The 57,671-nt window shown below is 36.4% G+C and carries 56 protein-coding genes and 1 other annotated feature (2 of these 57 only partly in view); of the genes, 3 read left to right on the forward strand and 53 right to left on the reverse strand.

Translation table 11 applies throughout. The features are described from left to right. Positions 1-239, forward strand: the 3' portion of a protein-coding gene (locus PY093_RS00810) for an Rqc2 family fibronectin-binding protein (protein ID WP_275643948.1). The gene continues 1,471 nt to the left of window position 1, outside the view; only the last 239 of its 1,710 coding nucleotides appear in the window; its start codon lies off the left edge, out of view; the stop codon is at positions 237-239. A 117-nt stretch (positions 240-356) separates the two neighbouring features. Here PY093_RS00810 and pyrE read toward each other — a convergent pair whose 3' ends face one another. The 48 genes from pyrE to PY093_RS01050 all read right to left on the reverse strand — a co-directional run bounded on the left by pyrE (position 357) and on the right by PY093_RS01050 (position 52,108). Continuing rightward, positions 357-989: an orotate phosphoribosyltransferase gene (gene pyrE, locus PY093_RS00815; protein ID WP_275643949.1), complete on the reverse strand. Its 633-nt coding sequence runs from the start codon at positions 987-989 to the stop codon at positions 357-359. After that, a complete protein-coding gene (gene pyrF, locus PY093_RS00820) occupies positions 986-1,702 on the reverse strand; it encodes an orotidine-5'-phosphate decarboxylase (protein WP_275643950.1) in 717 nt (238 codons plus the stop codon). Before pyrF ends, pyrE begins: the two co-directional genes overlap by 4 nt. Further along, on the reverse strand, positions 1,674-2,615 hold the full coding sequence (locus PY093_RS00825; protein ID WP_275643951.1) for a dihydroorotate dehydrogenase: 942 nt from the start codon (positions 2,613-2,615) through the stop codon (positions 1,674-1,676). The genes pyrF and PY093_RS00825 overlap by 29 nt, the downstream gene beginning before the upstream one ends. Next, positions 2,612-3,391, reverse strand: a complete 780-nt coding sequence (locus PY093_RS00830; RefSeq protein ID WP_275643952.1) for a dihydroorotate dehydrogenase electron transfer subunit — start codon at positions 3,389-3,391, stop codon at positions 2,612-2,614. Before PY093_RS00830 ends, PY093_RS00825 begins: the two co-directional genes overlap by 4 nt. Further along, positions 3,391-6,600 (reverse strand): carbamoyl-phosphate synthase large subunit, encoded by a 3,210-nt coding sequence (gene carB / locus PY093_RS00835; RefSeq protein WP_275643953.1) that lies wholly within the window; start codon positions 6,598-6,600, stop codon positions 3,391-3,393. The genes PY093_RS00830 and carB overlap by 1 nt, the downstream gene beginning before the upstream one ends. After that, a complete protein-coding gene (locus tag PY093_RS00840; RefSeq protein WP_275643954.1) occupies positions 6,585-7,685 on the reverse strand; it encodes a carbamoyl phosphate synthase small subunit in 1,101 nt (366 codons plus the stop codon). Before PY093_RS00840 ends, carB begins: the two co-directional genes overlap by 16 nt. Continuing rightward, on the reverse strand, positions 7,682-8,968 hold the full coding sequence (locus PY093_RS00845; RefSeq protein ID WP_275643955.1) for a dihydroorotase: 1,287 nt from the start codon (positions 8,966-8,968) through the stop codon (positions 7,682-7,684). Before PY093_RS00845 ends, PY093_RS00840 begins: the two co-directional genes overlap by 4 nt. Further along, positions 8,962-9,867 carry an aspartate carbamoyltransferase catalytic subunit gene (locus PY093_RS00850; RefSeq protein WP_275643956.1) on the reverse strand — a complete coding sequence of 302 codons (906 nt, stop codon included), beginning with the start codon at positions 9,865-9,867 and terminating at the stop codon, positions 8,962-8,964. Before PY093_RS00850 ends, PY093_RS00845 begins: the two co-directional genes overlap by 7 nt. A gap of 172 nt (positions 9,868-10,039) precedes the next feature. After that, positions 10,040-11,365, reverse strand: coding sequence for a solute carrier family 23 protein (locus PY093_RS00855; RefSeq protein ID WP_275643957.1), 1,326 nt, complete (start codon positions 11,363-11,365; stop codon positions 10,040-10,042). Positions 11,366-11,582: 217 nt separating this feature from the next. Continuing rightward, positions 11,583-12,125: a bifunctional pyr operon transcriptional regulator/uracil phosphoribosyltransferase PyrR gene (gene pyrR / locus PY093_RS00860; RefSeq protein WP_275643958.1), complete on the reverse strand. Its 543-nt coding sequence runs from the start codon at positions 12,123-12,125 to the stop codon at positions 11,583-11,585. Positions 12,126-12,425: 300 nt separating this feature from the next. Continuing rightward, positions 12,426-13,340 (reverse strand): RluA family pseudouridine synthase, encoded by a 915-nt coding sequence (locus PY093_RS00865; RefSeq protein WP_275643959.1) that lies wholly within the window; start codon positions 13,338-13,340, stop codon positions 12,426-12,428. Continuing rightward, entirely contained in the window at positions 13,327-13,803 is a 477-nt protein-coding gene (gene lspA, locus PY093_RS00870; RefSeq protein WP_275643960.1) for a signal peptidase II, read from the reverse strand. The genes PY093_RS00865 and lspA overlap by 14 nt, the downstream gene beginning before the upstream one ends. Positions 13,804-13,942: 139 nt before the next feature. Then, positions 13,943-14,305 (reverse strand): TraR/DksA family transcriptional regulator, encoded by a 363-nt coding sequence (locus PY093_RS00875; RefSeq protein ID WP_275643961.1) that lies wholly within the window; start codon positions 14,303-14,305, stop codon positions 13,943-13,945. 355 nt (positions 14,306-14,660) lie between these two features. After that, a complete protein-coding gene (ileS, locus tag PY093_RS00880) occupies positions 14,661-17,417 on the reverse strand; it encodes an isoleucine--tRNA ligase (RefSeq protein WP_275643962.1) in 2,757 nt (918 codons plus the stop codon). A 108-nt stretch (positions 17,418-17,525) separates the two neighbouring features. Beyond that, positions 17,526-17,778, reverse strand: a binding site (T-box leader). A 47-nt stretch (positions 17,779-17,825) separates the two neighbouring features. Next, entirely contained in the window at positions 17,826-18,338 is a 513-nt protein-coding gene (locus PY093_RS00885; protein ID WP_275643963.1) for a DivIVA domain-containing protein, read from the reverse strand. Positions 18,339-18,555: 217 nt separating this feature from the next. Next, the gene (locus PY093_RS00890) at positions 18,556-19,329 is read right to left on the reverse strand and encodes a YlmH family RNA-binding protein (RefSeq protein WP_275643964.1); all 774 of its coding nucleotides are present in this window, start codon (positions 19,327-19,329) and stop codon (positions 18,556-18,558) included. Positions 19,330-19,527: 198 nt separating this feature from the next. Then, positions 19,528-19,788, reverse strand: a complete 261-nt coding sequence (locus PY093_RS00895) for a YggT family protein (RefSeq protein WP_275643965.1) — start codon at positions 19,786-19,788, stop codon at positions 19,528-19,530. Positions 19,789-19,794: 6 nt separating this feature from the next. Beyond that, the gene (locus PY093_RS00900) at positions 19,795-20,232 is read right to left on the reverse strand and encodes a cell division protein SepF (RefSeq protein ID WP_275643966.1); all 438 of its coding nucleotides are present in this window, start codon (positions 20,230-20,232) and stop codon (positions 19,795-19,797) included. Positions 20,233-20,245: 13 nt separating this feature from the next. Further along, positions 20,246-20,923 (reverse strand): YggS family pyridoxal phosphate-dependent enzyme, encoded by a 678-nt coding sequence (locus tag PY093_RS00905; protein WP_275643967.1) that lies wholly within the window; start codon positions 20,921-20,923, stop codon positions 20,246-20,248. Further along, positions 20,923-21,759: a peptidoglycan editing factor PgeF gene (pgeF, locus tag PY093_RS00910; RefSeq protein WP_275643968.1), complete on the reverse strand. Its 837-nt coding sequence runs from the start codon at positions 21,757-21,759 to the stop codon at positions 20,923-20,925. Before pgeF ends, PY093_RS00905 begins: the two co-directional genes overlap by 1 nt. Positions 21,760-21,867: 108 nt before the next feature. Further along, positions 21,868-22,113, reverse strand: coding sequence for a YlmC/YmxH family sporulation protein (locus PY093_RS00915; RefSeq protein ID WP_275643969.1), 246 nt, complete (start codon positions 22,111-22,113; stop codon positions 21,868-21,870). Between the two features lie 183 nt (positions 22,114-22,296). After that, positions 22,297-23,118, reverse strand: a complete 822-nt coding sequence (sigG, locus tag PY093_RS00920; protein ID WP_275644183.1) for an RNA polymerase sporulation sigma factor SigG — start codon at positions 23,116-23,118, stop codon at positions 22,297-22,299. Positions 23,119-23,232: 114 nt separating this feature from the next. Continuing rightward, entirely contained in the window at positions 23,233-23,952 is a 720-nt protein-coding gene (gene sigE, locus PY093_RS00925) for an RNA polymerase sporulation sigma factor SigE (protein WP_275643970.1), read from the reverse strand. Positions 23,953-24,006: 54 nt separating this feature from the next. Beyond that, positions 24,007-24,936, reverse strand: coding sequence for a sigma-E processing peptidase SpoIIGA (spoIIGA, locus tag PY093_RS00930; protein ID WP_275643971.1), 930 nt, complete (start codon positions 24,934-24,936; stop codon positions 24,007-24,009). Between the two features lie 517 nt (positions 24,937-25,453). Continuing rightward, positions 25,454-26,593, reverse strand: a complete 1,140-nt coding sequence (gene ftsZ, locus PY093_RS00935) for a cell division protein FtsZ (protein ID WP_275643972.1) — start codon at positions 26,591-26,593, stop codon at positions 25,454-25,456. 43 nt (positions 26,594-26,636) lie between these two features. Continuing rightward, the gene (gene ftsA, locus PY093_RS00940; protein ID WP_275643973.1) at positions 26,637-27,926 is read right to left on the reverse strand and encodes a cell division protein FtsA; all 1,290 of its coding nucleotides are present in this window, start codon (positions 27,924-27,926) and stop codon (positions 26,637-26,639) included. 132 nt (positions 27,927-28,058) lie between these two features. Next, complete coding sequence (locus tag PY093_RS00945) at positions 28,059-28,421, reverse strand: small basic family protein (RefSeq protein WP_275643974.1); 363 nt, start codon at positions 28,419-28,421, stop codon at positions 28,059-28,061. Next, positions 28,421-29,137 (reverse strand): DUF881 domain-containing protein, encoded by a 717-nt coding sequence (locus PY093_RS00950; protein ID WP_275643975.1) that lies wholly within the window; start codon positions 29,135-29,137, stop codon positions 28,421-28,423. Before PY093_RS00950 ends, PY093_RS00945 begins: the two co-directional genes overlap by 1 nt. Before the next feature lie 168 nt (positions 29,138-29,305). Beyond that, the gene (locus PY093_RS00955) at positions 29,306-30,013 is read right to left on the reverse strand and encodes a DUF881 domain-containing protein (protein WP_275643976.1); all 708 of its coding nucleotides are present in this window, start codon (positions 30,011-30,013) and stop codon (positions 29,306-29,308) included. Beyond that, positions 29,997-30,776 carry a cell division protein FtsQ/DivIB gene (locus PY093_RS00960; protein ID WP_275643977.1) on the reverse strand — a complete coding sequence of 260 codons (780 nt, stop codon included), beginning with the start codon at positions 30,774-30,776 and terminating at the stop codon, positions 29,997-29,999. Before PY093_RS00960 ends, PY093_RS00955 begins: the two co-directional genes overlap by 17 nt. Positions 30,777-30,956: 180 nt before the next feature. Next, positions 30,957-31,865, reverse strand: a complete 909-nt coding sequence (murB, locus tag PY093_RS00965) for a UDP-N-acetylmuramate dehydrogenase (RefSeq protein ID WP_275643978.1) — start codon at positions 31,863-31,865, stop codon at positions 30,957-30,959. Positions 31,866-31,961: 96 nt separating this feature from the next. Beyond that, complete coding sequence (gene murG, locus PY093_RS00970; protein ID WP_275643979.1) at positions 31,962-33,053, reverse strand: undecaprenyldiphospho-muramoylpentapeptide beta-N-acetylglucosaminyltransferase; 1,092 nt, start codon at positions 33,051-33,053, stop codon at positions 31,962-31,964. 326 nt (positions 33,054-33,379) lie between these two features. Continuing rightward, positions 33,380-34,480 carry a stage V sporulation protein E gene (spoVE, locus tag PY093_RS00975; protein ID WP_275643980.1) on the reverse strand — a complete coding sequence of 367 codons (1,101 nt, stop codon included), beginning with the start codon at positions 34,478-34,480 and terminating at the stop codon, positions 33,380-33,382. A gap of 146 nt (positions 34,481-34,626) precedes the next feature. Next, entirely contained in the window at positions 34,627-35,979 is a 1,353-nt protein-coding gene (gene murD, locus PY093_RS00980) for a UDP-N-acetylmuramoyl-L-alanine--D-glutamate ligase (RefSeq protein WP_275643981.1), read from the reverse strand. After that, a complete protein-coding gene (gene mraY, locus PY093_RS00985) occupies positions 35,980-36,954 on the reverse strand; it encodes a phospho-N-acetylmuramoyl-pentapeptide-transferase (RefSeq protein WP_275643982.1) in 975 nt (324 codons plus the stop codon). Then, positions 36,947-37,441 carry a hypothetical protein gene (locus PY093_RS00990; protein ID WP_275643983.1) on the reverse strand — a complete coding sequence of 165 codons (495 nt, stop codon included), beginning with the start codon at positions 37,439-37,441 and terminating at the stop codon, positions 36,947-36,949. The genes mraY and PY093_RS00990 overlap by 8 nt, the downstream gene beginning before the upstream one ends. Continuing rightward, positions 37,438-38,904 carry a UDP-N-acetylmuramoyl-L-alanyl-D-glutamate--2,6-diaminopimelate ligase gene (locus PY093_RS00995; RefSeq protein WP_275644184.1) on the reverse strand — a complete coding sequence of 489 codons (1,467 nt, stop codon included), beginning with the start codon at positions 38,902-38,904 and terminating at the stop codon, positions 37,438-37,440. Before PY093_RS00995 ends, PY093_RS00990 begins: the two co-directional genes overlap by 4 nt. 356 nt (positions 38,905-39,260) lie before the next feature. Beyond that, complete coding sequence (locus tag PY093_RS01000; RefSeq protein WP_275643984.1) at positions 39,261-41,222, reverse strand: stage V sporulation protein D; 1,962 nt, start codon at positions 41,220-41,222, stop codon at positions 39,261-39,263. Between the two features lie 126 nt (positions 41,223-41,348). Continuing rightward, complete coding sequence (locus PY093_RS01005) at positions 41,349-43,586, reverse strand: penicillin-binding protein (RefSeq protein WP_275643985.1); 2,238 nt, start codon at positions 43,584-43,586, stop codon at positions 41,349-41,351. Positions 43,587-43,590: 4 nt separating this feature from the next. Then, on the reverse strand, positions 43,591-43,950 hold the full coding sequence (gene ftsL, locus PY093_RS01010; protein WP_275643986.1) for a cell division protein FtsL: 360 nt from the start codon (positions 43,948-43,950) through the stop codon (positions 43,591-43,593). A gap of 36 nt (positions 43,951-43,986) precedes the next feature. Beyond that, complete coding sequence (rsmH, locus tag PY093_RS01015; RefSeq protein WP_275643987.1) at positions 43,987-44,919, reverse strand: 16S rRNA (cytosine(1402)-N(4))-methyltransferase RsmH; 933 nt, start codon at positions 44,917-44,919, stop codon at positions 43,987-43,989. Between the two features lie 91 nt (positions 44,920-45,010). Next, positions 45,011-45,442 (reverse strand): division/cell wall cluster transcriptional repressor MraZ, encoded by a 432-nt coding sequence (mraZ, locus tag PY093_RS01020; RefSeq protein ID WP_275643988.1) that lies wholly within the window; start codon positions 45,440-45,442, stop codon positions 45,011-45,013. A 267-nt stretch (positions 45,443-45,709) separates the two neighbouring features. Continuing rightward, positions 45,710-47,338: a bacillithiol biosynthesis cysteine-adding enzyme BshC gene (gene bshC / locus PY093_RS01025; protein WP_275643989.1), complete on the reverse strand. Its 1,629-nt coding sequence runs from the start codon at positions 47,336-47,338 to the stop codon at positions 45,710-45,712. Positions 47,339-47,423: 85 nt separating this feature from the next. After that, positions 47,424-47,816 carry a DUF3397 domain-containing protein gene (locus PY093_RS01030; RefSeq protein WP_275643990.1) on the reverse strand — a complete coding sequence of 131 codons (393 nt, stop codon included), beginning with the start codon at positions 47,814-47,816 and terminating at the stop codon, positions 47,424-47,426. Further along, complete coding sequence (locus PY093_RS01035) at positions 47,817-48,713, reverse strand: 2-dehydropantoate 2-reductase (RefSeq protein WP_275643991.1); 897 nt, start codon at positions 48,711-48,713, stop codon at positions 47,817-47,819. A gap of 139 nt (positions 48,714-48,852) precedes the next feature. Further along, on the reverse strand, positions 48,853-50,394 hold the full coding sequence (locus tag PY093_RS01040) for an acyl-CoA carboxylase subunit beta (protein ID WP_275643992.1): 1,542 nt from the start codon (positions 50,392-50,394) through the stop codon (positions 48,853-48,855). Between the two features lie 126 nt (positions 50,395-50,520). Continuing rightward, on the reverse strand, positions 50,521-50,733 hold the full coding sequence (locus PY093_RS01045) for an acetyl-CoA carboxylase biotin carboxyl carrier protein subunit (protein WP_275643993.1): 213 nt from the start codon (positions 50,731-50,733) through the stop codon (positions 50,521-50,523). A 28-nt stretch (positions 50,734-50,761) separates the two neighbouring features. After that, positions 50,762-52,108, reverse strand: a complete 1,347-nt coding sequence (locus PY093_RS01050; RefSeq protein WP_275643994.1) for an acetyl-CoA carboxylase biotin carboxylase subunit — start codon at positions 52,106-52,108, stop codon at positions 50,762-50,764. Between the two features lie 213 nt (positions 52,109-52,321). Here PY093_RS01050 and PY093_RS01055 point away from each other — a divergent pair, with 213 nt between their 5' ends. Beyond that, positions 52,322-52,798: an N-acetyltransferase gene (locus PY093_RS01055; RefSeq protein ID WP_275643995.1), complete on the forward strand. Its 477-nt coding sequence runs from the start codon at positions 52,322-52,324 to the stop codon at positions 52,796-52,798. Positions 52,799-52,869: 71 nt separating this feature from the next. On the opposite strand, the gene PY093_RS01060 is transcribed toward PY093_RS01055, so the two are convergent. The 4 genes from PY093_RS01060 to PY093_RS01075 form a co-directional block, all read right to left on the reverse strand. Further along, positions 52,870-53,487: an RsfA family transcriptional regulator gene (locus PY093_RS01060; RefSeq protein ID WP_275643996.1), complete on the reverse strand. Its 618-nt coding sequence runs from the start codon at positions 53,485-53,487 to the stop codon at positions 52,870-52,872. A 238-nt stretch (positions 53,488-53,725) separates the two neighbouring features. Beyond that, the gene (locus PY093_RS01065) at positions 53,726-54,490 is read right to left on the reverse strand and encodes an enoyl-CoA hydratase/isomerase family protein (RefSeq protein ID WP_481769258.1); all 765 of its coding nucleotides are present in this window, start codon (positions 54,488-54,490) and stop codon (positions 53,726-53,728) included. Positions 54,491-54,662: 172 nt separating this feature from the next. After that, the gene (gene rpmF, locus PY093_RS01070) at positions 54,663-54,842 is read right to left on the reverse strand and encodes a 50S ribosomal protein L32 (RefSeq protein ID WP_275643998.1); all 180 of its coding nucleotides are present in this window, start codon (positions 54,840-54,842) and stop codon (positions 54,663-54,665) included. A gap of 67 nt (positions 54,843-54,909) precedes the next feature. Beyond that, positions 54,910-55,428 carry a YceD family protein gene (locus tag PY093_RS01075; protein WP_275643999.1) on the reverse strand — a complete coding sequence of 173 codons (519 nt, stop codon included), beginning with the start codon at positions 55,426-55,428 and terminating at the stop codon, positions 54,910-54,912. Between the two features lie 234 nt (positions 55,429-55,662). Here PY093_RS01075 and PY093_RS01080 point away from each other — a divergent pair, with 234 nt between their 5' ends. After that, entirely contained in the window at positions 55,663-56,904 is a 1,242-nt protein-coding gene (locus PY093_RS01080) for a nucleotidyltransferase (RefSeq protein WP_275644000.1), read from the forward strand. A gap of 51 nt (positions 56,905-56,955) precedes the next feature. Here the strand turns inward: PY093_RS01080 and PY093_RS01085 are convergent, their stop codons facing one another. Further along, on the reverse strand, positions 56,956-57,671 hold the 3' portion of the coding sequence (locus PY093_RS01085) for a SepM family pheromone-processing serine protease (RefSeq protein ID WP_275644001.1). It continues 313 nt past the right edge of the window; 716 of the gene's 1,029 nt are visible here — the last part of the coding sequence; its start codon lies off the right edge, out of view; the stop codon is at positions 56,956-56,958.

Consider the following 57,671-nt stretch of genomic DNA (forward strand, 5'->3'; position numbering starts at 1 on the left):
CCGGGTCTCATGTTGTTATTCGTAGTAAAAACCCGTCACAGGAAACATTACTAGAAGCAGCTAATTTAGCAGCCTATTTTAGTAAAGCAAAGAAATCTTCTTCTGTACCAGTAGACTTTACATTGATTCGGCATGTTAAAAAACCTAGCGGTTCAAAACCGGGTTATGTTATCTATGACAATCAACAAACTGTATTTGTAACTCCTGATGAAGAACTAGTAATTAAAATGAAAAAGTAATCCGAAAACAAAACTCTGGGTACCTTCATTCTGGCTCCCAGAGCAAAACACTAAAACAAAAGTTATCATTACTTTGTTAAAAAGAGTTGAGAAACTAGGTTCTCAACTCTTTTTTCGCTATTTAGAAATCCAACTTTCATCTGAAGGATCTTTTCTCCAACTTTCTAATTTATCAAAGTCGTCATTAGAAATAACCTTCTTTTCTAATGCAACTTCTACTAATGAAGGATAGTCACTCAATGCGTATGCTTTAATATTTGCATCAGCTAGCTTTGTCACTCCCGCTTCTAGGCCATATGTAAAGATTGAGACAACACCAAGCACTTCACAACCAGCTTCCCGTAATGCGAGCGCAGCCGTGATCGCACTTCCACCCGTTGAAATCAAATCCTCTACTACTACAACCTTTTGCCCCTCTGCAATCTTACCTTCAATTTGATTTCCTTTACCATGCCCTTTAGCTTTACTACGTACGTAGCACATAGGAAGGTCAAGTAGGTCACTTACCCATGCTGCGTGTGGGATTCCAGCTGTTGCTGTTCCTGCAATTACATCTACCTCTTTAAAATGAGTCTGGATAAGCTGTGATAAGCCTTGGGCGATTTCCTTTCGCACAGCTGGATAGGATAGGGTTAGGCGGTTATCACAGTATATCGGAGATTTTAAGCCTGATGACCATGTAAATGGATCGTTAGGCTGTAAAAATACTGCCCCTATTTCTAATAAATGTGCGGCGATGTGCTTTTTCATATTGTTACCCCTTCCCAATCAGAAATAAATTGACGATAGACTTGAATAGGTTGATTTGCTTTTGTAATGCTTCTTCCGACCACAATAGCAGTTGAACCTAGGTTTCTTGCGGTCTCAGGTGATACAACTCTCTCTTGATCTCCAATAGCATCTGTTGCTAGTCTAATACCAGGAGTAACCGTTATAAAATCCTTACCCAGAATCTCCACAATAGTAGGTACTTCCAGGGAAGAACACACAACTCCATCTAAGCCACTTTTTTTTGCAAGAGAAGCGTAGTGAAGAACCGTATCAGCTAGTTTTTTTTCAATCCATATTTCTTCCTTCATTACCTTTTCTGACGTACTTGTCAGTTGAGTGACCGCTATACATAAAGGTCGCTTTTTTCCAGCTGGTGTTCCTTCTTCTAAACCTTCTACAGCTGCTTGCATCATTGCAGTGCCTCCAGCAGCATGAACATTAATAATATCGACACCTAGTTTAGCTAGACCTTTCATTGCGGATCTTACCGTATTTGGGATATCGTGAAGCTTTAAATCTAAGAAGATTGAGTGACCTTGTTCTTTTAAATACGTAATAATACTTGGTCCTTCTTGATAAAAAAGCTCCATTCCTACTTTTACAAATAGTTGTTGTTGATCAAAATGTCTTAAAAACTCTTTAACTTCGATACTACTTGGAAAATCAAGAGCTATAATTAACGGTCTTTGCATGCTTCCCCCAGCTCCTTCCAACACATTCTGAGATTTGATCAATTTCTAATTCATCAAGAAGGCTTGGTAAGTCTTCAATAATAGTTGGACAAACGAATGGGTTAACGAAGTTCGCAGTACCTACTGCAACCGCACTCGCTCCTGCATAAAGATATTCAATTACATCTTCAGCTGTTTGCACACCGCCCATCCCAATAATCGGAATAGAGACTGCTTGACTTACCTCATAAACCATTCTGATTGCTACTGGTTTTATAGCTGGTCCTGACAAACCACCTGTCTTATTCGAAAGTATTGGTTTGGCTGTTTTAAGATTTAGTTTCATACCAACTAGCGTATTGATCATCGTTAACCCGTCTGCTCCCGCTTCTTCAACAGCTTTTGCCATGTCTACGATATTAGCTACATTTGGTGAAAGCTTAACATATACAGGGACATCAGATACAGCCTTCACCTGTTTCGTTAGCTCTGCGGCAACTTCGGGAATTGTTCCAAAAGCAATTCCGCCCGTTTTTACATTTGGACACGATACATTAAGCTCTAAGGCTTTTACATTAGAAGCTTTGGAAAGTCGGCTAGCAACCTCAACATAGTCGTCTACTTGTGAACCAGCAACGTTTGCAATAATAGGAACATCATGTTGCTCTAACCATGGTAATTCCTCTGACACAACCTTATTTAAACCTGGGTTTTGTAACCCAATCGCATTAAGCATCCCTGAAGTTGTTTCAGCAACACGAGGGGTTGGATTACCAAAACGGGGTTCAAGTGTTGTTGCTTTGATCATAATTGCACCGAGTAGGCTTAGGTCATAAAACTTGGCGTATTCTTTTCCAAATCCAAAACATCCTGATGCAGGCATAATTGGATTTTTTAATGAAAGACCTGGTAATTCAATTTGTAATCTTGTCATATGACCACCTCACCTACCTTAAATACTGGTCCATCACTACATACTTTTTTATACGTAAAGCCATTTGGATCATTTTGAAGATGACAAACACAAGCAAAGCATGCACCAACTCCACATCCCATGCGTTCTTCTAAGGAAATATATGCTCTTTTATCAGCATATCTTTGTTCCAATGCTTTTAGCATCATCGTTGGACCACAGGAGTAAAGAGTGTCAAATTGTAAGCCAAAATTAGTGATAACATCTGTTATAAATCCCTTTGATCCATATGACCCATCTACAGTTGCAATATATGTTTCTCCTAGTAATGAAAATTGCTCTTCGTAAAACACTGCACTCTCCGTTTGGAAGCCCAATACATGGATGACATTTACACCTTTTGCAACTAATTGTTGGGACAGTTCATATAATGGAGGAACACCTATGCCTCCTCCTACTAACATAGCTGTTTCTCCCTTGTCAGTAGCTTCTACTGGGAAGCCGTTACCTAAAGGGCCTAATACATCAACTTGAATTCCCGCTTCTTTTTCAGAAAGGACTCGCGTTCCGTGTCCTTCCCTTCTGTATATCATTGTAAACTGATTATGTTGATGATCAATATTTGCAATACTGATCGGACGACGTAGTAATGGCTCAGAACCACCAGTTACCTTTACATGAACAAACTGGCCTGGTTGATTCATCTCACTCACTAGATTACCTTCAAGCGTCATTTCATATATGTTTTCTGCAATTGTCTCCTGTTTCACAACTTTCATCAGTTCTTTTTTTATCATTAATAAACCACCTCAGGACTTTTCATAAATGACGGCATTGATTCAGTTGAAAAAGTCATCGATTCTAGTACTCGTAAAATCGCTTTTGCAGTGTCCAATGAAGTTAAGCAGGCAACACCATTTTCGACTGATTCACGACGTATTCTAAAGCCATCACGTGCAGGTTGCTTCCCTTTTGTTAGTGTATTAATAACAAACTGCGCTTCACCCTGACGAATTACATCCAGCAGATTGGGTTTTTCAGTTCCAATTTTATTTACAACTTGAGCAGGAATATTTGCTTGCCCTAAGTAATTAGCTGTACCACTTGTTGCTAGGATACGATAGCCAATCATATGGAAGCGTCTTGCAATCTCTAATGCTTCTTCCTTATCCTTATCAGCAACTGTTAATAACACAGATCCATAAGTAGGAATTTTAAATCCAGCCGCAACCAACCCTTTATATAAAGCCTTCTCTAACGTTGAATCCTTGCCCATTACTTCCCCTGTTGATTTCATTTCAGGTCCGAGCGTGATGTCAACACCGCGTAGCTTTGCAAACGAGAATACTGGGACTTTTACATACACTCCTTCACTTTCTGGGTGAAGGCCTGTAGTGTAGCCTAAGTCTAGTAAACTAGTTCCTAAAATCACCTTTGTGGCAATGTTCGCCATTGGAATGCCAGTTATTTTACTTAAGAAAGGTACTGTTCTACTTGACCTTGGGTTTACTTCAAGTACTAAGACTTCCCCTTTGTACACGACAAACTGGATGTTAAGCAAACCTTTTATTTTTAACCCTCTCGAAAGAGTAATTGTGTAATCTATAATTTGTTGTTTTACTTCCTCTGACAAACTTTGTGATGGGTAGACTGCGATAGAATCTCCTGAATGGACACCTGCACGTTCAATATGTTCCATAATACCTGGTATTAACACCGTCTCGCCATCAGATATCGCATCTACTTCGATTTCTTTTCCGATCAGGTAACGATCAATTAAGACAGGATGCTGCGGATTCACATTTACTGCATTTTTCATGTAATGTAATAGTTCTTCAGTTTGATAAACAATTTCCATTGCTCGACCGCCAAGTACATAAGAAGGTCTCACAAGAACTGGATACCCAATTGCCTCAGCTATTACAACAGCTTCAAGAACAGATGTCGCCGTTTTACCTTTTGGTTGTGGCACACCTAGGATAGATAGCGCTTGTTCAAACTTGTCCCGATCCTCAGCCCTGTCCATGTCCTCAAGTGAGGTTCCTAAAAGCTTTACCCCTCTTGCTGATAGTTCACTTGCAAGATTAATAGCCGTTTGCCCACCAAATTGGACAACTACCCCAATCGGATTTTCTAACTCAATAATGTGCATAACATCCTCAATCGTTAATGGTTCAAAATAAAGCTTGTCAGAAATGGAGAAATCTGTCGAAACAGTTTCTGGATTATTATTTACGATAATGGCCTCATAACCAGCCTCTTTAATCGCCCATACAGAATGTACGGTTGCATAATCAAATTCAATTCCTTGGCCGATTCGAATGGGTCCAGATCCTAAAACGACAACACTTTTTCGGTCTGTCACGATCGATTCGTTTTCTTCCTCATATGTTCCATAGAAGTAAGGTGTTGAGGATTCAAACTCTGCAGCACAAGTGTCAACCATTTTATAGACAGGCATTAGCCCAGCTTGTTTTCTAAATTCATATATTTCTCGTTCGCTACAGTTCCACAGTTTGGCAATGGCTGAATCTGCAAATCCCATTTTCTTAGCTTTTAAAAGTACATCTAGATTGTGAACATTAGTCGTTAATTCATTCTCAAAGCTTATTATGTTTTCGAGTTTTTGAAGGAAAAATAAGTCGATTTCACTCCAATTATGAATGGTTTCAATTGTCACGCCGCGACGTAAGCTCTCGGCAATGTAAAATAAACGCTCATCCCCTGCTTTACGTATACGTTTTTCAATCGTTTCATCGTTGATTTGTTCTCCGTCTTTTAGCTCAAGGTGATAGACATTAAATTCTAAAGAACGAACCGCTTTTAAGATTGACTCTTCAAAATTTCTACCAATTGCCATTACCTCACCGGTTGCTTTCATTTGAGTACCAAGTCTCCTATTGGCTGACTCAAATTTATCAAATGGCCATCGTGGAATTTTCGTTACAACATAGTCTAAAGCTGGTTCAAAGCAAGCATAGGATTTTTCTGTAACAGGATTGATCATTTCATCTAATGTTAAGCCCACTGCTATTTTTGCTGCCAATTTTGCAATTGGATAGCCTGTTGCTTTTGAAGCCAGTGCTGACGACCTGCTTACCCGTGGATTTACTTCAATAATATAATAGTTAAAACTGTACGGATCTAAGGCTAATTGAACGTTACAGCCCCCTTCGATTTTAAGAGCTCTAATGATTTTTAATGATGTATTACGCAGCATTTGATATTCACGATCACTTAATGTTTGGCTTGGTGCAACCACAATGGAATCGCCTGTGTGAACACCTACTGGATCAATATTTTCCATATTACAGACAACAATTGCGTTATCAGCTGAATCACGCATCACTTCATATTCAATTTCTTTAAAGCCAGCAATACTTTTTTCTAGTAAGCATTGATTTACAGGACTGCTTTTCAATCCACTAGTGACGATTTCAATAAGCTCTTCCTCATTTTCACAAATCCCCCCACCTGTACCACCTAAAGTGTAAGCTGGACGAACAATGACTGGGTATCCAACATGTTGAACAAACTTGTAAGCTTCTTCAAGCGTATGGATAATATCGCTTTCTGGAACCGGTTCATTTAACTCATTCATTAAAGTTCTGAATAGATCACGGTCTTCAGCTTGTTCTATTGAAGAAAGCTTCGTACCTAATATCTCCACTCCACATTCGTCAAGAACACCTGATTTAGCAAGTTCTACAGCTAGATTTAACCCTGTTTGGCCACCTAATGTTGGGAGTAACGCGTCAGGTCTTTCCTTACGAATAATTCTACTAACAAATTCTAGTGTTAGTGGCTCAATATAGACTTCGTCTGCAATTTGCGTATCTGTCATGATAGTTGCAGGGTTTGAGTTAACCAAAATGACTTTATAGCCTTCTTCCTTTAGTGCTACACAAGCTTGTGTTCCTGCATAGTCGAATTCAGCTGCTTGCCCTATCACAATTGGACCTGAACCTATCACAAGAATACTGTTAATGTCTAAACGTTTTGGCATAATTTTTCCCCTGCTTTCTTAAAAGTCTCGATCATTTGTAAGAATTCGTTAAATAAATGATTTGCGTCTTCTGGTCCAGGTGAAGCCTCTGGATGGTATTGGACTGTAAATGCTGGATATTCTAGGTGACGTAAACCTTCTACTGTTCCATCATTTAAAGCAATATGTGTAACCTTTAGTTTCGTATTAAGTAAAGATGCTTCATTAACGGTGTAGCCATGATTTTGTGAAGTAATGGCAACCTTTCCAGTTGCTAAATCCTTAACAGGATGGTTTGAACCACGATGACCAAACTTTAATCTTTCTGTATCAGCGCCATTTGCAAGGGCAAACAATTGATGTCCAAGGCAAATCCCGAACAACGGAACCTTACCAAGTACAGCATTAACCATTTCAATAGCTTCTTTAACATCCTTTGGGTCCCCAGGTCCATTACTAAGCATAATACCGTCAGGACTTAAACGAAGAATTTCATCTGCTGTCACATTATATGGTACAACAATCACGTCACAATCCCTTTTGTTTAATTCGCGCAAGATGCCATGCTTCATTCCAAAGTCTACTAATACAACACGGTGTCCGCGCCCAGGACTTGGATAGGCACTCTTAGTCGAAACCTGTTCAACTTGGTTTGTAGGTAAAATTTCTCCTTTAAGTTTTGCAATAATCTCATCAACATTTACATCCATTCCACATAGAGCGCCTTTTAATGTCCCGTATTGTCGAATGATCCTAGTTAGCTTTCTTGTATCTATTCCCGCAAGCCCAGGTATGTTTTTTGTTTTAAAGAATTCATCTAAGCTAAATTGATTTCTAAAATTTGAAGGATGATCACATACTTCCTTTACAATAAAGCCTTGAATTGCAGGGGTAATCGCTTCAAAATCATCCCGATTTATACCATAGTTACCAACAAGCGGATAGGTTAGGGTCACGATTTGACCACAATATGATGGATCAGATAGTATTTCTTGATAGCCTGTCATCCCGGTATTAAAAACAACTTCACCTACTGTTTGAACCTCACTACCGAAACCTTCACCCACAAAAATGGTTCCATCCTCTAAAATTAATTGTCGTTTCATACTGTGACACTCCCTTTCTCCCAAACTAGCTTTCCGTTAACAAATGTCATAACAGGCCAGCCTTTACATTTCCAGCCTGTAAAAGGTGTATTTTTACCTTTAGATAAAAAGGTTGAGGGATCAATTTCTTCTTCTTTCGTTAAATCAATTACTGTCAAATCCGCTTTTCTACCAACCTCTAACTTTCCAAAAGGTAACCCAAAAGTGTCTGCTGGTTTGCTAGTTAAAAAGCTTACAAGTTGTTCTAATGAGATAAGATTTGTTTCAACAAAGTGCGTATACATTAATGGAAATGCAGTTTCTAGTCCCACAATCCCAAAAGGAGCAAGCTTCATCCCTTCCGCTTTTTCTTTAAGCGTATGTGGCGCATGGTCAGTTGCAATAAAATCAATTGTTCCATCTAACAATCCTTCACGGAGTGCAGCACGGTCCGCATTACCTCTTAAAGGAGGGTTCATTTTAAAATTTGTGTCTAACCCTGGAATATCCTCATCACATAAAAGTAGATGATGAGGAGAGACCTCTGCCGTAACATGAATACCAGCACGTTTTGCGTCTCTAACGACCCTAACCGATTCTTTCGTACTGATATGACAGACATGGTAATGACACCCTGCCGCTTCTGCTAATAAGATATCTCTAGCAATATGTACTGATTCACATACTGATGGGATGCCATTTAGCTCATACTTTTTTGAATACTCGCCCTCATGTACACTCCCCTTATTAATGAGTGTGTTTTCTTCACAATGTGCCACGATTGCCATTCCTACTTTTGCTGCTTCTTTCATTGCTTTTAGCATCATTGCGGCTGATTGAACACCAACACCATCATCTGTAAACGCAAATGCGCCTGCTTCTTTAAGTGCTTTCATATCTGTTAAGTCTTCGCCTAGCTGTCTAGTTGTAATAGCAGCATACGGTAATACATTTACATGGCCAGTTTCGATAATTCGTTTTGTTAACCAGTCCATTTGCTCTTTTGTATCTGGTACAGGTCTAGTATTTGGCATTGCAGCAATTGTTGTAAACCCACCTTTTGCAGCAGCAAGTGTACCTGTTTCAATTGTTTCCTTCTGCTCTCCACCAGGTTCTCTCAGGTGCACATGCAAATCTATAAAGCCTGGTGAAATAAACTTACCGTCAAGATCGATGATTTCGGTGTTACTCGCATCTAGACCTAGACCAATCTCTGTTATGATGTCTTCTACAATTTTTATCTCAACTTGTTCTACTACACCATTCGAATTTATCCATTTCCCATTTTTTAATAGTTTTACCATACTGCAACTCCTCCTTGAACTGATAGTAGTGCGCGTTTTAATGCCGCCATACGAATGTATACCCCATTTTCCATTTGCTTAAAGATTCTAGAACGCTCGCATTCTACAAGTTGACTTGCAATTTCAACATCCCGATTAATGGGAGCTGGGTGCATAATAATACTTCCTGATTTCATTTTCTGTTCTCTTTCAATAGTCAATCCATATGACTCGTGGTAATCTTGGGCTGATTGTTCCATGGCTTCGATATGTCGTTCATGCTGAATTCTCAACAACATCACAACATCGGAAGTTTCTGTTGCTTCATCAATGTCGACATAATAACCATATGGGTTTGTTTGGTCCTGCCATTTTTCAGGAGCTGAAAAGACAACCTTTGCACCTAATCTTGTTATTGCCTCAGCATTTGAACGCGCTACTCGACTATGGCGAATATCACCAATAATCGCTACCTGCAAACCTTCAAATCTAGTAAACTCTTGTTTTATCGTTAATAAATCTAATAAAGATTGAGTAGGGTGATGACCACAACCATCTCCTGCATTTAAAATTGGTATCTCAATTTTCCCACGAAGCTTTTCAAAATAGTGATCCTCTGGGTGACGAATGACTACTGCTTTAGCACCTAGAGCCTGTAATGTTCGAACTGTGTCATACAAACTTTCACCTTTTTGAACACTTGATGTTTCAGCTTCAAAATTTAAAACATCTAAACCAATTTTCTTTTCGGCTACCTCAAAGCTAAACTTTGTTCGAGTACTAGGCTCAAAAAATAAGTTTGCTACGAATGTTTGTTCATTAACCATCCAGCCTTTACCTAAGGAAAAAAGATCAGCATCTGTTAATATGTCATTGATTTCTTCTATTGATAAGTCAGTCATTTTTAAGAGATGTTGCATTCAGTTAGCCCCCTGTTCATGGTTGTTATGCATATTTTTAATTATATAAAAACACCCTGACCTTTAACTAAGTCAGGGTGTTTAGCGGTTTGTTTACATGACTAAGCACTCAAAGTCCTTAGCCATCTACCACACCCTTGAAAGTCTCTCTGGACTTAATTAAAAGGTGATACTATGCAACAGAATTTTTATCACGTTCATTAATAGTTTCTGGTTTTTTATCTCTTCCTGGTAAGATCAGGTTAAGAACGATACCCAGAATGGCTGCTAATGCCATGCCATGTAGTTCAAAGTTTTCACTTACTTTAATAAATGCCCCACCAATTCCAATTACTAGGATTACTGACGAAATAATTAGGTTTCGTTTCTCACCAAAGTCAATTTTACCGTCAACTAGCATCCGTAACCCAGAAGAAGCGATGATACCAAACAGTAAGATTGAAACGCCACCCATAACAGCCGTTGGTACAGAACTAATTAGAGCTGTAATTTTGCCGATAAATCCGAATAAAATTGCGATTACGGCTGCTCCAGCAATAACAAACACACTATATACTCTTGTTATTGCAAGAACACCAATGTTTTCTCCATATGTTGTGTTTGGCGGGCCACCAATTAAGGCAGCAATCATTGTCGCAACACCATCACCAAGAATTGATCTATGAAGTCCCGGGTTCTTTATATAATTTCTACCTACCACATCACTTAAAACCATTTGGTGACCAATATGTTCTGACAAAGTAACAATAGCAACAGGAACCATTAATAATGCAATATCCCAAGTAAATATTGGTGTATAGCTAACAAATGGGATTAGGAAATCTGGAGCTTCAATCCAAGCAGCCTCTCTAACTCCAGTTAAGTCAACAAGCCCCATAGTGGTTGCAAAAAGATAACCACCGACAATTCCTACTAGTACAGGTATTAGACCAAAAAATCCTCTAAAAAATATTGCACTAACAATTGTTATTGCAAGTGTAACCAGGGCTACAAAGAGATGTGTTGAGCTATATATTAATTGATCTGCAGGTGCACCGGAATTCTCATACATTGCCATCCCAACAGCAACATTCGCCAATCCCAAACCAATAACGATGATAACTGGTCCTACGACCACAGGTGGAAGTAATTTCATAACCCACTTATAACCAGCATTTTTTATGAGTAAAGCAACTATTCCATATACTATCCCTGCCAATAAACTTCCAATCATTGCTCCACCTGGTCCACCAAGAGCCTTTGCTGCAATAATAGGTGTGATAAAAGCAAAGGATGATCCTAGATAAGCAGGAACCTGACCTTTGGTAATTAGCAAGAATGCAATTGTACCCAATCCACTTGATATTAACGCAACTGCTGGACTTAATCCAACAAGATAAGGAACTAATATTGTTGCACCAAACATTGCAAATAAATGCTGTAAACTAAGTGGTAGCCATTTTCCTAACGATGGCTTATCATGCACATCTAAAATAATTTTTTCATTCTCTGTATTCATTTCTTTTTCCTCCTCGTATATATCGTCTCTTGAAATTTCGTTTTAATCCATACCTTGTTGTGTATCACGTTACTAAATACTGGAGGATTGTGCTTAAATAAAAAACCTCTTTCGAGTCTATATAGACACAAAGAGGTTTTTGTAGTTTCTGCTTTTTTAAGCAAAAATAACATACCCCCCTTTGTTAGCCTCACCGGACCACCTTAAAAAGGGAAACTTATTTTTCATGTATTGACACTTGGTCAACCTTATCAATCTCTATTAATTCTACAACAATTTTTTCTGAATTTGATGTTGGTATGTTTTTCCCAACAAAATCTGCTCGAATCGGCAATTCACGATGACCACGATCAGCCAGGACTGCTAATTGTATCTGCGCAGGTCTGCCAATATCAATAAGAGCATCAAGTGCAGCTCTAACAGTACGGCCGGTGAAGAGTACATCATCTATAAGAATAACTTTCATATTTGTGATATTAACAGGAATATCAGAGCCTTTTACTAACGGTTCTTGATCGGCTGTCTTTTTTGTTAAATCATCACGGTACAGTGTAATATCAAGTTCACCTACAACTATTGGTTTACCCTCTATTTGTTCAATTCTTTCGGCTAATCTTTTAGCAAGATGTATACCTCTTGTTTTAATACCAACAAGGATACAATTATCAATACCCTTGTTTCGTTCGATAATTTCATGTGCAATCCTCGTTAGCGCTCGACTTATCGCCTGATCATCTAATAAAATTGCTTTTTGGACCATTGCAATCACCTCACTAATTTATAGTTTTTATAGTACCCGAAAAGCTCAGGTTGCCAAGTGTTAAGCAATATTCAATAAGAAAAGCGCAGGGCGCCCGGAGCTAGACACTAAAACTAGGTTCAAATTTTTATACTTTCTTATCTTTGCAAAAAACCTCTCACCATTGGCGAGAGGTTCGGTAGTGGGAAGTATAGGCACAGATGGCCTATTATTTCCTGTCCGATTCCTTCTCAGCCTCACGGGACTGTATTAAAGGGTCTTATTTAACTAAAATAATCATACAAAACGAATCGAAATTTGTCAACTACGATTTTTGAGCAATGTAAGGATCTGTTCGAATTCTTCTGGCAATGGTGCTTCAAATTCTAAATACTCTTGTGTTCTGGGATGCATAAAACCTAAAATACCTGCATGTAAAGCCTGACCATCAATAGGTAATGTTTTTTTAGGTCCATATTTAGGATCGCCTGCAAGTGGAAAGCCAATGTATTTCATATGAACACGAATCTGATGTGTTCTCCCTGTTTCAAGTTGACATTCAACAAACGTAAAATCCATAAAACGATCTAATACATTAAAATGAGTGATAGCCTCTTTACTATTTTCATCAATTACTGTCATACTTTGGCGATCACGTTTATCTCTTCCAATAGGGGCGTCAATTGTACCGTGGTCATGCTGGATGATTCCATGAACAATTGCTTTGTATTTCCTAGTTACTGTTTTTTTCACTAATTGATTTACTAACGATTCATGTGCCACATCATTTTTAGCAACCATCAATAAGCCTGAGGTATCCTTATCGATACGATGTACAATTCCTGGTCTTAACACACCATTAATACCTGAAAGATCTTTACAATGTGCCATTAAACCATTTACAAGAGTCCCTGACGCATGGCCGGGTGCAGGATGTACAACCATTCCTCTTGGCTTGTTTACGACTAACACATCACTATCTTCATAGTATATATCAAGATTCATTTCTTCTGGAACGACATCGAGCTCGACGGGTTCAGGTAACATTATGAGGATATTATCTCCCTCATTAACTTTATAGTTTGATTTAATACTTTTACCGTTTACAGTTACTAGTCCTTCTTTGATCCATTGTTGAACTTGATTTCTTGACCATCCATTATTTATAGTTGATACGGCTTTATCAATTCGATCGCCTTTTTGTTCTTGCTCAATTTTCACTTCAAATTGATTCATTAGATGTCTCCTTCTCTTGTTTACCTTCAAGCAATGTTAAAATTAAAACAAGACCAACACCAACAACTAGTGCTGAATCCGCAATATTAAAGATAGGGAAATCATATGTGAAAATGTATGTATTTATAAAGTCGACAACTTCCTTGCGGAAAATACGGTCGATAAAATTCCCAATTGCTCCGCCAAGCATCAACCCCAATGCTATACCCATTAAGCGTTGTTGTTTAGGCAATCTTTGAATATAAATTACAAGTATTGCTACCACTATAACCGTGATTATATAAAAGAACCACATTTGACCTTGTAAAATCCCCCATGCAGCACCACGATTTCGATGGGAAGTTATGTAAAGGAAGTTTTCAATTACAGTAATACTTTGTCCCAAATTCATATATGACACAATTGCCCATTTTGTCAACTGATCAACCAAAATGATTAGTAGTGCGATTATATAATAAATCATCATAGTACCCCCCTATCATAACATTTTATCTACTTTAGAATTTTAGCATAATTGTTTAGAGTGCACAATTAATTGCATGAGATAAGGAAAAAACCTAGATATGTAAATCTAAAAAACAGAAGTGATTAACACTCCTGTTTTAGGACATTACATGTGGGTTGTACGTTTGGGGATAAACATTTTTTTCGTAAAAATGACTATAGGTAAAATCAGAAATTGATCTTGCAGTGGGAAGAATATTGAGTTTTTCAAGAGGAATGGTTTCTCCTGTATCCTCACAAATACCATAGGTCCCATTTTCTATCTTCCATAGTGCTAGCTGTACATCCTGATAATCTTCTTTTACATGGTGTAAAATTATTTTTTCTTTTTCTGAATGATCTTTTTCATATCCGAACTCTGCACTCATTTCATAAAAAGCAGCATGGGAAAAAAGTCTTGATTGAAGCTCCTGTTTTGTAATTTCTAATTCTGCTTTAATCTCTGCATATTGACCGTTCAATAAGAACGCCTCCTTGTAATGCTTTTGATTAATGCTAATAAGATAGTAGTGATAGTGTAACCGAAATTAACAACTTTAAAGCCCACAAGTTTTTCCTATCTTTTGCTTTATTTCATTTTTCATTTTCAGTAAAACATTCGAGATTTTATATTTTTTTTGTCGGTTAACAAGCTAACATATTACAAAATTTACCAATGCGCGACAACCTTACAATTTTATAATTTCCTAAACATTGAAAAAGACCTTGAAAACAAGGTCTTTTTCGTTTTTGCCATATTTATATACTATGTCTTGAAATCCCAGCTTATGCTGATTAGATTCGCAAGTAATGATTAACTTTTCAATAACTTAAGCATTAATTTGTAGTTACAACACTTGCACAACGTTCACATACTGTTGGCTGCTTAGAATTTACACCAACTGTTGTAGAAACTACCCAGCAGCGTTCACATGTTTTTCCTTCTGCAGTTCCAACTACAATTTTCACCTGACCAAAGCTCTGTGCTTGTTCAGGTGCATCTTCATAATTACCACTGATTTCAAAGCCAGATACAATGAACAGTTGTTTTAGGCTTTCTTCAACTGACTCAAGGAGCTGTTTAGTTTTCTCATTTGGATACAATGAAATACTTGCGCTTAACGATTTTCCGATAACTTTATCGTTTCTAGCCACCTCAAGGGCCTTTAATACGTCATCTCTTAAAGACATAAAGGAATCCCATTTCGTTTCAATCTCTTCTGCCTGATCAACTTCTCTTGCCTCTGGCATATCAACTAACTGAACACTTTCCTCACTTACAAATTCGATATGGCTCCAAACTTCATCAGCTGTGTGAGAAAGAATTGGCGCTACAAGCTTAGTTAAAGCAAGTAATGTTTCATAAAGCACAGTTTGAATGGCACGACGTTCTTTATTATCTACAGCCTCAATGTATAGCACATCTTTTGCAAAATCCAAATAAAACGAGCTTAATTCAATTGTACAGAAATTATGAACAGCGTGGAAAATAGCAGCGAATTCGTAATTTTCGTAAGATGCTTTAGTCTTCGAAATTAGCTTATTTAATTTAACAAGCATATAGCGATCTACTTCACGCAAATCCTTCACATCTAGTGCTTGATCTGGTGTAAAGTCTGCTAAATTACCTAGTAGGAAGCGGAATGTATTACGAATTTTTCTATAAACTTCTGCAACTTGTTTTAAGATATTATCTGACACACGTACATCGGATTGATAATCAACTGACGCTACCCACAAACGTAAAATATCAGCACCTAACTGGTTCATAACTTTTGAAGGAACAACTACGTTACCAATTGATTTACTCATCTTACGCCCTTCTCCATCAAGAGCAAAACCGTGGCTTAATACACCCTTATATGGAGCTTTACCTGTAACAGCTACTGCTGTAGAAAGTGAAGAGTTAAACCAACCACGATACTGGTCAGAACCTTCTAGGTAAAGATCTGCAGGACGCTGTAAATCATCTCTTTCAACTAGTACCGCTTGATGTGAAGAACCTGAATCGAACCATACATCCATAATATCCGTCTCTTTCGTGAAGATACCGTTTGGACTTGATTCATGTGTAAAGCCTTTTGGTATTAAATCCTTGGCATCTCGTTCAAACCAGACATTTGAACCATGTTCTCTAAATAAATTTGAAACGTGGTCAATCGTTTCATCAGTAATGATTGGCAACCCATCTTCCCCATAAAATACAGGAATTGGTACGCCCCATGCACGTTGACGTGAAATACACCAATCTCCACGGTCACGTACCATGTTAAATAGACGAGTTTCTCCCCATGCAGGAACCCACTTTGTTTCTTTCACTGCGTCCATAAGATCAGAACGAAAATCTTTAATTGACGCAAACCACTGAGCTGTTGCTCTGAAAATAGTTGGCTTCTTTGTACGCCAGTCATGTGGATATGAATGTTTAATAAAGGATAATTTTAATAAAGCATCCACTTCTTTTAATTTTTCAGTAATTGACTTATTCGCCTCATCATAAAATAGTCCTTCGAATCCAGGTGCTTCTTTTGTCATATAACCTTTTTCATCAACTGGACAGAGTACACTTAAGCCATATTTTTGACCTATAATAAAATCATCTTCCCCGTGTCCTGGTGCAGTATGAACACAGCCTGTTCCTGCATCAGTTGTAACATGTTCTCCACACATTACTAATGAGTCGCGATCATAAAGAGGGTGCTTTGCAACAATGTTTTCCAATTGAAGACCTTTAACTTTTTTAACAGTTGCAACATTATCCCATTCAAATTCTTTTGTGACAGCTTCTACTAAATCTGTAGCAACAACAAACTTTTTACCACTTACTTCCACTACACTATATTCTAGGTCAGGATGAACAGAAATTCCTAAGTTTGCAGGAATAGTCCATGGCGTTGTTGTCCAAATAACAATTTGCACATCACCCTCAAGCACGCCTTTACCATCCTTCACATTAAATCCAACGTAGATAGAGGCAGAACGTTTATCTTGGTATTCAATTTCAGCTTCAGCAAGTGCTGATTCACTAGAAGGGGACCAATATACAGGTTTTAACCCTTTATAGATATAACCCTTTTTGGCCATTTCACCGAATACTTTAATTTGTTGTGCTTCATACTCAGGCTTTAACGTAATATATGGGTTCTCCCAATCACCGCGAACACCTAAACGCTTGAATTGCTCACGCTGACTATCTACCTGCTCATAGGCATACTCTTCACATAACTTTCTAAACTCGGCTACAGTTAACTCTTTACGGTTTACCTTTTTATTCTTAGTTAGAGCCGTTTCTATTGGTAAACCATGAGTGTCCCAACCTGGCACATATGGTGCGCAGAAGCCACTCATTGATTTATAACGAACAATAAAATCTTTTAAAATTTTATTTAGAGCATGCCCCATATGAATATCACCGTTTGCATATGGCGGTCCATCATGCAAAATAAACAATGGACGATCTTTAGTGCGCTCTTGAACTTTTTTATAAATGTTCATTTCTTCCCATTTTTCTTGAATTTGCGGCTCCCTATGTGGTAAATTTCCACGCATTGGGAAATCTGTCTTTGGCATTAATAACGTGTCTTTATACTCCATGTAATCATTCTCCTCCATCACTTGTTTCTTACTACATCATTTCCAATTTTTCCAAAGGTTATTTGATTTCAAACCTTTTTTAAAAACAAAAAGAGACCTTCATATCCCAAAAGGGACGAGAAGATCTCGCGGTACCACCCTTACAGACTAAATGAAAAAGGGTACACCTATGTCACCATTTCTCTAAATAATTAGCCCACTCAAACATTCTTTAACGTGAATGACTCGCCTATGCTTACTCTTCATGTTCAGCAAGGAACTCCAGGGTGATCTTCATTTTTAACACTTATATCGGGCTTCCACCATCCCCAACTCGCTTAATAAGCCTCTAAAAAACTACTGTCCCTATCTACGTTACATGTCAATCTAGAATTATTCTTAAATTATATGCTACTTAAAAGCCAAACGTCAAGTCACGCTTTTATTATCTTCAGATTCATCAAATACAGGCTCAACATTATATTCCATTAAATGATCCCAATCGTCTGTTTGAATCAAATCAAGCTGAGCTTCAATAAGCATTCTAAATCTATTTCTAAAGACCTTTGATTGCTTTTTTAGCTCTTCAATTTCGATAGCTATTTTTCTTGATTTCGCTAGTGATTCGTTTATTATCCGATCTGCATTTTTCTCTGCCTCTTTTATAATTAATTTCGCTTCTTTTTGTGCGTTTCTCTTTACATCCTCTGCTGTTTCTTGAGCAATCAAAATTGATTTATTCAACGTCATTTCAATATTTGTAAAATGGCTTAATTTTTCACCTTGCTCTGTTAACTTAGCTTCAAGTTCCTTTTTTTCACGAATAACTAATTCATAGTCCTTGATAACTTGGTCAAGAAACTCATTTACCTCATCTTCGTCATACCCACGAAAACCTTTGTTAAATTCTTTATTATGAATATCCAATGGCGTTAAAGGCACTAATGCCACCTCCAGTAGTGAATTATATGTATTATTTACAGATAGATAGAGACCCACAGTGCATCTATCCAATACTTCTCAAATCTCTGATTTCGACTCATTTTTCTGATAGTGAACTCCCTATTTTGTAAAGCTAGTTAATTAAGACCAATTATATTTCAATCTCTATTCGACATATTCGACACTAGAAAGTCAAAATCCTTCAAAATATTATAAATTATTTTTGCTTACCTACAATTATTCGCCATTTTTCTTTTTTTGTTTTTCCTTCTATTGTTATTAGCTTACTTCGTCCATACCCCCTAACTGAAAGTACATCATCTTCCTTACATTCAAAAGCAGGTTGATCTATTGTTTTCCAATTAACTTTGACTACACCACTTTGGATAAGTACCTGTACTTTTTGTCTTGAAAGATTAGTTATTGCAGATAGAACTACATCCAAACGCAAAGAGGAGACAGTTATTGCTTGCTCATACCAAATTTCTTCAGCCGTAATGATAGTAGAAAAAGAGATTTCGTCAATTGAAATGGTTGCTTTTCCTATTGCTTGTAGATTCATTTTTATATAGTCACTAATTTCTTTTGCAACAACGATCTGAACCTGATCTCCGTTGGTGAGTATATCGCCAAACTTCGATCTCTTTAGACCTAATGACATTAATGAACCAAGAATTTTCCGATGATCAATTGATACAAACTTAGAAGGATAATTAAGTTGGAAAAGTGATAGTTGGAAATCGTCGACTTCTGGAATGAAATAATGTGGAGATACTATGGCTCGTTTTCGTTCTGATGAAGAATGACCGCCAAATAATTCAACCTTTATTTCTAGATCATTTCCAATAATCTGTCTAACAATTTCTTGTTCTCTAGGATCGAGAAAATCAGTGTTTTTCGGAGAATATTGAGTTAACACCAATTCCCTCCATGATAAAACCTGATCAATAAAAGCATGCTCTTCTTTTCGAAAATGCTGATAAATACTCATTTTTGAACGTTCTCCCATACTGAAAACTTGTTGCTCTAAGAGCAATTATAGGGTTTAGATGGTCAAAAAAGTTACCACTATACCGGTCTATTGTTTGACGAAGCAACCATTTATATCAAAATATCCTACTCAAAATGTAGAGGCCTTTAATAGGTAAAAGAAACTCGGCATAAGCCGAGCTTCTTTCTTTAGCCATTATTAAAACATTCCAAATAATGTTCTCAATCCCAAGGTCGCGAAATTTAATACAAATATTGCAACAATTGGAGAAATGTCAATCATCCCAAGCGATGGAATTATTTTACGAAAAGGCTCTAAATATGGTTCACAAATTTTTGTTAAAAATTGACCTATTCGGGATTCTCTTGCATTAGGAAACCACGACATTAGTATATATGCAATTAACGCATATGAATAAAGTTGAATTAGTCCTTCTAATGATCTTAATACTACATCCATTTTGACCTACCACCTCTTTTCTGATAGCTCATCATCAGTTACGATATCAGATATATTCCCTGAAACATCAACATTTTCAGGTGTACACAAAAAGATATTTGTTCCAATTCGTTGAATGTCGCCACCAATCGCATACACAGTACCACTCAAAAAATCGATAATTCTTTTTGCTTGATCATGTTGGATACGTTGCAGGTTAACAACAACTGCACGTCGACTTTTTAAATGGTCTGCAATCTCTTGTGCTTCTGCATATGCTCGTGGTTCATATAAAATTACCTTTGATGACTTTTGCACACTTTGCAGACTTACTACATTTTGCTTAGCGGCCGACCTAGTTGGCTTAACAGGTTCTAGCTCTTCTTCTTCAAAATATTCTTCTTCATTGTATTCGTATTCATCTTCTAATGCAAAGAAACTTTTAAACTTTGATTTCAGACTCACAAGGAGCACCCCCTTAAAATTCTTTACCTACTAAAGAGGTGCCTAATCGAATAAATGTAGCACCTTCTTCAACAGCAAGCTGAAAATCATTAGACATACCCATTGATAATTCTGTACATGGAGCATGACGGAGATTTAAAGCTTGTACATCATTTCGCAATTCACTAAGCCTCCTAAAGCAAGATCTGATTAAATCCTGATCTTCCGTAAATGGGGCCATTGTCATTAAACCAACTATTAATATGTTAGGATATGGTTCTACTGCTTTTACAAATTCCAAAAGCTCTTCAGGGGTAACGCCATGCTTCGATTCTTCTTTAGAGACATTTATTTGAACAAAACACTTAATCTTTTTAGCTGAACGTTTATCAATCTCAGCGGCTAATGACAATCGATCTAATGAATGAATATAATCAATTTTATCAATAATATGTTTCACCTTTTTAGTCTGGAGGGATCCTATAAAATGCCAGGAAGCATCATTGCCGATTTTGTCGTGTTTTTCGAGTAAACCTACATCACGATTTTCTCCCAAATGTACAATACCTGAAGAAATCGCTTCTTTGGCTCGCTCTACACTGACATACTTTGTTACGGCAATAATCTTTACAGTGCTTGTCTTTCTTTTTGTACGTTCACAAGAGATAGCTATAAGCTTTTCTATAGCTTGTAAATTTTGTTTTACATTCATTATGTATTTAGACCTCCCCTGAGTCCAATAAAACTAGCCATTCTGCCAGTCCTTCCTTTATCACGGCGATGTGAAAAAAACAAGTCATTTTCACAGCTTGTGCAATAGGAGGAAACTTGTATGTTTTCATGTGGGACCCCTGCTTGGACCAAGAGTAATTGATTTAACATTTTTAGATCCAGAGAATATTGTCCATCACTTATTAAAGCATATGGGGTTATTTGATTTATGTTTAGAACTTTATTCACGGCATCAATAACAAAGCTATCAACAATGTAACAACATATACCAATCGAAGGACCAATTACAACGAAAATGTCTCTAGGATCGACGTTTTCATCACAACCCCAAGTTCTAATCATTTCTCCGGCGATATCTTTGACTGTTCCCTTCCATCCAGCATGTGCGGCACCAATAATACTACGTTTAGGTGCTAGAAAATAAAGCGGAACACAATCTGCATAGCAAAGCGTTAAAAGAACATTGGTTTCCTTAGTGTAAAGACCATCTGTATTTTTGATACTATCTTCATATGTAAAAACCCCTTTGCCAAGATGTTGCTTTGTAACTTCGACAATTTTATTATCATGGATTTGCTCTGAACAAACCCAATTAGAGGTTGTAAAACCAATTTCGTTTGATAATTTTTTTCGGTTTAATGAGACTAAGCCAATTTCATCTTCTACATGTAGTCCTAAGTTAAAAGAAAAAAATGGCAAGTTACTAAAACCACCCTGTTTAGTTGTAAATCCTGCTACAACTTCCGGGGCTATATCTTTCCACGTATTTATTTTCAGAACAGCTTCGCTTGTTTGAGAAAAAATAGCATCGGTCATAGATTTCTTTCCTTTATCATAAAAATATTCCTGCTTTCCCCTATTTTATCATAGTTTTACAAAAGAGAGTGCGAATATGTTAGAAAAATGTCAAAAGAAAGCTAAAAATTACTCCAAATTACTTTGATATCTGACAAGAATCACATCAGTCCCTACCTTTACTATATTTCTCCAGGGTATGGTTACGGGTTCATCCCGTCCAAAGAAGCCGAGTACCTTTCCAGGACCTGAGATAATAATAGCATCTATCTTACCAGACGTTAAGTTAATATCAAAATCAGTGATGTTTCCCAAACGCCTTCCATCTCCTACATTAACAACTTCCTTCGTCTGAAATTCTGAAATATGGATCATGCTGTTTCCGCCCTCCAAAAACACCTTTTACTGTACTATATGATTCCGTCACCAACAATCATGAGTAAAATATTCTTTTTTCGCATATTTATAATCCGTTCCATATGTTTTTGTAGGTTAGCAAGTGTTTTTGACACTAAATACACATAAAAAGAACTGCTCACATGTGAACAGTTCTGACAATTAATTCTGAATGTTTTTATTCATTTGTCTAATTGCTGCTTTTTCAAGACGAGAAACTTGAGCCTGTGAAATTCCAATTTCTTCAGCAACTTCCATTTGCGTCTTACCTTGGAAAAAGCGTTTTCTTAATATTAGCTTTTCACGCTCGTTTAGTCGCCTCATACCCTCTTTTAAGGCAATTTCTTCAATCCAGGTAGAATCACGATTGCGCTCGTCACTCAACTGATCCATTACAAATATTGGATCCCCACCATCATTATAAATTGGTTCAAATAAAGATACTGGGTCTTGGATAGCGTCTAGCGCAAAGACAATTTCTTCATGTGGAACATCTAGAACCTTCGAAATTTCTTCTGCAGTCGGTTCTCTTGATGTTTCACTCATTAATCTTTCCCTGACCTGCAATGCTTTGTAGGCAATGTCACGCAATGAGCGCGAAACTCTGATTGGATTATTATCACGTAAGTATCGACGAATCTCACCGATAATCATCGGCACAGCATATGTTGAGAATTTTACATTTTGACCTAAATCAAAATTATCAATTGATTTCATCAGTCCAATGCAGCCAACTTGAAACAAGTCATCCACAAATTCTCCTCTGTTGTTAAAACGTTGAATGACACTAAGAACAAGTCTTAAATTACCATTAACTAACTTTTCTCGCGCAGTTAAATTACCACTTTGCATCTCTCTAAAAAGTTTTCTCATTTCTTCATTCTTTAGTACTGGAAGCTTTGAAGTATCTACACCACAAATTTCTACCTTATTTCGAGTCAATTCTTTCCCTCCTAACAGGAGTTGCTGTACAAAGTTAAGTATCTCCTTTGGAGGGAAAAATATGCACAAGCTATTCTTGCGATTTTTACAAAAACGAAAAGAAAACTCGATAAGATGCCTGTATAATAAGCAACCTATCGAGTAAAATATTTTTAGTCAAACCATTTTATTAAATTCTTTGCGTAATCTTTTAATAATTCTCTTTTCTAGTCTTGATATATAAGATTGGGATATACCTAACATATCCGCAACGTCTTTTTGTGTCTTTTCTTCTCCACCAATTAAACCAAAACGAAGTTCCATTATTTGTTTTTCACGTTCATTTAATTGATGTAATGCTTTAATTAATAATTTTTTATCGACATTTGCTTCCAAGTCCTTCGTAATAATATCTTCATCCGTTCCTAATACATCTGAAAGCAACAATTCATTCCCGTCCCAATCGATGTTTAATGGTTCATCAAAGGATACTTCAGAACGAATTTTATTATTTCTTCTAAGGTACATTAGTATTTCATTTTCAATACATCTAGAAGCATATGTAGCCAATTTAATTTTCTTTTCCGGATTAAATGTATTGACCGCTTTAATAAGACCAATTGTACCAATACTTATAAGGTCTTCTATATTAATCCCAGTATTTTCAAACTTTCTAGCGATATAAACAACCAACCTTAAATTCCTTTCGATAAGGATAGATCTTGCTGCCTTATCACCTGTAGGTAGCTTTATGAGCAGGAGTTCTTCTTCATCTTTCGATAGTGGAGGTGGTAATGCTTCACTGCCACCTATGTAGTATATTTCATCAGTTTTAATCCCAATCTTAAGTAAAAACTTATACCATAAATATGTTAAGCGAAGTTTTAGTTTGACCATGTAAAGTTCCTCCTTCTAATTTGAAAATTGATGAGTATGATAGTATTAGTAACACTAAGACGCAGACTGAATGGATGATGAAGTGAGCATCTTCGGATGGATAATACAGTCATACTCCCCATCAGATGATAAAATCGTATGATTAAGAGCTACGAGCCCTTTTTTCACAATTATTTGCTCATTACTATGAAAAATTGTAATTTCGTCAGGTTTTAAAGCAAGTAGAAACTGATGCTCCTGTCCAACTCCACGATATGGTATGATTCTTACTCTATTTTCCCATTTGTGCATATCTTGATCAGATTCATCCGTAGTGAAGGAATCCATGTTTTTTGATTGTTCGATAATACTTTCTGGGAAGTACTCCCCTGTTTTATTTACATCTACAATTAAAACCGGACTCTTTGTAATCGGATCATATAATTGATTACCACTATCTATAAGACCCTTTAACTGAATTTCTTTATTTTCAATGGTAATAACCACCTTGGCTATTTGGTCATATTGAATTTTCTTCATTTCTATCTCACCGATTTGCTTACGGGTAAAGAACCATAATAACGGAAAACCAAGTAATACAAACCCCCAGCTTACAGGATTTCCAAATTGGTTCGTATTTGTCATCAGTACCCCATTCATTATTTCCATTTCATATTTTAGGAAATAATGAACACCAATCATCCCACCCCCAACCATAAATGTTGCAAAATAAAAAGTTACTAGATTTTGAAAAAAGAATCGAAAACGCTTGTATCCAAATGCTATTCCTATAATAAAAAATGAAAAGATGAGTTTTATGACAGGGTGTGTTGCATACATTGATAAAGGAGAAACCATTAATATTACGATTAAAGATCCCAACAATGAACCGGCTACTAATCTCCAAATGGTAATTTTCCTTTTTAGAATAAGTGCTGTTAAATATAGTAACAAACCATCAAAAAAAAAGTTCAACAACCATATTACATCAAGGTAGATGTACAAACGCTTTCTCCTTTCAAAACATAATCGTAATAAACAGGTTGTGATCGTGAAATAAGAGCTATTAAAAAATAGTATATAGTACATTCTATATGGAAGTCTGTCACTTCATGCCGATTAGAGTGGAGAAATTTTGATAGATTTCTTCGAAAATTGTAAAATAATGCTTATTGTATCTATTTTGTAAGTTTCTGGCTGTTTATTTATTATTTTCCCTTTAAAAATTTATTTTTCAAATATAGTATTGTTAAATTTATAATAAACCGCTCGGGAGCCTCCCATTGAAAAATGAAACAAAAAAAGACATGAATCTTTAAGATTCATGTCTTTTTTAACTGTTAAGGAATTTATAAAATTGTAAGGTTGTGTATAACTTCGTGTCTTTTGTCTATCTACGTCTAGCTCCAGGCGCCATCGGCTCTATGGTATAAGCCATTTCCTTTAAGAAGGTAAAACCACCTTCTTAAAGGAACCGTCTTATGCTTGTCGCCGATAAGCGGGCGCCCTGCGCTTTTGTTCCTTACCTACGGCGGTTTCGATTTCTTAAGAAAGTAGGAATATCTAGCGCCTCGTCAGCTTGTGAATGTTGATTTGTACGGGTAGAGTTATCATGTGAAACGTCCTCACGTTTAGTATCTCTTGATCCCGAAACAGTAGGTTTATTCGTATTGATTGTTGGTCGAACTGATTTTGCAGGGTTAATGTCTGCTTCACTAAAGCCAGTTGCAATTACAGTAACTAAAATTTCATCCTTTAAGTTCTCATTAATAACAGAGCCGAAGATCATGTTTACTTCTTCATCTGATGCAGATGCAACAATATCTGCCGCTTCTTGCACCTCATATAGACTTAAGTTAGAACCACCAGTGATATTCATTAGAACACCTTGTGCACCATCAATAGACGTTTCTAATAGAGGACTTGAGATGGCACGTTTAGCTGCTTCTGCAGCACGATTTTCACCAGTTGACATACCGATCCCCATCAATGCTGAACCTTTGTTGGACATAATTGTTTTAACATCGGCAAAATCAAGGTTAATTAAACCAGGAACTGCGATTAGGTCTGAAATACCTTGAACACCCTGTCGTAATACGTTGTCGGCTTCTCTAAATGCTTCTAGCATTGGTGTGTTTTTATCTACAATCTCAAGTAAGCGGTCATTAGGGATGACAATTAATGTATCTACTCCCTCTTTCATTGAAGCTATTCCTCCAGCTGCTTGAGTTGCTCTTTTTTTGCCTTCAAAAGTAAATGGTCGTGTTACAACACCTACAGTTAAAGCACCTAAATCTCTTGCAATTTGAGCTATAACTGGGGCTGCACCTGTTCCTGTGCCTCCACCCATACCAGCAGTTACGAAAACCATATCTGCACCTTTTAATACTTCTTCAATTTGTTCTCTACTTTCTTCAGCAGCTTTTTTCCCAACCTCTGGATTTGCACCCGCACCTAAACCACGTGTCAGCTTTCCACCAATTTGCATTTTAATATCTGCTTTAGAAAGATTTAATGCTTGTGCATCTGTATTCACTGCGATAAAATCAACACCCTGCACACCATGCTCAATCATACGGTTTACAGCGTTGTTTCCTCCGCCTCCGACACCAATTACTTTAATCGTTGCTAATTGATCAAGACTTGTATCTAACTCCAACATCTCAAGGTCCTCCTAATTCATCGAAAGAACTTCTCGGTACCTTCTATTCAAAGAAGTAACCGAAAAATCTTTTAACTTTTTTTCCAATATTTTGATCGTCATTTGTTTTTGGTTTGTATTTTGCTTGTGGTTGTTTAGAAACTCTTTTTTCTCCATTATCTTGAGAAACAGTTGAACCAATTCGTTTACCCTGTATTTTCGCATGTTCATTCGCAAATTTAATTAGTCCTACTCCAGTTGAAAACTGTGGTTCACGAACGCCGATATAATCAGGTTTTGCTATCCTAACATTACTTTGCAAAACAACCTGGGCTAATTCTAATACTCCTGGTAAATTAACAACCCCACCTGTAAGTACGAATCCTCCGGGTAGGTCTCTAACATTAAGCTTTTTTAAATCATTTTGCAATAAATCGAAAATTTCCTCTAATCTTGCTTCAACTATATCAGAAATCTCTAACTGATTAAACTGTTGATGCTGGTCACTCCCAATGATTGGAACACTAAACACTTCTTCCTCTGAAGCATGATCATAGAAAGCATGTCCATGTTTAATCTTAATCTTTTCAGCATCTTCAGTAGATGTTCGTAAGCCTATTGAGATATCCTTTGTAATATGATCTCCACCAACTGGAATAACGCTTGCAGATTGTAAAAAACCATCTTTAAATATTGCAATAGTCGTTGAGCCACCGCCAATATCTACTAAGGCTACGCCTAGATTTTTTTCATCTTCTGAGAGAGTAATAGAACCTGCGGCTAATGGTTGTAAGCATATTGCAGCAATCGTAAGTCCTGCACGTTCAACACAACGTAATAAATTATGTAATATCGTTCTTGAAGTTGTAATGATTGTACCTTGCATTTCTAAACGGACACCTAACATTCCTCGTGGATCACTGATTTCATCATATCCATCAACAATAAATTGCTTAGGAACTACATCAATTATTTCACGCTCAGGTGGTATAGAAACAAACTGTGCTGCTTCAATTACTCGCACTACATCTTCATTACTAATCTCACGATTTTCACGACTTTCACTCGAGACTGCCACTACTCCATGACATTCCTGTAAGTGAACATTGTTGGCAGGTACACTAACTACAACTTGATTAATAGGAATGCCTACCATTCGTTCAGCTTGTTCAACAGCCTTTTTAATAGAATGAACGGTTTCATCTATATCTACAATTGAACCTTTTTTAAGTCCTTCAGATTTTACATTTCCCACACCAATTATGTTTAAAGAATCATGGCCCATTTCACCAATGATCACTTTAACACTGGATGTACCGATGTCAAGACTTACATAAATTTCATTGTTGTTCATTCTTTGGCACCTCCTTTAACAATTAAAGCATCTTACGTATCATATTTGAAGAACAACAGCTTATAATTAATTAAAAAATTAGTTATATAAAAGTAGTATTCAACAAATACAGTATTTTCCCTTTTAAATAATTCACTTTTTTTCAATTTTATCTCTAGAAAGACTCCATTTTGTTATTAAAATCCTTCTTATGACGGCAATGTTCTGAAATAGTCTAACTCCAAAAGCAAATACCGCTACTAAATACAAGTCTACACCAAGATGAACACCTAGAAAAGCTAAACTTGTTGCTAGAAGAATATTAAAGAAAAAACCTGAGACGAAGACGGCTTGATCGTAAATATTTTGTAAATGGGCTCGTATACCACCAAATAATGTATCAAGCGCGGCAAGTACGGCAATCGATAAATAATTGGAGTATTCATCAGGAATTTTAAATTCCGAGGATAAGCCTAATAGTATACCAATAAGTAATCCAATAATCGGGAGCCACATTATGATTTCCCTCCTTTTCCAGCAGTAAATGGCTCTAGATCTTTAATTCGAATTGAGTCTTCATACGCTGGAACCGTTACTTCATTTAATGGTTCTGAAACGGATAGGATAAGATTATCAGAAAAGAAATCTTGTATTGAGTTAGATACTTTCATCCGGTTTGAAAGTTTTTCTGCATCCTTCGTTATCACTTTGATTTCAATCGGAAGAGAACGAATAGGATAGGTGTCAATTTTTGTGTATTGCTGTATTTCACGTATTACTGTTGTATTTATCACCCTGTGCCCATCAATTGATATTTCATCAGCCTCATACGAATTTAGTTCGTTCACCAATCTTCGCAAAAGTTCTGGTGACACATAACTTACCGGTGCCCCAACAGAATTAAAAGCAGGTTCAACTGTAAGAATAATTCCAGGTCCAGTTACTTCAGTCAATCCAGCCATAACCCGTAACTCTTCTAATGTTTCTCGAAGAATTTCTTCTTTGCTGTCGTCCTTTTCTGATTCATATTTGACAATCTTTTCTTCATATTTATAAATCTCAGATAAAAGCTCAGAATTAAGTTCCTGCTGTCTTTTAAGGTCTTCTCTTAATTCCCAAGTATCCCTTGTATCTCGCACTACTGGTTCTTTTATGGTTTGGAATTGGACGGCTATCATTATACCGATCACGACTGTCACAATTGTAAAACTTATACTAGATTTTTTGTCCAACAAAACCACCATCTTTCTTTGTAACAAAAGACTTTTTAACTTCGTTGCTTTTGAAGTACTATTTTATTTAACTAGGATTGTGGCATCTTTTTCTCAAAATCTCAAACACACCTATTTTATATGGTAATAACAACCAATCTTTTAAAAAAAGAGCCAAACGAAATTATATTATTCATTTGTTTGCAGTAACGGGTCCATTACTATTTCAGATTTTTTTTCTGTTTTTACTACAATATTGTCTGCAAGGAGCTGATCAATAACACCACCATTTATATTTAACGCTGGAATTAAAACCTCTGGGTTTCCAATGGCAGAAATAACAAACGGTGCCGGAAATTGGTTCCCATCAACAGTTACGACAGGACCATCACAATATATATAGGAATCACGTGAAAGTCTTTTGCCATTTACCGAAACTGCTTGGGCACCAGATATGTACAACTCATTTATCACTTTAAAGAGGTGACCTTCATGAACTATATAATCGTTAACATCCTCACCTGATGGTGAGTATGAAGCGTCCTCTAAGGTAACCTGTAAACCTTGGCCTTTTACTTTTACTTCACCCACATACATCCGGAGATTTTCAACATCTTCCACAAGATTAAAATAAATTTTTTCTTGTTCTCCTTTTGCTAGTTCTTCTTCAATTTCACGTACATTTTCTTGTTTTTCGTATAACTCTTGTTGGAGTAAACGGTTTTTTTCCTCTTGTTCAATTATTTGGTTTCGATACTCAAATTCTTTCGTCCATTGTCTTTCAGTAGGTTTTCCTTTTGCAACCTCTGTTTTAGTAAATTGATAAGAAAAAGAGATCATGAATCCAAGTACTAAACATACGAAGGAAAGAATAACATGCTTACCTTTCACTTTCATCTTCTTTTTCATCCTCTCGTTCATAAGCCTTAAAATAAGGAACTACCTCAAGGTAAATAACGCCTTTTAAACTTGGGTCCAGTTCGCTTATGATTGAAGGGTAGGCTGACATTTTCTCAGAAAAACTTCTAACCGTTGCACTAACTTCATATCCGTCATTCATAAATAACGTGATATGTAATGGATCTGATTTTTCAGGAGAATGATGAATTTCTGAAATAGAATTTGTGATACTATCTGGCAGTTTTGATAATTCAACTGCCATCTCTTGAATATCCTCACCCTTTTCCCAGTTCTGTAGAATGGGTGCATCAGCAGGGGCCAATGTTTCTTTTACTGAATCTAAAATCTGTCCATTTTCTAAAATCGGCAAATATTTTTCTTTATTTAATATATAGGCAACTCTTTTATGTTCTTCAACATTAATAATAACAGTGTTTGGGAGCTTTTTGTCTATCGTAGCAGACTTTATTTGTTCATGCGCTTCGATTTGTTCAGTCATTTTTTTGACATTTATGCTCCAAAAGCTTGTCCGTTCTGATAGAGTGCTTAACTTTTTAATCTCAGTTTCTGAAACATTATAATTTCCAGTTATTTTCACCTGAGACACTTTACTAAGTGGAGATTGAATATAAGCCACACCTATAATCAGAAGAAAAAAGAAGGATATGTAGATAACCAATCTTTTGTTTGCTTTTTGTTTTCTCTTTTGTTTAAGCTTCGGAATACGATCTTCAATCGTAACAACTTTCCCTTTTGACAATACATTCACCCCACACTAGATACGAGATAACTATTTGATAAACATTCCAATCTAAAGAGGGCCTTAACGACAACAATGTTTAGAACGTCTTAAAGAGAAACAACGGCATATTACATGCCGTTTAACGTTAATCAATAATATTATATCACAGATGTAATTATTTAGGTTCTAGAATCCATGTTACTTTCGCCCTATAATTTCAACTTCTGTCTCCAAATTTATATCATGTAATTCTTTTATCGTCTCTTTTACAAATTGGATTAAATCTAGTACATCTTGAGCTTTTGCAGTGCCAGTATTGACAATAAAGTTACCATGTAACTCTGAAATTTTTGCCCCACCAATGCTATGTCCTTTTAATCCAGAATCCTCAATTAATCTCCCAGCATAATTCGGAAGTGGATTTCTAAAAATACTACCTGCACAAGGGAAGTTCCAAGGTTGTGTATTTCTCCTGTAATCCTTGTTTTTTTTCATTAATGCCACGATTTCTTCTCGTGCACCAGAAACTAATTCAAAAACGGCTTCAATACAAATACCTGGTCGTTCCTTCTGCAAGATAGATGTTCGATAAGAATACTGCAACTCTTCATTTAAAAACCATTCCATTGTCCCATCTTCAAATAAGATATGCGCCTTTTTAATTATCTTCGAGATGTCTGACCCATGTGCTCCAGCATTCATGTAGACTGCTCCACCAACTGATCCTGGAATACCGCTTGCAAATTCAAGCCCAGATAACCCTTTTTTGCTAATCATAGTTGATAATTTAATAACAGAAAATCCACCACCAACTGTAATTGTTTCTCCGTCTATTTTTAAATGGTCTACGCCATCTCCTAGTTTGATGACAGCACCTTCGATACCTTTATCTGACACTAAAAGATTGGAACCTCTGCCAATAGCTCGCCATTGAATACCGTGTTTTTTAATAATGCCTATTGTTCTTTGTATACTGTCAATATTCTTTGGCTCTATAAAGAGATCGGTTGGTCCACCAATCTTTATTGTTGTATGATTTGCTAATGGTTCATTTACTAGTACTTTTCCGACGTCTGCATCTAGTAATTCCTGAACGATTGTATCCATTATAAACCTCCCTGACAAATGGTTAAATCTGAAAGAATTAGATAAAAATCTATTTTTTTATTAGTTTATGCTTAAATTTCGCCTAAAGGTACACTTCTATTTTTTTAGGTTAACAATGAGATTATATAATCTTGTTGAAGCATCCTGTATACCTAGTTTCTCTGATGCTTCTTTCATTCTTTCCAATTCTTTATTGTCTAATAATACCGAGTCAATATCAGACAATAATTTGTCTCCATTCATTTCTTTTTCTAAGCGTAATATAGCCGCTCCATTATCACTAAGAGCTCGAGCGTTCTTTTCTTGATGATTGTTTGTAACATATGGACTAGGTATTAGTATACTAGGCAGACCTATAGCTGTTATTTCTGCTAATGTGGTTGCCCCAGCTCTTGCGACAATTAAATCAACACCTGATAATACCTCAGGCATGTTATGAATAAAGGGCTTTATGATAACATTTTCAGGATTTCCAACTTCGTTAACCTTTTGTATAACATTTTCATAATGGACTTCACCTGTAACATATAATACCTGGTAATCTTTTTTACCAATCTCTGTTAGAATGTCGAGGAAAGCATCATTTATCGGTCTGGCTCCTCTACTTCCACCAACTATTAAGACAGAACGTTTAGTATTGCTTAAGCCTACAGATTCTCTACCAATTATGCCGTTTTTACCTACTACTTCTGAAGCACGAGGGTTTCCTGTTAATACAACCTTGTTATTTGGAAAATAATGTCTTGCCTCCTCAAAACAAATGGCCACCTTGTCAACATAGCGTGATAAAAACTTATTTGTTAATCCGGGCACACTATTTTGTTCATGAATAATGGTTGGAATATGTAATTTGGATGCAGCATAAACGACTGGGCCACAAACATACCCTCCTGTACCTATGACAACATCTGGTTTAAATTCTTTTAGATAACGTTTACTAACACTTACTCCTTTTAAAAACCTCATCACAGTTTTAACATTATCTAGTGAGATTTTGCGCTTGAATCCGGTAATTTCAATCGATTTAAATGAGATATTTTCTCTCTTTACAATCGTGTTTTCTAAACCATTCTCTGTTCCGATATATAAAAACTCCGCATTAGAATTAAGCTTCTTAATTTCTTTTATAAGCGCTAAGGCAGGATAAATATGCCCACCTGTTCCACCACCACTAATTGCAATTTTCATAGAAGCAAAACAACCTCCTTGATGATAATAAGAAAAGCGCAGGGCGCCCGCCTATCGGCGACAAGCATAAGACGGTTCCTTTAAGAAGGGGGGGTTTCCTTCTTAAAGGAAATGGCTTATGACCTCGAGCCGATGGCGCCCGGAGCTAGACATTAAAACTAGGTACAAACGTTTTATACTTTCTTATCTTTTAAGAAAAGCGCAGGGCGCGCCTGCTTTCAATTATTTTTAAACAGAATATAAACCCTGTTGTTGGTTAAACAGGGTTTCTCTCATCACTACTAATTATATCACTCGCTATCCTATCAAAGAAGTAGTTTTTTATATTAATATCTTGCATAACGGCTAATGTTTAATAAAACACCGACCGCCATTAACATTAAGGTTAGTGATGACCCACCATAACTTAGAAATGGAAGGGTTATCCCAGTAACCGGCATTAACCCTGTTACTACCCCAATATTTATAATTACTTGGATTGCAATCATCCCGATTATTCCAATCCCTAAAAAACTACCATACAAATCCGGAGCACCTAGTGCAATTCTAACACCTCTCCATAACAAAAGGCTAAACAACAAAATAACAAACGAACCGCCAATAAAACCTAATTCCTCTGCTAGAATTGCAAAAATGAAATCTGTTTGAGGCTCAGGTAGATAGAAGAATTTCTGTCTACTCTGTCCTAATCCGAGTCCAAACAATCCACCAGGGCCTATTGCATAGAGTGATTGGATAATTTGAAAGCCACTGTCAAGAGGATCTTCCCAAGGGTTAAGGAAGGATGTTATCCGTTTTATTCTGTATGGAGCGGATAGTATTAACCCTATAAATCCAGCTAATCCTAGTAACCCTAATCCTACAAAATGACTGATTCTAGCCCCTGCAACGTAAATCATTACAACAGAAGTACCAACCATAACAGTACCAGTACCAAGATCTGGTTGAAGCATGATCATTGCAAAAGCAAGAAAAACAAGTGAAAGGGATGGTACTAAGCCTTTTTTAAAAGATGTGATCTTTTTTTGATTCTCTGATAGATACTTAGCTAGAAATGCTATCATTGCAAGCTTCATAAACTCAGACGGTTGAACTGAAAATGCACCAACACCGATCCAACTCCGAGAACCGTTTCTTTCCATTCCGATCCCTGGTATTAAAACTATGGCTAATAAAACAAAACAAGTAATGATAAGGATTTTTGCCCATGTTCTCCAAGTCCAATAATCTAGGTTCATAATAAAAAACATAGCGACTACCCCAACACCTGCAAATAATAGCTGACGCTTAGCAAAAAAGAACGAATCGTCGAATTTATAAGTCGCCCAAATTGCACTAGCGCTATAAACCATGATTAATCCGACAGCTAGAAGGGATAATGTTATTACAATTAATATAATGTCGGGCGTGGATTTTTTGGTCGACAACGTAAACACCTCAAGATCTTAGATTAAGGGCTTGTTGCACGGTGTTAAGTATAATATGTAAAAAAGCAGTTATAGAGCCTATTTAAAGGTCTTTTAGGCCTATTACAGCCTATTTCAAATGCTATTTTTAATTCTTAGACGAGCCCTCACTTAAGCTTATGCACGGCATCAATAAACATGTCTCCTCTTTCTTCAAAAGTTTTATATTGATCCCAACTAGCGCAAGCAGGAGATAACAAAACGACATCACCAGCTATTGATAGCTCATAAGCAATATTTACCGCATGTTCCACATTATCGACATGTTGTATCGATTCTATTCCAGCTAGTTTTGCTGCTCGTTCAAGCTTACTCGCTGTTTGACCAAACGTAATAAGTGTTTTGACATTTTTTAGTTCGGGAATAAGCTCATCAAATTCATTTCCTCTATCAAGTCCACCCGCTAACAAAATAACTGGCTTTGCAAAAGCAGTAATCGCTTTTTTTGTTGCTAAGATATTTGTCGCCTTTGAATCATTATAAAACTTACGTCCAGCAATTGTTTCAACATATTGTAAACGGTGCTTTACTCCAGTAAATACATGTAAGACATCCCGAATCGTCTCATTATCGACACCTAATATTTTAGCTGCAGAAAGTGCAGCCATAATGTTTTCAAGATTGTGTTTTCCAGGTAGAGCAATATCTTTTAAAGAGAGGACGTTGTCTTGATTATAATAAATGCAATTATCTTTAATATAAGTCCCCTCTTTCAGAACTTGTTTTGTTGAAAATAAAACCTTTTTTGCTTTATTACTATCTCCTAAGGAAAGCACTTCCTCGTCATCAGCATTTAAAATACAATAATCCTCTTCGGTCTGGTTTTTAAATAATTGTCCTTTTGCATTGACATAATTCTTTCTTGATCCATGATAATCAATGTGTGCATCAAAAATATTTAAAAGAATCGCTATTTTCGGCCTAAACTCTTCAATACCCATCAATTGAAACGAAGATAACTCCGTAACAATTAGATTTTCACTTGATGCAGTTTGAGCAACTTCACATGCAACCGTACCAATATTACCAGCAATTAAAGGTTGCTTCTTCCCTTGTTTAAGAATGTCAAACAATAACGTAGTAGTCGTTGTTTTCCCATTAGATCCTGTAATTCCAATAAAGTCAGCCTCTGACACATGATAGCCAAGCTCTATTTCGGTAATGATTGGTATTTCCTTGTCCAGCGCTTTAAGGACAAGAGGATTGTTGTAGGGAATCCCAGGATTTTTTACAATAACGTCAAAATGATCATCCAAAATCTCAATTGGATGACCTCCGCAAATAACCTTTATACCTACTTCCTGCAACGCCTTACCCGCTTCATTTTCTTCAATTGGCAACCGATCGTTCACTGTGACCTCTGCCCCTAATTTATGAAGCAAGTTAGCAGCTGCTACCCCACTCTTAGCTAGCCCTAGAACAAGTATTTTCTTTTGTTGATATTCAGTAGTATTTTTCAATTAAATCCACACCTCTATATAAATTGCTAGTATTGCAAATAATAAGCCCACAGTCCAAAAGGTAACAACAACACGCCACTCTGACCAGCCAACTAACTCGTAATGATGATGTAATGGACTCATTTTAAAAATACGTTTTCCTGTTGTTTTAAAAGAAATGACTTGCAAAATCACTGACAATGTCTCAATTACAAAGACTCCACCCACTACAATAAGCAAAATTTCAAGCTTTAGTAAGATTGCTATTGTTGCAATAGCACCACCGAGCGCAAGTGAACCGGTGTCACCCATAAACACTTTCGCTGGGTGTGCGTTAAAAACAAGAAAACCAAGTAACGCTCCTACGATCGCTACAGAAAATATAGCAACCTCATATTGTGATTGATTCCACGCTAATACAGCAAAAGCACCAAACGCAATTGCCGCTGTACCAGAAACCAAGCCATCTAGTCCATCCGTTAAGTTTACTGCATTTGAAAACCCAACTAACCAGATGACAATAAACACTACATAAAACCATCCTAAATCGAATGAAATATCAAAACCAGGAATTTCTACCACAGTTGAAAAATTATACTTCTTAAATATAATATAGAAAATAATTGCTATTATCACTTGACAAGCTAATTTTTGTTTAGATGTAAGACCTAAATTTCTTTTCATAACTACTTTAATAAAATCATCTAGAAAGCCAAGTAAACCATATCCTAGTGTTACAAATAATAATAAATATGTTGTTACAGTTGGTTCTGCAAATTTCCCTGTCATAACAAGGGCTGTGATCACGATAGAGAGTAAAATAACTATTCCCCCCATAGTAGGGGTTCCAGATTTTTTTTGATGTGATTTAGGACCTTCTTCCCTAATGCTTTGTCCAAATTTTAATCTACGTAAGAAGGGAATAAATATTGGAGATAGTAAAACACAGATTAGAAATCCCATAATTATTGTAAATAAGATTACCTGTTCAAGCATGACTATTCCCTCCCTCCTCTTTATTTTGACTCGAATTTGCTAGCTTATTTTCTAATTCTTTTAATATAGCTATTACAGGACTATCATATGTGCAGTTTTTTTCATTATGATTATCAGTTCTAGGAAGTACAAATTTTGTTTGTACTTCAAAGCTAGTTTCATTCGTCTTTTCTACATAATAGGTGACTAACCTATTTAGTGCATCCAGTGTCTCTTGGACAAAAAATACTGGAAAGTGATTAGGAACAAGTTGAGGTAAAGGCAATTCTAGTGGCCAAATAGCGGCAATAGCTCCATGTGTAATCGCCTCGCTAAGAAACTCTTTAGCTTTTTTTTCATCAGTTGCTTTATTTATTATAGGAATATACAGACCCTTAGATACATATACATTCGAATCAACAAATACCGTAAGAAAAGGGAGCGTCTCATCTTGAATTCCTTTTGATGATTGGAAAAGATTTTTCACATGTTTATATACTAACATCAATACATCCGCTCCTTTATTGCTTGTGAAGCAACTAAACGATCGTCAAAATCAAAGACCTTCTCACCAATAATTTGATATGTTTCATGACCCTTACCTGCAATGATAATAACATCATCCTTATTTACTTTTTCAATAGCATATTTAATTGCAGCTGCCCGATCGATGATCGTCTCGTACTTTTCACCAGGCACTCCTGCTTCCATATCGTCTAAGATTGCCTTTGGTTCTTCAGAGCGTGGATTATCTGACGTGAAAATAGCCGTATCCGCATACTTGGTTGCTATTTTTGCCATCAATGGCCGCTTTGTACGATCTCTATCGCCCCCACACCCTACAATTACAAAAACATTTCCTTTAGCAAACTGCTTTACTGTTGTAAGTACGTTCTCTAAGCTGTCAGGGGTGTGTGCATAATCCACTATTACTGTGTAGCCCTGTCCTTCGTTCACTAGTTCAAAACGACCTGAGACACCTTCCATTATTTCAATCGATTTAACAATTCTGTCAATTGGAATGTTTGAATACAAACAAGCAGATATAGCAGCTAATACGTTATAGACACTGAATTTCCCTATAAGTTTCATCTTAACTTTTTTTGTCCCGTGTGGTGTAATTAAGGTAAACACTGTTCCCGATGATGTCATTTTTATATCTTCAGCCATGACATCACTCTTTTTGTCAATACCATACGTAATGACCGTAGCCGAGGTACTTTTTATATATTCCTCAGTCGCATTATCATCATTATTTAATATCGCAAATTTCGGTTTGCTGTGATCAAAGTGGTTTCCTAAGCCCGCAAAAAGCAGGCCCTTTGCTCTTCGATAATCGTCCATCGATGTATGAAAGTCCAAATGATCTTGGGTCAGATTGGTAAATACTGCCATATTAAATTCACAACCATGGACCCTTCCTATATCGAGTGCATGTGAAGAAACCTCCATTACTGCTGTATCTACCTTTTCTTCTACCATTTTAGAAAATGTTTTTTGCAATGTTAAAGATTCGGGTGTTGTATTTTTGGTTTCGTAGGTGTTTTCACCTATTTTTATATACATTGTGCCTATCATACCGGTTTTTTTACCATTATCGCTAAACATTTTTTCGATAATGTGTGTGGTCGAAGTTTTTCCGTTTGTTCCGGTAACACCTATAAGATGAAGCTTTTGTGTAGGTTGGTTATAAAATGCATCAGCCAGCACTGCCATTGCTCTTCTTGTGTCATTTGTTTTTATCACAGGTACAGTTACATCAAGATCCCTCTGGGAAACAATAGCAACTGCTCCTTTTTCTTCTGCTTGCTTTGCAAAATCATGTCCATCAAAATTATATCCCTTAATACATATAAACAAGCAACCCTTTGTAACGGCACGTGAGTCCATTTCAACAGACGTGATTATAGGATTGGCCTGTCCGTCAATTGAATAGTTATGTAAATGAGATAATAACGTATGTAAATCCATCATTACCATTTCCTCTCAATAAATATCACGAGAACTCCGCATGAAAGTTCCTTATCTGTCGGTTGATTCGGTCATACAAATCATTCCCTTTATAGATTCATTTCCCCTAAGAACGGATATTCTAAAATATACTTAAGTTAACATATTACGATATTTCTATCTTACCTGTCTAGGGTCTTTTTAGCCCAACACACAAAAATTCTATACTAAGCTATTTTATATGATAGTACTCACACATGTAAATCCTATTGATTAGAAAATAGGTTTTCTAACAGCATGATACTAACTTAATATCGTTTGGGGGTAGAGGATTATCAATAGAAAAAAGAAGCCAAAAGGAAAGTTCCTAATGGCTATTACTCTTTTTTCGAAGAATCGTCGTCTTTTTTATCATCTTCTGTACCCATATACACTCGTATTGAAGTTCCCTCTTTTACTTTAACACCCGGGTCTGGCGCTTGTTCCACAACAACATTTCCTTCACCGCTAATATCTAATTTAATATTTAATAATTGTTGCTGAATTTCTTGTTTAGTTAAACCAATTACATTTGGTACTTGGACCAGTTTTGGATCTAACCAAGATGTAGATTTTTTTTCAATTTGGTTTTTTCGAGGCTCAATTCCTAAAGCCCTTAGGCTATCTTCCATAATGTTTCCTACAATCGGTGCAGCAACTACCCCTCCAAACTGAACTGTTCCTTTTGGATTGTCAACGGCTATATAAACAACAATTTGAGGATCATCCGCCGGAGCAAATCCTATAAATGAAACAACATGGTTATTTTGGAGATACCCTCCACCCGGCTTCGACTTTTGTGCTGTTCCGGTCTTACCTCCGACTCTATAACCTTCAACAAATGCTCCTTTTCCAGTTCCCTGAGCAACAACACTTTCTAATGCATAACGGACTTCTTTTGATGTTTCCTCGGAGATAACTCTTCTTTTTGCTTGTGGGGTATTTCTACTAATTACATCTCCAGATATAGGATCTAACCATTCCTTGGCAATGTATGGAGTATAAAGAGTTCCACCATTAACTGCAGCTGCAACAGCTGCAACCTGCTGGATTGGTGTGACAGATACACCTTGACCAAAAGCAGTAGTTGCTTGTTCAACTGGACCTACCCTATCCAAATCAAACAAAATTCCTTTACCCTCACCTTGAAGGTCTATTCCAGTCTTTTGACCAAATCCAAAATCCTTAATGTACTTAAATAGTGCTTCTTTCCCCAAACGATCTCCTAATTCCACAAAACCTGGATTACATGAATTTTGTACAACTTCTAAAAATGTTTGGTCACCATGTCCACCTTTTTTCCAACATCGTAACCTAGCATTACCTACTTTAACAAAGCCAGGATCTGTAAATGTATCTTTTTCTAAATCGACTTTTCCCTCTTCTAACGCTGCGGCAAGAGTGATTATTTTAAATGTAGAACCAGGCTCATATGTACTCCATACTGGTAAATTACGATTATATATTTCTGAAGGTACATTTTTAAAATTGGCTGGATCAAAATCTGGTCTACTTGACATAGCAAGGATTTCACCATTATTAGGATTCATAGCAATAGCTATTACACCATCAGGATTATATGTTGCTTCCGCTATATCTAACTCTCTTTCAATGATTGTCTGAACACGAGTATCAATTGTTAGTTTTAAGTTTAAGCCGTCTTCTGGTGGTGTATAATCATCTGCGATATTAGGCATCCGTTTTCCTTTTGCATCTGAATAGAACTGCACACTTCCTTGTTTACCACTAAGCTGCTCATCATAGTACAATTCAAGTCCTGTCAATCCTTGGTTATCAATGCCCGCAAATCCTAATACATGTGATAAATAACTTCCAAATGGATAATTGCGTTTTGAATCCTCCGCTATATATACTCCCTTTAAACCTAAAGCCCTAATCTCCTTTGCCTTTTCATGAGTGATTTTTCTTCCTTCAGGGTGAATTCTTTCAATTGATGCTTTTTTCGTTACATGTTTATACGCCTTTTCCTTAGACATATTTAAGGCAGCTGCCAGCTTCTCTGCTGTTTCAACTGGGTCTTCTACTTGTCTTGGAACAACCATAACAGATGGCGCACTCATATTTGTCGCTAGCTCAACACCATTACGATCTAGTATCTCCCCTCGCTCAGGTTCAAAAGGTATGTTACGACTCCAAGAGTCTTCTGCAAGTCCTGTTAATTTATTTCCTAAAATGAACTGAACATAACCTAATCGAACATCGATAATCAAAAAGATTAAAAACCCAACGAGTAAAACAATTGCTAGCCTTTTCCTAACAGTTACATTTGAGACCCGCATAATAGATAAGAACCTCCTTTAATCTAGGCTCTTTCAAATATATGCTTGTACTTTTTTGCATAGAACAAAAATATGTTCAAAAAAATGGAATCAGCATATAACGCCAATTCCATAACAAATTATTATTTAATTAAGAGGAGGTTCTTCCTTTGTTTCACCATCTATGTCAGTTTCTGCAATTTCTTCCTCAACCTTTTTCGTAAACGGCGGTTCTAGTTGAATTATAAGATAGTCATTTTCTTTTATTTTTGTACCTGGAGCAAGGTTCTGCTTTACTACATAACCATTGCCAACAATATTTGGTTTTAGTTTTGTTACATTAGCAATTTTCATTATATCCCTAAGAGACCATCCAGTTACATCAGGCATTTGAACATCACCATCAGTTAGCAAAATCACCTTCTCTCCAGGGTTCACACTTTCACCTTCATACGGAATTTGGGTTACTACCTTATTCCCCGTTCCTAGAGTAATAACCTCAATCTGCTGTTTTGAGAGTTGTTTCAAAACACTATCTATAGATTTACCACTATATGATTGTAATTGAAAACCTCGCTGGATATCATTAGTCTTTTCGGATTTCTCCTGGTTTGTAGGCTCAATATTCATGTATTGTAAGCTGTTTTTCATGACAGGATTAAAAATCAATGAGACGGGTTCAGAACCCTTTTCATAGTCTTCAAGCTTAGGTTGCTCTACAGCTACATAAACAATAAGTTTGGGATCATTCTTTGGTGCCATACCTATGAATGAAAATATATTGTTTCCAAGACCGGTTAAGTAACCACCTTTTGGATCAGGAATTTGAGCTGTTCCTGTTTTGCCAGCTACGTCATAGCCTTCTAGATAATATAGTTTACCGGTCCCATTTTCTGATGTAACAACTGTTTCTAATAGATCTAATACCTTTTTAGAGGTTTCAGCTGAAATAGGGCTACCTACCTCCTGAGGCTTGTAATCCTTCAATACCTTATCCGTATCTGGATCGACAATCTTATCTACTACATAAGGTTTCATCATTTTCCCATTGTTTGTTATTGCTGTTGCAGCCTGAATTTGTTGAATTGGAGTAAACGCAGACCCTTGACCAAATGCAGTTGTTATTTTATCCAACTCATATTGGAAATTTATTAGGCTATTTACTTCGCCTTCAAGATTAATTCCTGTCGGTTGATTAAACCCAAAACGGTTTAGGTATTGAAGTAAATTATCTGTCCCTAGTTTTTCAGCAGCAAGCTTAGCAAATGCAACGTTCGAGGAACGTTGTACCCCTTCATCGAAGGTAATCTTGCCCCATCCAAGTTTGTTGTGATCTCTAATTCTATCACTACCAACATAGTATTCACCTGATTGATAAACTTCATCGCCATTGTAAACACCTTCTTCTATAGCCGCAGCGAGGGTGAAAATTTTCATTGTCGATCCTGGCTCAAAGCGATATGAAATTGCATCATTTAAATAATTGGTTATATCACGAACATTTGGATTAAAACTCGGCCGCGTACTCATCGCTAAAATCTCACCTGTTTTTGCATTTGCAACAATACCGATCATTTTATTAGCTTCATATTTTTTAGCAGCATTATTCATAGAGTCTTCTAAAAACGTTTGAATTTTTTGATCTATTGTTAAATAAACATTATTCCCGTTATCCGGGGCTATAATTTGCTCTTTCGCATCAGGAAGCTTAAAACCTTTTTTGTCTGATTGGAATTTCATGTAGCCATCCTCTTCCTGAAGATACTCATCTAGGCTTTTTTCAAGACCTAACATTCCAACCGTAACATTTTTATTACCATCTTCATCTTCTTCAAGCTTTTGGGCATACCCGATAGTGTGAGATGCGAACGTACCATTTGGATAATATCGTTTCGAATCACGGATAAATGCAATGCCCGGTAAATCCAATGCCTCAATTTCTAATTTAAGACTATGATTAATATCTCGACCCTTTGAGCCAAATTCAACTTGTTTTCTGTCTTTACTAAGTATGCTAACTAAATCAGCTTCATTCATCTCTAAAAATGGTGCTAATTTACGAGCAGTATCCTGTGGATCCACTACGTGCTGCGGGTCTTTATCATTTGTTGTAAGAGTTTCATCTAAAATTGCAACAACAGTGTATGCAGGTGTATCTTGAGCTATAGCTTGTCCTCTTCGATCATAGATCGTCCCTCTTTGGGCCTCAATTGTTTTTTGCTTTGTATACTTCTTTTCTGCAAGAGCAGCTAGTACTTGTCCATCAACGACACCAGTGGTTTGTATGTATATAAATCTCCCAATTAATAAAAAAAAGAGCATCGCAAATAAAATCGTTATTAACGCAGCTCCTCTATTTATATTTTTACTTTTAGGCCATTTCATAACGTTAATCCACTACTACTTTTACATTATCTTCATTTAAAAATAAACCAAGTTCTTGGGCTTTCCCCCATATTCTCTCATATGTACTTAGTTCCTTTACTTGAACAAGTAAATCATTATTTTGTTTAGATTGACCTTCAATTACTGATTCTATTTGCTGGATTTCAATGTTTGTATTATATATAGCAATTTGATTTGAGACAATTTCTGTAGCCCCAAACAAAACTGCACACGCGAATAAAAATCCTAGACATTTTTCACCCAAGGTAAACCTTGCTTTTTTATTGACAGATACCTTTTTCTTAACGGTTAACTCCTCTTGATATTTGTGATTATGATTGATTTTATACGCTAAATTACTCAACTTGAAATCCTCCTTCTCCCATTTGTTCTATTATATCTATAATTTCTCTGCAATTCTTAATTTAGCAGATCTTGCCCTATTATTTACCTCTAGTTCATCTTCTGAAGGTAAGATTGGTTTTCTAGTTACAAGTTTTAGTTTCGGTTTATACTCATCGGGGATGACAGGAAATCCCGGTGGTAACTTCGGCCCTTCACTTGCTTTTTTAAAGGCAACCTTACAAATGCGATCTTCTAATGAGTGAAACGTTATCACACTTATTCTTCCCCCGGTTCTTAACAATTCAATTGATTGTGTAACTGCATCCTCAAACACTTTTAGCTCATCATTTACAGCTATCCTAATTGCTTGAAATACACGTTTCGCAGGATGTCCACCAGTTCTTCTAGCTGGCGCTGGTATCCCTTCTTTGATTAACTCTACCAGCTCAGCTGTTGTATTTATCGGTTTTTGTTCACGTGCAGCCTCAATTTTACGGGCAATTTGTTTAGAAAATTTTTCTTCACCATATTGAAAAAAGATCCTAACTAGTTTTTCATATGACCATGAATTTACTACATCATAAGCTGAGAATTCCGAGTCCCTGTCCATTCTCATGTCAAGTGGAGCATCGTGGTGGTAACTGAATCCACGTTCTGGGGTGTCTAACTGCGGCGATGATACACCTAAATCATATAAGATCCCATCAACTTCAGTAATTCCTCTTTTAGCTAATTGTGCAGAGATATGTAAAAAATTACTTTTTATCAAAACAACTTTATCACCATATTCAGCTAGTTTTTCCTTAGCATTGCTTATCGCAGTATTGTCTTGATCAAAAGCATATAATTTACCCGCTCCAGTTAATTTTGAAGCTATATATATGCTATGCCCTGCACCACCAAGTGTGCAGTCAACATAGATTCCATCCTTTTTTAATTGTAATCCATCAACCGCTTCGTTTAGTAGAACCGTTGTGTGTTGAAACATGTTAGCACCTCTAACCTAATTTCTAGTGATGAACAAAAAGCTTTACCCCTTTTTGAACATTCCCTTGTAGTAGTTTCCACAAAAATTTGTATTATATATCAAAATCAATCATATTTTCTGCAATTTCGGAGAAAGATTCTTCAGAGTGTGAAAAATACTCTTCCCACTTCGTTTTTTCCCAAATCTCTATCCTGTTCGAGACGCCAATTACAACACATTCCTTCGCTAACCCAGCGTATGACAGTAATGGTGATGCAATATTAACTCTTCCTTGTTTATCTATTTCACATTCAGTGGCACCCGAAAAGAAAAACCTTGTAAACGCACGGGCATCTTTCTTTGTAAGTGGGAGGGTTTTCAATTTATCCTCGAGTATTTTCCATTCACTGAGTGGATAACCAAATAAACACTGGTCCAATCCCCTAGTTAAGACAAACGTCTCACCAAGGCTATCCCTGAATTTTGCCGGGACAATCATTCGACCTTTACTATCAATATTGTGATGGTATTCTCCCATGAACATACCCAGCGTCCCCACTTTCTGAGTTAATACTACCACAATCCCCCACTTTTCACCACCAATATTTTAATTATTCTCCCTAATAAAAAAAACCCTGCAAATAACAGAGTTTTTTTATAAAAAACTATATTTAATTATACTTTATGAGTCTTGTGCCTTAAAAAACTGGTTCTACGTTGACCCGCTTCCTTTTAGTAAGAAAAACTACTGCTGAAAAGAATACAATACATTCTTATAGGCGCATAACAGCCCCCACTAGGGAAGTTTTCTTTATACCTTAATAATTTTATGCTCCCAATCAAATACAAACGTTAATTTCATCATGTCATGCACAAAATCAAGGCCATACCTATTTAAATAATAAAAGATATTCCATACCCTTTCTTGAGGAGAGCTGTTTGGATATAATGACATTTCTATTTTGCTAAATTTATTAAGCTCAACCTGGTGTTTGTTCTCAATTTGCTTGTTTATCGTATTCTTTACAAAATTGAATTGAGATTGGATTATGCTAGCATTTTTAAGTAATAAACCTTCCATACTTTCATCTATTTTTAATGCCGCTACTCTTATTTGTTTATGTAACAACTCAACTTCACTTTGAACATTATCTACAATTTCATCTACATTAAATGATGTATGAGCCTTTATCCATTGTTCCTTCTGCCCAGTTACACCCGATGTTAGAACAGTCTCAATAGGGAGGTTAAGTTCTTTTAGATCATTGTCAATATTTCGTTCGATTAATGTTATCATTATCCTAGGCACAACCGGAGGCATTTGAAGGTTGAATAGAGAGAATACTTCTTTTAGTTCCGCCCAGTAGGCAACCTCTCCAGGCCCTGAAATGAAAGCTAGTGTTGGAAATAAAAACTCCTGCATTAAAGGACGTGTAACAACATTATTACTCAACTTCTCAGGGTGATGCTCCGCAATATCTAGTAATTGATCTGCTGTAAATTCACACTCATTACTTTTTCCACGAAACACTTTTTCTTCCGGACAATATTCTAATAAAATTCGTTCCCCATCTAGGTGGTAAAACAAATTAGCTGATTTGGGCTGCATTTCGATTATTTTGTGATAGCCATTGTCCTGCAATTTTTGTTGTTGAATCATTACAGAATCATGAATTTCTTTGTTGCTTTCGATCATCGTTTTAAAATAGTCAGATTCAATCTTGCGAAGTTCTTCTGATCCCGAATCAACCATAACTACTCCATACTCTCCAAAGAGTTCAGTAATGATTGAAACAAATAAATCCACATATGTAGTTGCATGATTAACCATTTCATTTAGTTTATGTAATAGTTCATTTGTAAATTCTGTTTCACCATATGATTCAAAAATTCCCTGTATATATGTCAAACATATTTCTTTATCCATTTCAATATTTGAAACAGATTTCTTTAGTTGTTGTTGATGGGGCACCATTTTCTTTTTTATTAGAGCCCGTTCCGCTACGTATACATGGTTAATCTCAGCAAAATCGTGATCCTCACCAGCGACCCAAAAAATAGGTACGACTGGGCAATTAAGCTCTCGTTCTTGTTGCTCAGCAAGCTTTAAAATAGATACTAACTTGTGGATCGTATAAAGAGGACCGGTTAGTATACCAGCTTGTTGCCCTCCAATTACCGCAACACTATTCTGGTCTTTTAATTTATTTATATTCGCTACCGTTTTTTCACTACAATTAAACCTTTGGTTATAGGTTTGCAGATGTTCTACAAGGCTATCCCTGGGAAACGACCTTTTGATAATGGCATCCTTTCTAGTTTGAAAAACTGATGGATAGTGTATGTTATAATCAAAAAAACGTTCCATATCTATATCATTTGTGAGATAATCCGTTACAAATTTATTATTTGAAGGGATAGAGATATTTTGAATCTCCATATTTAGAAACTTCCTTTCTAAGTAAACGTATGTGTAGTCTATTCGAAATTATAGCACTTTTTACTTTGAAAGAAAAAAAACTTGCTTAATGAATTGTTGTTTCGTATACACGCCTAATTAAACCGACAACCATTAAGACAAAATAACTAACTACAAACAGTAAAAAAGTAAAGCGCCAGAAGCCTTTTAATACTTTGGTTGTATCAATTTCTTGTTTTACCTTCCAATGAATAAATACAAAGATCATAGCAGTCAATAATAAAATAATGATGAGTAGCCAAAGATAGGAATTTCCTACAATAACCAAAATCAGAAAATGAACTGAAATAATGAACAAAATAGTAGATAAATCCACTGTTAATAAGAACGATTTCTTTTTATTTGATATAACACTCTTACAAATTATATAAATAATAATTAATCCAATAATTGGCATAGTGACTATAGTAGCCGTAATTCCTGCAATCAATCCCTCCATTTAATCTCTCCCCTGCCCTTCTAGTCCCTTTATTGCATCATATAAAAAAGGTGTGAGCTTCAATGATATATTTTTACTAGCCCCTTCATTGATTATAAAACCTAGAATAGCATCTATTTCAGTCTTTCTTCCTTCTTCAATATCCTTAAGCATCGAAGACCTATTTTTAGCTGTCCGTTCACAAACCTCCACAATACGATTCCACGATTCACACTTATCACCAATCATTATGACGGAACTAATTTCATTGTATAATTCTTTCATATTTTTCATGAAATGAGGGTTTCTGATTAGTTCTCCATTTGGGATTTTATAGATAGCTGTAAGTGGATTTATTGCACTATTAATAATTAGCTTCTCAGCTACCATACTGTACCAGTCTTCCACAAGCACAAAAGGAAAATAATGTGGCGTTTCCAAGGAATGCACAATTCCTCTATCCAAACTTCCCTTTAAAGCTGCAATTTTTGTTTGTCCAATTCCAGTATGTTCTACACTATTGTCTGTCAGCTTTAATGCACCATGCTCGACAATTCCGATGTAGACATTCTTGTTAATTAGGTCTTTAAGCAGTGAAAGGTGCCCCATACCGTTTTGGATAAAAACTATATTACAATGTACATTTTTTAATCCTTTCTCTTTATCTAAAAGCTCTTTAAGATGGTATTGTTTTACCGCGACAATTACTAGATCCTTATCAAAAGGATGGTTACAAAGTTGCTCGGCTTTTATTTTAAAATGTCGTTTATGATTATTACTGACTAATGAAAGGCCAGCTTCGTTTAGTTTCTTTGCTTGTTCTGATCTTTTAGTGTAGATGGTTATATCATGGTTGTCCGCTAAATAAGCAGCAAATAAGAGTCCGATAGCACCGCCACCAAGAATACCAATTTTCATTTGTAAAACCTCTCTAACTTTTGTACTATTCATATTTTACCAAAAAACATATCGATAGGTTACCTTTAATTAGTAGTTATTTTTATTTTAAAAGTAAGAAAAGAACCAATAGCGAATTTCTCGCTATTGGTTCTTCTTTTCACACGGGATATACAGGATGTTTTCGCTGACCGAAGATTAATTCTTTTGTTTCATATAAAGCCAATCTATTACATAACACATCACGTAATTCAGATGCCGCAACGATATCATCGACAATCATTTCTGATGCTAGCTTATAAATATCAATATGCTCTTTATACTCTTGATGTTTTTGTAAAACGAATGCTAGCTTTTCTTTTGGATCCTCAATCTCATTGATCTTGTTTGAGTATACAGCATTTACAGCAGCTTCTGGACCCATAACCGCTATTTGAGCAGTTGGCAATGCGATACAGCAATCTGGTTCAAATGCAGGACCAGCCATAGCATACAATCCTGCACCATAAGCTTTACGAACAATAACTGATATTTTAGGAACTGTCGCTGAGCTCATCGCCGCTATAAGTTTAGCGCCGTGACGAATGATACCTGCTCTTTCTACTTTTGTTCCAATCATAAAGCCGGGAACATCAGCTAAGAATAGTAGCGGTATGTGGAAAGCGTCGCATAGCATAATAAATTTGGCTGCCTTATCTGCTGAATCGACAAATAAAACTCCGCCCTTTACTTTCGGCTGATTTGCAATAATCCCCACGGGACGACCATCGATCCGCGCCAGGCCTGTAATAATTTCTGGAGCGAAAAGCTTTTTAACTTCAAAGAAACTGCCTTCATCGATTAGCGCATCAATACACTCATACATATCAAATGGTGCATTTTGATTTTCAGGAATTATATCGACTAAATTTCTTCCTTGTTTTGGAGCCACACTTTCCACTACTTCTGGTTTTTTTTCAAAGTTTTCAGGAAAATAGCTCAAATATTTACGAGCCTCTGCAATTGCTTCTTCCTCATTTGGAGCTAATACATCTCCACAACCACTAACTGAACAATGCATTCTCGCTCCGCCCATTTCTTCTAGTGTTACCTTTTCCCCAATTACTTTTTCCGCCATTCTAGGAGACCCTAAGTACATTGAGGCATTTTTATCAACCATAATTACAATATCACAAAAGGCAGGTATATAGGCTCCTCCAGCAGCAGATGGACCAAATAAAACACATATCTGCGGGATCATACCTGAAAATTTCACTTGGTTATAAAATATTCTTCCTGCTCCACGTCGATTTGGAAACATTTCTACTTGGTCAGTGATTCTTGCACCAGCAGAATCAACTAAATATAGTAACGGAACACGAAGCTTTTCTGCTGTTTCTTGAATTCGGATTATCTTTTCAACAGTTCTTGCGCCCCAAGAGCCTGCTTTAATAGTCGAATCATTGGCCATCACACAAACAGTCTGCCCATTCACCTTACCAATTGCCGTTACAACTCCATCAGCTGGTAAATCACCCGCTTGATTATTGGCAAACTTTCCATCTTCTGTATATTCACCTTTATCAAATAAAAGCTGTAGTCGCTCACGTACAAATAATTTATTCTGTTCTTTTAGTTTTTGGTGGTATTTCTCATGCCCACCAGATTCTATTTCAACATTTTTATCCTTAAGTTTTTTCTCTATGTCGCTTGTTCGAATCATCCTGCTCCCCCTTATTTATTGATTTTTCGCAGTAAAGGGCAGTACCCCCTCTTAGTCTCATTCACTAGAATGGGGGCTAACTGCCCGTAAAAAATTAACTAAGAATAGAAGATATATCCATCATGTTTATTCAAGAACGAGGAGTACGTCTCCTTCATTAACAAAATCACCAATATTCACTTTCAATTCCACCACTTTTCCAGCTTCAACACTTTCCACTGGAATTTCCATTTTCATAGACTCAAGCATTATTACTTCCTGTCCACTTGATATTTCATCACCTGTAGTAACTAATACGTTTAATACTGTACCTGCCATTGATGCTGTAATTTCTTTCATGCTCGCTTCCTCCTGAATAATTATTTTCCTACTGTTTATGAGTATGAACAGATTTTGTTAAATAAGCTGTTGTATATTGACCTTTATTAAAGGCTTCATCTGTTAAGATTGAAAGAAAAAGTGGAATATTAGTTTTGATGCCCTCCACCTGTAAATCAGCCAAGAAGCGATGTGACTGCTCTAATGTTTGCTCCCTGTTCGGGCCTCCTACAATTATCTTAGCAATCATCGGATCATAAAAAGGGGTAACAACAGATTGTGATTCATACCCGCTGTCCACTCGAACACCCTCAACTTCCGGATATGTAAACGTTTCAATCTTCCCTGGGGAAGGTAAAAAAGTATTTGGGTCTTCTGCATACAAACGGAATTCTATTGCGTGACCATGTGTGCTAATTTCTGCTTGATTAAGCGGTAGACTCTCACCACTAGCAACAAGAATTTGCCACTTAACTAGATCTAGGTTTGTGACCATCTCGGTGATGGGATGCTCTACTTGTAGGCGTGTATTCATTTCAAGAAAATAAAAATTTTCCTGTTCATCAACAATAAACTCAATTGTCCCTGCATTCGTATAATTAACATGCTTTGCAGCTAAAATTGCTGCATTAAATATCTTAGTTCTTGTTTCATTAGAAATAAATGGTGATGGTGTTTCTTCTACTACCTTTTGATTTCGTCGTTGAATTGAACAATCACGCTCAAAAAGATGCACAATATTACCATGACTATCCCCAAATATTTGCACTTCTATATGTCTCGCTTCATCAATAAATTTTTCAATAAACATCTCATCATTGCCGAAATATGCCTTTGCTCGCGCTTTTGTAGACTGGTAAGCTTTTGTTAGTGCTTGTTCATCTTCACATCTAATCATGCCTATCCCACCACCACCACCGCTCGCTTTCAACATCACAGGGTAACCAACATGGTCTGCAAAACTACAAGCCTCCTCTAGAGACTGTAAGCTAACTTCACTTCCAGGAACCACAGGGACTGAAGCATCAATCATTGTTTTGCGGGCTTTTACTTTATCTCCCATTAAGGAAATAATATCTGGACTTGGGCCAATAAAAATTATCCCTTGCTCTGTAATCGCCTTTGCAAACTCACTATTTTCTGATAAAAACCCATATCCAGGATGTATTGCATCTACCTGCTCCTGTTTTGCAATTTCAATTATCTTCTCTATTTGTAAATATGACTTAATAACGGGTGGTTCACCAACTCTGAACGCCTTTGATGCAAGTTTAACAAATGGAAGATCTTTATCAGCGTCAGAATAGATTGCGATAGTCTCTATTCCAAGCTCGTTGCAGGTCTTAATAATTCTTGATGCAATTTCTCCCCGATTTGCTATTAATATTTTTCGCAAACTGTAAACCCCTTTCATATATACTAAGACAAACCCTTTACAAACTTATATTTCTACATTTTTTTTAAAAATCCTTCTTTTTTGTGTAAACGCTTTCTATTATTTTCTACAGAATTATTTGTATTTTTGTTATATAATTAGTAATTATAGAGTCTTACCATGCCATAATGGTTACTATGATTAAGATAAGGACTTTGATAAGGGGGAATTATAATGGTTATTACAAAAGTTGAAAGGTTATTAATAAACTATAAAACATTAGAAGAGTTTAAGGAATTTAAGGAATATGGACTTCAAGAACTTTCGATGTTTGAAGATCTTCAAGCAAATATTATTGAAAATGACAGTGATTCACCTTTTTACGGAATTTATTACGGTGATAAACTAGTAGCGCGAATGAGCTTATATCGTTTTGATAAAAAGTTCGATAAATACTTTGAACCAGCTCACGATTATCTAGAATTATGGAAGCTTGAAGTATTATCAAATTATCAACGCAAAGGCTTTGGAAAAGCTCTTGTTGACTACGCAAAAAGCTTTGACCTTCCTATTAAAACAAACCCACGCGTAAAGTCAGCTGATTTTTGGAGCAAAATGGACTTCAAACCAGTAACCTACGATATGGAAAGAGACCTGGGGGAAAATCCACTTGTTTGGTATCCACAAGGTGTTCAAGAAAAAAATAATTAACCAGTAAACAAACAGCTGATCCGATGGGGTCAGCTGTTTAAGTTTAGTTTTATACTAATCCTTACATATACTCACTTTTCAATTCTTTCAAAATTACCATTTATATCCACCTGGAGCTTTAACTTACGACTTTTTTCATCTTCTTGCAAAACAACCATTTTCCTTGCCCGTTCCATAACTTCAATTAAAGCTTTATAAGCTTCTTCTATAACCTCTAAATTATTTGCTAATGTTTCCTTCTCCTGCTCATATTGTTCGTTTATCTCTTCGAGTTTTAAGACTAATTCTTGTAACACTTTATTTTCCTGTTCTAATTGTTCATATTTTTGTTGTGACTGTTCATACTCTTCTAAAATAGTAATGACCTTGCGAAGGGAGGGTGTGTCTAAGTCCTCCTGTACTTTTGCAGTTACGATTGGTACGGGGGCTTCACTATTGTTTTCATTAGTATTAGTATCTTTCTTTGAATTTTTCCTTTGTTTTTTAGCAAGTTCAATTCCTGATTTATATTGCTTTCGAACATATGAATTCCATCTGAACCCACATGCTGCAGCGGTCCTCGAAAGACGTCTACCTACTTCCTCAAAGGCACTTAACTGGGTTCCACCCTCTCGAATATGACGCAAAACAACTTCCGCTAATAATAAATCTTCATCTTGTGTCCAGGCATCCTGGCGTGTTGTTGTCATAAGCACTTCCCTCCTAGTGTCTGCTTTTTCTATACATATGCAACTACTAGAAAAGATAGACTACTCAGTATTCTACCAATACATACTAAAGTGAAAATAAAGAAAAGAGGAGGGTTCCTTGCTTAGCGACAAACAGACTTGGCTAATCCCTCTTCTAGCTGAATCTTCCAAGTTCCTCGAGCACTAAGCTTTAGCTGCTATCTGGATAAAGGCGACCTAGACCTACACACCCGAAAGATTAGCTTTTTTTCAAAAATCTGTCTACTGCTTGGTGATGTTCATCTGTTTCCCATAAAATGGCACATTGTTCAATTTCAGCAAACATCTTCTCCTTAAAGGGTATGCCCCACTTTTGATTTGCTACCATCTTGTAAGCACGCAAGACATTTGTTTCTTTAGACACTATAGGTATTAAAAATGAAAGACATTCCTCCTGCAGACGATTTGAGTCTACAATTTTATGTACAAAACCGACTTCTAACCCTTGTTGAGCTGATATAACAGTGGCTGTCATTAAAAATTCCATTGCTTTTGCATATGGTAACTTTTCCAACAACATCGTCGCACCGCCCCAACCTGTCGTTATACCAAGAGTTCCTTGAACAAAACCAATTTTACTAACTTGACTAGCTATTCGAAAATCACAGGCTGTAGCTAGCTCACATCCCCCACCAATACATATCCCATTAATTAATGCCACAGTTGGCTTTGATAAGGTATGGATGGAATAAAGAATTTCACCCATTTTTGAAAGCATTTCATAGGCTTGTTGTTTTGTTCTCAAATTTTGAAAAGCACTTAAATCACCCCCTGCGCAAAATGCGCGATCACCACTTCCTGTTATAACTAAAGCCTTATCCCCTTGATTAGCCTCAACCTCAAAAATAGTTTGTTGAAACCCTTCTATCACATCATAATCGATTGCATTTCGCTTTTCTTGTCGATTAATCGTAAACCATACAATACCATTTTCGTCTCGATTGACTGTATATTTTTCCAACACTAACACCCCTTGAACCAATTAGTAAGAGACAAATACTATCGCTATAGACCAATTATACAAATAACTTTAGAAAATTAGGAACTTAAACGCATTCTAAGAACAGGATTACTCTTCATTTTCCAAACTAAAAAAGTAGTCACATATGTGACTACTTTTTTAGCTAACGTAAGAATTAACCGTTATTAACAATTACTTCTTTCCCTTTGTATGTTCCGCATGCTTTACATACGCGATGAGCAAGTTTCATGTCACCACAGTTTGGGCATTCTACCATACCTGGTACTTGTAACTTAAAATGAGTACGGCGTTTTCTTTTTGCAGTTTTAGATGTTCTTCTAAAAGGTACAGCCATTATTCCCACCTCCTTAAACAAGAATTAAGATGGATATGAAGGCCGGATAATGCCGGTTCTTCTAATCTTAGTCTTTTTTGTCGTTTTCGAAAAATTTTGATAATCCAGCTAAACGCGGATCAATTTGATTACTCTTATCTTCCTCTGTAATTACTTCCCAATCACGACCAGCCTGCGGCGCTCCGCCACGGACATTGTCATCATCACTAAAAACTTGCAAAGGAATCTCAAGAAGAATTAATTCTCTTATAATAGGATATAAGTCAATCATTTCTCCGTGAACATAGTGAGCATCTTCATCAGTTTCAAACTCTGATGTTTGACTTAGTAAAAATGTCTCAGTTGTAACAATTTCAAACGGATAGTGCACATCCACTAACGTTCGAGAGCAAGGTAATATCAACGTACCTGAAATTGTAATATGAAAGGATACTTTTTTTGAACTAAGATCAGCATGTCCGCTTACTTTGACAGGAGAAATGTCTCTTATCGTATTAAGTCCAATTAGATCACTTGCATCAACAACCTTATCAATCGATAAACCTTTATTCTGCAACTGATGTAGTTGCGTAATTGACCATTCCATTATGAAATCACCTCAAGGCAACAAAGGTAATTATAGCTTTGTAGAATTGATTTGTCAATATTTTTTCTTTACACTATAATATAGACAATCTACATACACTTTACCATGTTTATTATAAATTTCAAAAATATTTTTATTTAAAAATATAATTTCATGAAAGTTCAAATTCTAAAATGTACTCAACTCCAGGTTTTATTTATCTTTTCCAATCTAAATATAAAGCAGGTGAAAATTGTGAAAGCAGTTGGAGTCGTAGTTGAATATAATCCTTTCCATAATGGTCACTTTTACCATATACAAGAAAGTAAGAAGCAAACAAATGCTGACTACATAATTGCTGTAATGAGTGGTAATTTCCTTCAACGTGGGGAACCAGCCCTTTTATCTAAATGGTCTAGAACAAAAATGGCTCTTCAAGGTGGTGCCGATATTGTTATTGAGTTACCTTATGCTTTTGCAACTCAGAAAGCAGAAATATTTGCAAATGGCTCTATTTCTATTCTAGATGCGATGAAATGTTCCGAAATGTGTTTTGGTAGTGAGCATGGGTCAATCCAAGAATTTAATGCAACTGTTACTTTTATGAGCAATAACGAAGAAATCTTTAATAACAATATTAAGCGGGCCCTTAAACAAGGAGTCAGCTATCCAAAAGCAGCGTCTCTCGCTTATTATGAACTTCATGGGAGAGAAACATTCCTTGATTTATCAAAGCCAAATAATATCCTTGGATATCATTATGTAAAAGCCATTCACGACCAAGCTGCTCGTATTAAGGCAACAACCATACAACGAACTAGTTCCGATTATCACGATCAGGATCTCCCGTCATCTCCGATTGCAAGTGCAACAAGTATTAGGAAGGCTTTATTTAACAGCGAAAGAAGCTTAGATGAGATTGAAAAATTTGTTCCGATATCAACGAAAAGTGAATTACAAACCTATATCGATCACTACAAGCTATTACACAGTTGGGAATTATATTTTGGCTTATTAAAATATAAATTATTGACATTATCACGTAAAGAACTTCAACAACTTTATGAAATTGAGGAAGGTCTAGAAAATCGTTTCGTTACACAAATAAAGAGCTCCCATACATTTCAAGAATTTATGGAAAATATTAAAACAAAAAGGTATACATGGACCCGGCTCCAAAGGGTATGCTGTCATATCTTAACACATACTACAAAGGAACAAATGTCATCAATACAAACCAACCCTAGATCAACCTATTTGCGCTTACTTGGTATGACGCAAAAAGGCCAACACTATCTTCAGTCAGTTAAAAAAGATATCACGCTTCCCCTTGTTGCTAATTTATCATCCTATTCGGACCATATTATGGAGCTTGATATAAAAGCAGCAAATACATATGCGATGATTTTTGATGAACCTATACGTTCTAACTACATGAAGATGGAGTATTCAACACCACCTATAAGATATAATGAAGAAACTCAAGCCTTTAACTAGTAAAAACAGCTTAGGTCATGATAAATGATCCCAAGCTGTTTTTTTTATCCCTTATTTCTTTGGTTGAAGATTATTTAGATATTCTAGCGCATCTTCAAAGGTATTGATTGGTACAATCTCCATATCTGTTCCAATCTCTTTAGCAGTAGCCAAAGCCTCTTGATAGTTTGATGTCGTATTTCCCATTTCATTAGGTGCTAAAAAAATTTCTACTCCCGTATTATCAGCAGCCACAATTTTTTGTGAAATCCCACCAATTCTACCAACAACACCTTTGTCATTAATGGTACCCGTACCAGCTATTTCAAAGCCCTTCGTTAAATCCCCTTCTGTTAGCTGATTATAAACCTCAAGTGAAAACATTAAGCCTGCAGAAGGTCCACCTATTTTTTCACTGTTTATCGTGATATCAGGCTCAACAGTGATTTCTCGATCGGTTACTAAGGAAATCCCAACTCCTACCTTTGTTGGATCTGTTGGGAAAGGCGTGATCTGTACTCTTACGGTTTCCTTTTGACCGTTTCGTTCAAACATTAAATCTACTTCTTCACCTTGTTTTTTTCCACTTACAATTTCGATAAACTCATCAGAGGTGTTAAACTCCTTTCCATCCGCCATATAGATTCGGTCCCCCGCTTGGAGCTGTTCAAATGCAGGCATTCCTTCAAGAACACCCATTACATATACCCCCTGGTAGGTAAAAGAAACAGGTTTATCGGCATGCTGATAGGCAACAGCAATTGCCGCTTCCTTCGAGCCTTCCATTA

Origin of the sequence: Cytobacillus sp. S13-E01 (genome assembly GCF_029193815.1) — a bacterium.
GTDB lineage: Bacteria > Bacillota > Bacilli > Bacillales > Bacillaceae_L > Bacillus_BV.

Excerpts from the sequence above, each read along its gene's own strand:
- pyrE (WP_275643949.1), bottom strand. The coding sequence starts at position 989 with ATGAAAAAGCACATCGCCGCACATTTATTAGAAATAGGGGCAGTATTT.
- pyrF (WP_275643950.1), bottom strand. The coding sequence starts at position 1,702 with ATGCAAAGACCGTTAATTATAGCTCTTGATTTTCCAAGTAGTATCGAA.
- PY093_RS00825 (WP_275643951.1), bottom strand. The coding sequence starts at position 2,615 with ATGACAAGATTACAAATTGAATTACCAGGTCTTTCATTAAAAAATCCA.
- PY093_RS00830 (WP_275643952.1), bottom strand. The coding sequence starts at position 3,391 with ATGATAAAAAAAGAACTGATGAAAGTTGTGAAACAGGAGACAATTGCA.
- carB (WP_275643953.1), bottom strand. The coding sequence starts at position 6,600 with ATGCCAAAACGTTTAGACATTAACAGTATTCTTGTGATAGGTTCAGGT.
- PY093_RS00840 (WP_275643954.1), bottom strand. The coding sequence starts at position 7,685 with ATGAAACGACAATTAATTTTAGAGGATGGAACCATTTTTGTGGGTGAA.
- PY093_RS00845 (WP_275643955.1), bottom strand. The coding sequence starts at position 8,968 with ATGGTAAAACTATTAAAAAATGGGAAATGGATAAATTCGAATGGTGTA.
- PY093_RS00850 (WP_275643956.1), bottom strand. The coding sequence starts at position 9,867 with ATGCAACATCTCTTAAAAATGACTGACTTATCAATAGAAGAAATCAAT.
- PY093_RS00855 (WP_275643957.1), bottom strand. The coding sequence starts at position 11,365 with ATGAATACAGAGAATGAAAAAATTATTTTAGATGTGCATGATAAGCCA.
- pyrR (WP_275643958.1), bottom strand. The coding sequence starts at position 12,125 with ATGGTCCAAAAAGCAATTTTATTAGATGATCAGGCGATAAGTCGAGCG.
- PY093_RS00865 (WP_275643959.1), bottom strand. The coding sequence starts at position 13,340 with ATGAATCAATTTGAAGTGAAAATTGAGCAAGAACAAAAAGGCGATCGA.
- lspA (WP_275643960.1), bottom strand. The coding sequence starts at position 13,803 with ATGATTTATTATATAATCGCACTACTAATCATTTTGGTTGATCAGTTG.
- ileS (WP_275643962.1), bottom strand. The coding sequence starts at position 17,417 with ATGGAGTATAAAGACACGTTATTAATGCCAAAGACAGATTTCCCAATG.
- PY093_RS00890 (WP_275643964.1), bottom strand. The coding sequence starts at position 19,329 with ATGAGTATTTATCAGCATTTTCGAAAAGAAGAGCATGCTTTTATTGAT.
- PY093_RS00895 (WP_275643965.1), bottom strand. The coding sequence starts at position 19,788 with ATGGATGTAGTATTAAGATCATTAGAAGGACTAATTCAACTTTATTCA.
- PY093_RS00905 (WP_275643967.1), bottom strand. The coding sequence starts at position 20,923 with ATGAATGTAAAACAAAATTTACAAGCTATAGAAAAGCTTATAGCTATC.
- pgeF (WP_275643968.1), bottom strand. The coding sequence starts at position 21,759 with ATGACCGATGCTATTTTTTCTCAAACAAGCGAAGCTGTTCTGAAAATA.
- PY093_RS00915 (WP_275643969.1), bottom strand. The coding sequence starts at position 22,113 with ATGATCCATATTTCAGAATTTCAGACGAAGGAAGTTGTTAATGTAGGA.
- sigE (WP_275643970.1), bottom strand. The coding sequence starts at position 23,952 with ATGGTCAAACTAAAACTTCGCTTAACATATTTATGGTATAAGTTTTTA.
- ftsZ (WP_275643972.1), bottom strand. The coding sequence starts at position 26,593 with ATGTTGGAGTTAGATACAAGTCTTGATCAATTAGCAACGATTAAAGTA.
- ftsA (WP_275643973.1), bottom strand. The coding sequence starts at position 27,926 with ATGAACAACAATGAAATTTATGTAAGTCTTGACATCGGTACATCCAGT.
- PY093_RS00945 (WP_275643974.1), bottom strand. The coding sequence starts at position 28,421 with ATGTGGCTCCCGATTATTGGATTACTTATTGGTATACTATTAGGCTTA.
- PY093_RS00955 (WP_275643976.1), bottom strand. The coding sequence starts at position 30,013 with ATGAAAGTGAAAGGTAAGCATGTTATTCTTTCCTTCGTATGTTTAGTA.
- murB (WP_275643978.1), bottom strand. The coding sequence starts at position 31,865 with ATGGATACAATCGTTCAGGAATTACTAGATGCAGACGTCGGAAAAGTA.
- murG (WP_275643979.1), bottom strand. The coding sequence starts at position 33,053 with ATGAAAATTGCAATTAGTGGTGGTGGAACAGGTGGGCATATTTATCCT.
- mraY (WP_275643982.1), bottom strand. The coding sequence starts at position 36,954 with ATGCTTGAACAGGTAATCTTATTTACAATAATTATGGGATTTCTAATC.
- PY093_RS00995 (WP_275644184.1), bottom strand. The coding sequence starts at position 38,904 with ATGGATTTACATACGTTATTATCTCATTTACATAACTATTCAATTGAC.
- PY093_RS01000 (WP_275643984.1), bottom strand. The coding sequence starts at position 41,222 with ATGCGGGTCTCAAATGTAACTGTTAGGAAAAGGCTAGCAATTGTTTTA.
- PY093_RS01005 (WP_275643985.1), bottom strand. The coding sequence starts at position 43,586 with ATGAAATGGCCTAAAAGTAAAAATATAAATAGAGGAGCTGCGTTAATA.
- rsmH (WP_275643987.1), bottom strand. The coding sequence starts at position 44,919 with ATGTTTCAACACACAACGGTTCTACTAAACGAAGCGGTTGATGGATTA.
- mraZ (WP_275643988.1), bottom strand. The coding sequence starts at position 45,442 with ATGTTCATGGGAGAATACCATCACAATATTGATAGTAAAGGTCGAATG.
- bshC (WP_275643989.1), bottom strand. The coding sequence starts at position 47,338 with ATGGAGATTCAAAATATCTCTATCCCTTCAAATAATAAATTTGTAACG.
- PY093_RS01030 (WP_275643990.1), bottom strand. The coding sequence starts at position 47,816 with ATGGAGGGATTGATTGCAGGAATTACGGCTACTATAGTCACTATGCCA.
- PY093_RS01035 (WP_275643991.1), bottom strand. The coding sequence starts at position 48,713 with ATGAAAATTGGTATTCTTGGTGGCGGTGCTATCGGACTCTTATTTGCT.
- PY093_RS01040 (WP_275643992.1), bottom strand. The coding sequence starts at position 50,394 with ATGATTCGAACAAGCGACATAGAGAAAAAACTTAAGGATAAAAATGTT.
- PY093_RS01045 (WP_275643993.1), bottom strand. The coding sequence starts at position 50,733 with ATGAAAGAAATTACAGCATCAATGGCAGGTACAGTATTAAACGTATTA.
- PY093_RS01055 (WP_275643995.1), top strand. The coding sequence starts at position 52,322 with ATGGTTATTACAAAAGTTGAAAGGTTATTAATAAACTATAAAACATTA.
- PY093_RS01060 (WP_275643996.1), bottom strand. The coding sequence starts at position 53,487 with ATGACAACAACACGCCAGGATGCCTGGACACAAGATGAAGATTTATTA.
- rpmF (WP_275643998.1), bottom strand. The coding sequence starts at position 54,842 with ATGGCTGTACCTTTTAGAAGAACATCTAAAACTGCAAAAAGAAAACGC.
- PY093_RS01075 (WP_275643999.1), bottom strand. The coding sequence starts at position 55,428 with ATGGAATGGTCAATTACGCAACTACATCAGTTGCAGAATAAAGGTTTA.